Genomic DNA, 57671 nt, shown 5'->3' on the forward strand with positions numbered 1-57671 from the left:
AGCACATCCATTTAGTGAAATACTGCGCCTGCCTGAATGCGGTTTTACTAACCGACGGCGATAATAAAAAACAGGTTTGGCTGAATGAAACCCTGGGTCAGTTTAACAAACAGGCCGATAGAAACCAGGACGGATGGCGCCTAATCAATAAATACCATCATCAGACGGGCGGCTACACGTCGATGGTCGAAACAACTGATACTGTGCTGTTTGGCAGTGATTATTTGGGTGGAACAAATTTTATCGTCAGCACATCGGACGGCAATCAATTCAACAAATTGGTGTTGCCCGACCCGTACCGTCGCAGCCCCGTTATGAACATGGTCGCCCGGCAGTCGCCCTCTGGAAATGAGGTGTGGGCCGTTTCCTACAGTTGCCTTTCGGGAGATGCCAAAAGTTTACTGATGTGTACCAACGATTCCGGTAAATCCTGGGCGCGCGTCATCGAGTTCGACGGCACCCGGCAGGAGATTCGGTTAGCCAGTTCCCCGCATAGCCCATCAGGTACGCTTTATATGTCGATAACCGAGTTCGGCAGTCAACCGGGCAACCACCGCCACCGGGTATATGCGTTGGAAAGGGCTTTATCAGACGAACGTATCCCATAATAAATACCCGTTCAGGCTGATAATGATCCCGGCGACGGCCCATGCTAAGACCTTTACCCAGGCGGGGTTAACAAAGCGGCCCATCTTCAGTTTGTCGCTGGTGAACTGCACTAATGGCACAACGGCAAAACTGAGCTGGAGCGACAAAATAACCTGACTCAGCACGAGCAATTCGCTGGTGCCCTGCTCGCCGTAAAGAACAGCTACGATCAGGGCTGGAACTATGGCTACTAAGCGCGTAATGAGCCGACGGAGCCAGGGCTTAATCCGCAGATTCAGAAAGCCTTCCATCACAATCTGACCCGCCAGGGTGCCCGTCAGGGTGGAGTTCTGCCCCGACGCCAGCAAGGCCACTGCAAACAGAATACCCGCCAGCTTTACACCCAGAATGGGGTCGAGCAGGTGGTACGCGTCGCTGATGTCGGCTACGTGTTGATTGCCCGAAAAATGAAAGGCTGCTGCGGCTAAAATCAGGATGGCTGCGTTGATGAAAAAAGCCAGAAACAGCGATACTGTCGAGTCGATGGTGGCAAATTTAATGGCCGATTTTCGCCCGGCGTCGTCGCGTTTGAAATCGCGGGTCTGCACAATGCTGGAGTGCAGATACAGGTTATGCGGCATAACGGTGGCGCCCAGAATTCCGATGGCGATGTAGAGCATGCCGGGATTGGTGATGATGTCGGTATGCGGCACTAAGCCCGCTACAACACTGGCAATGTTGGGTTTAGATACGAGCAACTCGTAGCCGAAACAGCCCACAATCAGGAAAATGAGACTGGCCACCACGCGCTCAAGCAGTTGAAATCCCTTGTTTTGCAAGTATAAAAGCAGGAACACATCTAAGGCCGTAATCAGAACACCAACAGCAAGCGGCAGGCCGAACAGCAGGTTGAGGGCGATGGCCGAACCAATTACTTCGGCTAAGTCGCAGGCAACAATGGCAACTTCGGCCAGCAGCCACAGCACAAAGGCCGTTGGGCGGTTGAAGTGATCACGGCAGGCCTGGGCCAGATCCCGGCCTGTGGCAATACCCAGTTTGAGCGACAAATGCTGGAGCAGCATGGCGAACAGATTGGAAATCAGCACGACTGATAACAGCCGATAACCGTAGCGCGCTCCCCCCGCAATGTCGGTGGCCCAGTTGCCGGGGTCCATATAGCCAACGGCCACCATCAGGCCGGGGCCAGCATAAGCACGAAGCGTTTTGAAAAAGCCCGCCCCTGTTGGCACGTGTACTGAGCCATGACCATCGGTCAGCGAATTGGTTTCGTTTCGCTGCCGCCAGCCTTTCAGTTGAGTAGTTATGACTTCCATAAATATAAGTACGAAGTGTTAGCCAGTCGTTGAGGTGTTGAGTAAGCAAAGCTTAACGGCACAAATATAAGGATTGTTGAAATAAAAATTTAGACTAATCTAAATTTTTAGAAAGTTTAACATAAAAACTATCTTTGCAGGCAAACTGTTTCAGCTTATTTCGTCGTTCTGCCTATATCGCTATCCTTCATGCACTCCTTCACCGAAGAAAATTATCTGAAGACGATCTATTACTTAGCCAATCGGCAACAGGGAGAGGTCAGTACGAATGCACTGGCAGAAATGACGGCAACAAAGGCCGCTTCGGTGACTGACATGTTACGAAAACTGGCTGATAAACAGCTAATTCACTATAAAAAGTACCAGGGCGTTCGGCTTACCGACGAGGGCGAACGTCTGGCGTTGCAGGTTATCCGGCGGCATCGGCTCTGGGAAGTTTTTCTGGTTCAAAAACTGCACTTTGGCTGGGACGAGGTCCATCAGATTGCGGAAGAACTGGAACATATTCGGTCTGAAGAATTGGTTGCCCGATTAGATACGTATTTAGGGAACCCACAGTTTGACCCGCACGGCGATCCCATTCCAACCCCGGCGGGGGAGATGCCCGAAACCGGCTACCGAAAACTGGCTGACGCAACGATGGGCGAGCGGGTTTGCCTGATGGCTGTACTGGAACACTCAACCGAATTCCTGCAACACCTCGACCACTCGAATCTAACCCTCGGCAGCACAGTAACCCTCACCGAAACTAACGCCTTCGACAAGTCGGTGGTGGTGCAGGTGGAAACAGGCCGGACGGTGTTTGTCAGTTACGAAGTGGCCAGGAATTTATTAGTCAATAGCCAATAGTCGATGGTCGGTAGTGGTTGTTAATAAGGCGAATCACTACCGACTGTTGATTATCGACTGCTGATTATCGACTATCATTTATGAAACTATTAGACTGGTATATACTCAAACGCTTTCTGCAAACCTACATCTTCGTGGTGCTGGTGATTGTACTGGTGGTGGTGATGATCGACTACACCGAGAAGGTGGATAATTTCCACCGGAACAACGCGCCGGGCAACGAAATTTTCTGGAATTACTACCTCAATTTCATTCCTTACTGGGCCAATTACATCAGCCCGCTGATGGTGTTCATTGCCACTGTTTTTCTGACCTCGCGGCTGGCGGCCCGCACCGAAATCATTGCCATTCTCAGCAGTGGAGTCAGTTTTATCCGGCTGCTGTTCCCCTATGTGCTGGGCGCATCGGTGCTGGCGGTATTTACGTATTTTATGGTGAATTACCTGATTCCGAGCGCCAACAAAACCCGAATCGCATTCGAGATAAAGTACATCAACGATGCCTACACCTACTCGAAGCGAAACGACCACATCAAGATAGCACCGAACATTTATGCTTATTTGGAAAGCTATAATAACCAGAGCAATACGGGGTACAAATTCACCCTGGAGCGGGTAGAAGGGAATCAATTAAAGCAAAAGCTCTCCGCCGACCACATCGAGTGGGATACCAAAAAAAAGAAATGGGCGGTCTATGATTATAAAATCCGGGACATCAACGGCCTGCGCGAAACCCTGACTGCCGGTGCGCGCATCGACACCACGCTGAATATGAAACCCGATGATTTTAGTTCGGATTTCAACCTCTTCGAGACCCTTACCCGCCCCGAACTCAACCGCCAAATCGACAAGCTGACGAGTCGCGGAGCCGATGGGGTCGAAACGTATCTACTCGAAAAATACAGCCGCGATACCCGCCCCTTTGCCATCATAATTCTGACCGTCATCGGCGTTATCATGTCGGCCCGCAAGAGCCGCCGGGGCGTAGGCTGGCAGGTAGCTTTGGGTTTCCTGCTGGCATTCACCTACCTGCTGTTTTTCATGCTTGCCAAAGGCATCGCCGAATCGGGCAATCTCAATCCCATTGTGGCAGTCTGGCTGCCAAATGCTATTTTTGCGGCCATCGGCGTGCTGTTGTACAACACGATACCGAGGTAGTACTTATAAAATGAATACTGTAGAATGAATAATGCACAATGACCGTGCGACCCATTGTCCATTATTCATTCTACAGTATTCATTAACCTGCTTATGCCGCAGAAGCCGTCCCTCATCGACTATTTTCAACTTCATTTTATCGTTCTGATTTGGGGGTTTACGGCCATTCTGGGTAAACTGCTGGAACCCCTCGACGCATCGGCGGTGGTTTTGTTCCGCACGTTGCTGGCCGTTGCCGGCTTAGGTGTCGTGCTGCTGGGGCGTCGTCAATCACTTCATGTAGCCCCGGATGACCGCTGGCGGCTGCTGGCAACGGGCGGCCTGATTGGCCTGCACTGGGTCTTGTTTTTTCTGGCTGCCCGGCTGGCCAACGTATCGGTTTGTCTGGCCGGTATGGCAACCAGTTCACTCTGGGCAAGTTTTCTGGAGCCGCTGCTGCTGCGTCGGCGGGTGCGTATCGTCGAGGTCGTGCTGGGGGCCGTAGTGATGGCCGGTCTTTATTTAATCTTCCGGTTTGAGTTCGACAAAGTAGCGGGCTTGCTGGTGGCGGTCGGCTCGGCCCTGCTGTCGTCGCTGTTCACGATTATCAACAGCCGGTTTACCCACCGGTACGATGCCGTAGTCATCTCGTTTTATGAAATGGTTGGGGCCTTAGCTGGCGCCGTGGGCATCTGGTTTGTGGTTCGCATGGCCGACCCCATGACGGCTGATAGTCTTGTTCAGTATGTGCCCGAAACGGGGCTGCAATGGTTCTGGCTGCTGGTGCTGTCCTTGGTCTGCACGGTATATGCCTATTCGGTGGGGGTGAAGTTGCTGCGAAATTTTTCGCCTTATCTGGCCATATTAACCGTAAATTTGGAGCCGGTTTATGGAATCGTGCTGGCGGTATTGATTTTTGGTGCCACCGAACGAATGACACCCGGCTTTTATGCCGGCACATTGGTGATTCTGGCGGCAGTGCTGGCCTACCCATTTCTGAACAGAGGGCAACCCAAAACCACTACACCCACCGGGGGCGATTTAGAGATTGACTTAAATTAATGAATTGGTAGAAGGGTTCAGGTTTCAAGTTCCAGATTGGCCGACGCACCAGTAGCGGACCGCAACGGTGGGTCGGTATCAGCCGCCAATCTGAAACCTGGAACCTGAAACAAATGCCGTAATATTCCCGCATGAAACATCCGCTGATTGACCGGCTGGCGACCGTAATCGTTATTTTCCTGTTTCTACTGGCCTGCGTGCCCCTGCTGCTGCTGTCGTTTCACAATCATCCGTCGGCTGCCGACGATTATTGTTTTGCCGATACAGCCATGCGGTATGGCTTCTGGCAGGCCCAGAAATTTTACTATGACGGCTGGACGGGCCGTTATTTTTCCAATATGCTGGTGCATGGCAGTCCGCTAACGTGGGGCTGGTATGATGGCTACCGGTTTATTCCGGCGCTTATGGTTATAGCCTTAGTTGGCGCGTTGTATGCCTTAGTATGTGAATTGCTCCGGGGCGAATCGCTCAAAAATAGCCTCCTGGCAACAGGGTTGCTGTTTTTTCTGATTGTGCTGGCCCTGCAAAGTACAGTCGAAGCCTTTTTCTGGACAGCCGCCGTTGCTACCTACACCGTTCCGACCATCTTAACCATTTATCTGCTGGCTGTGCTGATTCGGTGGTATCGGTTGCCGAAGGGTTTGTTAAGGGGAATGACGGCCGTGTGGGCGGGTTTCTTAGTGTTTGCCAGCATTGGTTCCGGCGAAACAAACTTAGTGCTGCTCATCCTGTTGCTGTTGGCGATTGCAGGCTACCGGCTGGTGTTTCTGCGGCAGTTCGACCCGTTGCTGGCGTGGTTGCTGCTGGTAGCCGGTATATCGGCCTGGTTGCTGTTTCGGGCACCGGGCAATGCCATTCGTATGGGAAGTCAGCAGGCGCAGGCAGGCGAACTGGTTAAATCGATTGGGTTCTCCTTTGGCTGGCTGGCTCGCTCAGCGGGAATCTGGTTGCTGAAAACACCCCTTTTGCCGTTGTCGGTGTTGTTCATGCCCGTAGCCCGCCGGTTGGTCAGGCACGGTAGCCCTGTGCGCGAGTTATTTCTGATTCCGGTCGGTTTGTTAACCGTTGTGTATCTGGGTTTATTGGCCGCTACCATTTTCCCGTCCTATTATGGCCTGGGTATTCCGCCCTTTCCCCGGACCATGAATGTCCTCTTTGTTTTCTTTGCTATTGGCTGGTTTTATGTGCTGACGGTTTGGGTTGGCTGGTTGGACCGGCGCAAGCGAAGCCTGACGCTGGTGCAGCGGTGGCCCGCCCCCGTATGGCTGATAACGGGTATCTGGCTGAGCAGCAACATCGTTGTCAGTCAGTCGTTTCACCAGATGTACACCGACTGGCTCAGCGGTGGAGCGGCTACGTATGACCGCGAAATGACGGAGCGGCATACGCAACTGCTGACCGTTACCGATACCGTTCGGCTGCGTCCTATCAGCGTGTATCCGCCAAGTATCTTTGTCGAAGATATTAAGCCCAACCGTACCCACTGGTGGAACCGCTGCCAGTCGGGCTATTATGGGCATAAAGCCATTATTCTTGACTCAACCCTCGTTGCAACCGCCCCCCACTAACGGTCCGATGTCGTCTGTCTGCCTCATTATTCCGTGTTATAACGAAGCGACCCGGCTCCCGGCCGATGCGTTTATGACGTACATCCGTCAGACTCCGCATGTCCATTTCTGCTTCGTGGACGATGGCAGCACCGACCGCACCCAAACCGTGCTGGAAGCGATGCAGGCCCGGCAGCCCGACCGGGTGACTGCCCTGATTTTGCCCCAAAATCAGGGCAAAGCCGGGGCAGTGCGGGCCGGTATGCTGCACTGTGCTGGTAAGCCGTTTGAGTATCTGGGCTTTCTGGATGCTGATTTAGCCACACCCCTCAGCGCCATTGCCGACCTGACCAGCGTGCTGAACGAAAACACCGCCCTCGACCTGGTAATGGGGTCGCGGATTAAATACCTCGGTGTCGAAATCAGGCGCGATTCGTTTCGGCACTACGTCGGGCGGGTCATTGCTACCATCATCAGCAACATTCTAAAGCTGCCCGTTTACGACTCGCAATGTGGGGCTAAACTATTCCGGCGCGGCATCGTGCCTACGTTGTTTGAGGAGCCATTTATCAGCCCGTGGCTGTTCGACGTGGAGTTGCTGGCCCGGCTTATCCGGCAGCACGGCAGGCCGGGTGTTCTGGCGCACGTTGCCGAGTACCCCTTGCGGCAGTGGATTGAGCAAAGTGATTCGCGTATTAGTTCGGCCTATGTATTCAGAATGTGGTATGAACTCTACCGAATCCAACAAAAATATCGACATGTATGACCCGTTTTTATCGTTTGCTGGCGTTTCCTCCCCTGACGCTGGCCCTGTTACTGTTGCCTATCGCGGCTTTCTTTGTTTATTTTTTTACCCTGCGCTATAACATTCCGTGGTTCGATGAATTCGAGAATATTCCGTATTTTCTGGATCGGTTTCTGAGTGCTCAATCGGTTAGCGAGCGGGTAGCCGCGTTAGTGCGCCCGAATAATGAACACCGGGTTTTGTATGCCCGGCTGGTGGTACTTGGTCAGTATGCCCTGACCGGCGGGTTGAATTTTGCTAACCTGATGCTGTGGGGTAATCTGGCCTTAGTGCTGATTTTCTTTCTGCTTTATCGCGCCCTTCGCAGCCATGAAGGCCGCTCCGGCAAGATATGGATTGGATTGCTGCCGGTGCCCCTGCTGCTGTTTACGGCCCAGAATTACCTGCTCACCTTCACGGCTATTTACACGCTGCAATACTTAGCCATTATTGCCCTTGTGATGCTGACATTCTTTGTGCTGGCAACGGACCGTCCGCTCAATTTTGGGCTGGCGTTAGGGCTGGGGCTGCTCAGTACGTTCAGCATGGGCAATGGTCTGGTGCTTTGGCCTGCCGGGGCGGGCATGTTAATCCTCCAACGGCGGTGGCTGGCACTGGGCGTCTGGCTGGTTGTCGGATTCATTGGCGGCTATTTCTACTTTCGGGGCTACCCGGTGCAGCAGGGCAATGCCGACGGGTTTGCTTATGTTCTGGCACATCCGGGTCAGATTGTGGGCGGACTCCTGATTTTTGCGGGGAGTATATTCGACTTTTTTCCGACCCTGCCGGTCGATAATCGGATTCACCTGCCGTTTATTGGTGGGCTGGTTCTGGTATCGGGTCTCGGCTACTGGCTGCTAACGACGGCAATTCAAGTCAAAAAGAAACTGTCTTTTTTTGATGTGTTTATCGCCGGTGTCGTCTTGTTTCTGCTGGCCAACATCGGCCTGATTGCCTTTTTCAGGATTCGGTTTTATTTCGGCATGGTGCTGCACAGTACCTACCGAACCTACGCGATGGTTTTGTGGGCCGTCGCGTGTGTACTGCTCTACAGCCGCCTGTCCGAAAAAATCCGAATGCGGATATGGTCGCTGGTCTGGCTGCTTTTTCTGGTCGTTAATGTCGTTACCTACGTTACCTACCTGCCCGAAGCCATCGAACGCCGGAAGCATTTACAGGGAATGATTTTTAACCAGATTTACAGCGGTGTCGGGCTGGGCGGGGGGCGCAGCGTTGAACTGGCCCGCTACATCTCGAATCTGACGGTTCTGATGCACAAACGGGGCTGGTATACGCTGCCTAACCCCGCCATCACGCTCAATGAAAAAGATCTGTTGGGAGCCGTTCGATTACCATTGCTGACGAAGCCCATCCAGATGCGTACCCATCCAGATTACATTGTTGTGAACAGCGATGAGCCAGGCTATACGATGGGACTTAGCCGGGGTGCGTATCTGATTATGAAATCGACCCGGCATACCTACCTGATGTTTGCCACTAAAAATCGTCCGCAGGGCTATAATCCCTGGCAGGTTGCACCCGGCTTCTCGGCCGCCATGCCTAAAGGCATGATTCAGCCCGGTCGCTATCAGGTCGGTTTATTTCGCACGTATCCCGACCATAGCGACATTCAGTTTTCAAACCAGTTTGTTGAGGTCTTGTAATTGGTGACGCCAAAATCTTGCCCGGTTCTGGTTGACTTCGCAGAGAATCACTGGTCGATTGTTGGCATGAAACGCTTACTTTTGCAGGTTTGCTGCCGATTTAAACTGTATGAGCACTGCTTATCTGCGTAGGAATCAAGGATTGCTGTCAGGTCAATTGAGCGTGTTTACGTACATGCTGCTGGGTATGCCGTTCGTTTGCTTTAGCCTGTTGCTGTTTGCTTACGTCGTGAATGTGCCCTGGATGGATGACATTGATGCATTTCTGAGTTTCATTCTCGGCTATACCAATGCTCAAACCGTTGGCGACAAACTCCACTGGTTGCTTTGCCCCAACAATGAGCACCGTATTCTGACGGCCAAGCTAATCACCCTTGCGCTGTATAAACTAACCGGAACGGTGAATTTTCGCTGGCTGGCATTTGCGGCTTCTGCCTTTCTTATTGGCATTTTATACCTGTTCTACCGCGTTTTTCGCTCGATTAATCTGCCGGTCGTGGCGTTTATACCAGTACCCTTTCTGGTGCTGCAACCCCAGCACTACCTCACCAGCCTGTGGGCTATTACGGGCCTGCAGCATTTGGTGGCTATATTCCTGACCTTTGGGGCAATGTATGGGCTGGCAAGTGGCAGCCGAAACCGCTTTGCCGGCGCAATGGGCATACAAGTGCTGGCATCGCTGTCGATGAGCAATGGGTTGTTTGGGTGGGTGGCTGGAGCCGTTGTATTAGCCTTTCAGCGTCAATGGATTCGACTGGCTGGCTGGCTGGTGCTGGGGGTGGCAACCATTGTTTTTTATTTTCATGACTTCCCCAATGGGCAGGGCAATGAGAGCAGTGTCGATTTCTTTCTGCACTACCCGTATTTGGTGTTCTTTGGTTTTTTTACGTTTAGTGGCGGCTTGTTCGACGTTCTGCCGAGCGCGGCTATTCAGTGGCGCAGCCTGCCCCCAACCCTGGCCGGTGTAGTGCTTATTGCCACTATGCTCTGGTTAATATGGCGCATGAACAGGCCGCTCCTGCGCTGGAAATCAACCCTACCGTCCGTAAATCGGGTATCGACTGCGTTGCAGAAACGACGTTATTTCTTCACAGGCTGTTATGCCTTTCTGCTGGTTAACGCAATGGTGGTCGCGTTTCTGAGACCCCGTTTTGGGTATCATGTTATGCTGGTGAGTAATTACATGATCTATTCAGCCATAATTACCGCCCTCCTGTATATCAATTTATTAAGCGAATATGGCAATCGGTCGATGCCAACCCGTTACTTAGCGCTGGGGCTGCTTGTTAGTGTGAGTGTCTGGGGATTTTGGTACCTGGCGCGTTTGCCAAAGGTTGCCTTTCGGAAGGAAGTGCTGCTGACAAGTGCTTTCAACCAGCAACACAACGAAACTGGTTTAGGGGCGAGTTGGGGAACCACCTTCGCGAATGTATCCTGCCAAACGATGTATGAAGCCGTCAGGCGGGGTATCTATGTGTACCCTAAAACGTATATTACTTCATACGAGCAGGACTTGCTGACTGTTCGGCGGTTAGCCCCTGATTCGTCGCTGACCCTGCAGTTATTGCGGACAGATGACGTTTACACCACCGAAACGGAGTATAACGCCTTGCCAACTCCGGTTAGTCAGGCCGCTATCGTGGTGCAGTCCAACAAGAGTGTCTATTTGTTTACGTCCGAAGTGCCCTTTAGCCTGTCGGCTTTTTACCTGCATCGACCGGTCAGAACCCTGAAAGCGGAAGTTGTGGCGCCTATGCTTCCACCAGGGCAGTATCGGGTGGGGATTCTGGCGCCTTCGGGTCAGGGAAATGCGCTTCGGATTAGTCCCCAGACGTTGACCGTTCCTTAAGAAAAGGACGTGCCTGCGATAGCCACAACCTCAAAAAAGTTTAGTTTTGCTAATTCTGTTATCGACATCTCCCTATTATCTTGGTCAATCCTCAGATTTCTATTATAGCCCCGCTCTATAACGAAACCGAGTCGTTTCCGCGTCTGGTTACCCGGCTCAACGCCGTCATGGAGGCCTCTCCACTGGCCATTGAAGTTGTGCTGGTTGACGATGGCAGCCGGGATAACACGGCGGTGTTGATGCAACAGGTAGCCCTCACCGACAGCCGGTATCAGTGCGTGTTTCTATCGCGTAACTACGGACACCAGATTGCCCTCACCGCCGGTATTGCGTTGGCTGTTGGCAGCGAAGCGTTGTTTATCATCGACGGCGATTTGCAGGACCCGCCCGAGTTGCTTACCCAGTTTTACCAGAAATACCAGGAAGGCTACGATGTGGTGTATGCCGTGCGGAAGAAGCGGAAGGAAAATCTGTTTAAACGAATGGCTTATGCGTTATTCTACCGAATTATCCGCTCAATTTCCTACGTTGATATGCCGCTGGATAGTGGCGATTTCTCGCTTATCAGCCGCCGGGTAGCCGACATCCTGAAGCAGATGCCCGAAGAAAGCCGGTTTATCCGGGGCATGCGAAGCTGGATTGGCTTTCGTCAGGTTGGGGTCGAGTACGAACGTGACGCCCGCTTAGACGGAGAGTCAAAGTATTCATTCAGTATGCTCCAGCGATTAGCGTATAACGGCATTTTTAACTTCAGCGAATACCCCATCAAGGTGATCACCCGCATTGGTATGGTCACGTTGGGAGTGGCTGGCCTGTATTTGATTCAGACACTCATTAAAAAATTTGTGTATAACGATGTGCCCCAGGGCTTTACGGCCCTGCTGTTTGTCATTGTTTTATTTAGTGGCGTGCAACTGATTGCCCTGGGACTGATTGGCGAATACGTGCTGCGTATCTTTTTTCAGGCCAAAGGTCGCCCGCTTTATGTCGTTCGGGAGGTCATTCGGCAACAGGAACGGCAGCCCTTACCGGCCAGCAACCAGCCAGCACCCAGTTCGCACGCCATCATTCAACCAACCAATCCATAGTGTTACAAACCCCACTGGCATCAGAGAATCCGCTGGCGGTATATCCTGACCGAATCAATATTGTCATTCCATTATTCAACGACTGGGAAGCCCTTGGTTTATTGCTGGAACGCATCCGGGTTGTTAACGATCCGGCACTGACGAATCGGCTTGCTTTTCTGGTTGTAGACGACTGCTCGGTAACCAACTATGAAACCTTACCAACCGGCATCGGGCAGTCGCTGTCGGTGCTGCGCCTGTACCGCAATGTTGGCCACCAGAAAGCCATTGCCCTCGGCCTGGCCTATCTGGGCTCACTACCCGAACAGTATCCAACCATCGTGATGGACGCCGATGGCGAAGATCGGCCCGAAGATATTCGGCAACTGCTGCAAACGGGCGACGCCAATCCCGGCTGCATCGTGTTTGCTCATCGCGCTAAGCGGCAGGAAGGCCTGCTGTTCAGGCTGTTCTACGGCGTGTATAAATCCGTGTTTAAGTTGTTGACGGGTAAGGTAATTACCTTCGGTAATTTCAGCCTCGTTCCGGCTAAACAAGTGCGTAAACTGGCCCACGTGTCTGACATCTGGAATAACTATCCGGGTGGAGTAATCCGGTCGCGGCTGCCCTATACGGCCATACCCTTAGAGCGGGGCCGGCGCCTGGCGGGCGAATCCAAAATGAACTTTGTTTCGTTGGTGCTGCATGGCCTTAGTGCGGTATCGGTGCTGATGGATACGACCGCCGTGCGGCTAACGCTGTTTTGCGTCATGATGGTGGGCGCGTCGCTATTCGGCATTGGAATCGTGGTGATGGTGCGCCTGCTGACGGACACTGTTGTGCCCGGCTGGGCCAGTTATTTAGTGTTTTCGCTGCTTATCGTTATCCTGCAGGCATTTCTGATTTCGTTATTGCTGGTATTCATGGTGTTATCCTATCGAACGCAACATCAATTTATTCCGGCGCGGGAGTTTGAGGACTTTGTCGAGCAGGTTGAAGAGGTATATTAAAAATAGTGGATAGTCGTCAGTAACTGACGCATGCGTGTTGCGTTCGCACGGTCCGCCGTTGCGCCGGGTCGCCGGAGCGGTCCGCCACTAACGACTATTGACTGACGACTATCGACTAAAAATGCTATTCAATTCGCTTCAGTTTTTACTGTTTTTTGTTGTCATTACCCTCAGCTACTTCAGCCTGAAGTGGCAGGGGCGGTGGGTGCTGTTGCTGGTAGCCAGTTGCTACTTCTACATGGTTTTCCAGCCCACTTATATCCTGATCCTGTTCCTGACCATTGTCATCGACTACATCGCCGGGATCTGGATCGAGCGGTCGAAGGGGAAGGCCCGGCGGTGGCTGCTGATTCTGTCCCTGATTTCTAATCTGGGTATTCTGGCCTTTTTCAAATACCTCGGTTTCTTCACCGAAAACATCGCCGGGTTATTCGACTTCCTGCATATGCCGCACCTTGCCGATACCGTTACAGATCTGGTGAATCGGGTATTTGTGCGGGTGTTGCATGTATTTGGCGAAAGTGGGGTGTCGTCCTATAAAGACAACATGAGTATCCTGCCCATTGGCCTCTCATTCCATACGTTTCAGGCCATGAGTTACACCATCGAAGTGTATCGGGGTAATCATAAAGCCGAGAAACATTTCGGTATCTACGCGCTCTATGTCATGTTCTACCCGCAGTTGGTGGCCGGTCCTATTGAGCGGCCCCAAAATGTGCTCTGGCAATTTCACGCTTATTTCAGGTATGACCGGGAGAACGTCAAAGCCGGGCTGATGCAGATGGCCTTCGGGCTGTTCAAAAAACTCGTTATTGCCGACCGGCTGGCCATGCTCGTCGATCATGCCTACGGCAATCCTGATCAACACAATGGCCTGACATTGCTGGCAGCGACATTTTTCTATACGTTTCAGATTTACTGCGATTTTTCGGGCTATTCCGACGTGGCCATTGGGGCCGCGCGGGTTATGGGTTTCAACCTGATGGAAAATTTCCGAACGCCCTACATTGCCCAGTCCATCTCGGAATTCTGGCGACGCTGGCACATTTCGCTCTCAACCTGGTTCCGCGATTACCTCTACATTCCCCTCGGCGGCAACCGAAAGGGCGAGTTTCGGCAGTACCTGAACATGCTCATCGTGTTTTTGGCCAGCGGTCTCTGGCACGGCCCCAACTGGACGTATGTCATTTGGGGCGGACTGAACGGCGTCTATCAAATTCTGGCTGTTCTGCGGGACAAACTGGTGTCCAGAATGGGATTTTCGCCTACACTGGCCCCCCGGTCTGTGTCCTCACAGACCGCAACGGCTGACGCGAAAGTGGCTCATGAGGACACAAGCCACAGAAATGTTCGTGACACGGAAGCCCACAAATCGCCGGTTCGGGTGGTTATGAACACGTTCATTACGTTCGTGCTGATCATGCTGACATGGGTGTTCTTCCGCGCCCGCAGCCTCAGCGATGCGTTCCTGATTCTGAAACGAATTGCCACTTTCTCTTTCGCCGACAGGATCAGCAGCCCGATGAATTCAATAGAGATGGGATTCAGCATCTTCCTGATTGCCTTCCTGCTCCTGAAAGAACACTTCTTCCTGACCATCCCTACGCGCAGCACTGTTCGCTTTGCCGTGCTATTCGGGCTGATTACGTTTGTGACCTATCTGTTCGGCGTTTTCTCCTCCAACCAGTTTATCTATTTCCAGTTCTGATTGGGTATATTTGACTTAACCAACCCACTGAAGTCATGCAGACGCTGTCCGTTCCCGCTCCCGTCTTCTTAACCGACGAACCCGCGTTGCTTTCCTTTCGGGTGCAGCAAATCAGAACGCGGGATGATTTCTATACATTCTGCCAGGATAACCCTACCTACAAATTCGAGCGCGAACCCGACGGACGCATTATCGTTATGCCTAACACCGGAGGAAAAACCGGAATCCGAAATCTGAACTAAACGCTGATGTCATTATTAGGAATCGCCAAACAAAGTCAGGCGTAGTATTCGACTCATCAACCGCTTTTGATTTGCCCGATGGCGGCACTCGCTCACCGGATGTCGCCTGGGTTAGCCGCGAACGATGGGAATCCCTAAGTGAACAGGAGCAGGATAAGTTTCCACCCCTCTGCCCTGATTTTGTCATCGAACTGCTCCGGTCCGACGTTCGGTCTCCGAGTGATTCGCTGAACAGCATAAAAAAGAAAATGACGGACGTCTGGATCGCCAACGGCTGCCGTTTAGCCTGGCTGATTGACCCCAAAACCGAAACAACGCATATCTTCCGGGCCAATGGTGAAATTCAGATTGTCAATGGGTTTGACAAGCCGCTCTCAGGCGAAGAGGTGTTGGTTGGGTTTGCGTTGAAACTGTAATTTCTTTACAACGAAGTTAGTAAGGACTTCAGCCGCTTACCGAAGAGATGGCCATTTTGAAGCGATTTTTTGCCATTCCGACGAAGCCGGGTCTTCACCATAAAAAGAGCCTGTCAAACAGGCTCTTAAATACGCAAAAAGCCGGACTTAATCGTCCGGCTTTTTGCGTGTATGTATCTCCACTTAGGGCTTAATCAAAACCGTTTTACTAACCCGCTTAGCCCCACTTTTTAGATAAACGATGGCTGCCCCTGCATACCGATTTTGCAGGCTAATGGATTCCACCTGCGTCAGACCGCTTCCTACACCTTCCTGTTTCACCAGCACCCGGCCCAACAGGTCGGTTACGCCAACGACATAAGTCTGGTTGGCAGGCACCCGCACCTCTACATCAAATTGACCATTGTTGGGGTTGGGCCGCACCGATAGGGCCAACTCGTCAACCACATCTGAGAGTACACTACTTGCTTTCCGCCCACCCGAGGGTAGGTTACAGCCATTAGTGAAGTTGATGCCAATCTGATTGCCCGATTGCGACGCCGAACCCGTGACCGTGTACCCCTGCCGGGCATCGCCTGGAAACGTGTGGCTGACGATGGTGTTGGGGTTCATGTTGCCCCCAAAGATGCCCGGTAAGGTAACGCTGACCGGCGAACCATCGTTACTGCTGAACTTGTATTGCAACACACCCGAGTTGCAATTATAACTCACAATCTGGAACGCCAGGCTCCCAGTGCCATTCGGTGTGGTTGGATTCGTCGGCGTAGTCGGGTTTTGGGTGCCTCCCGTGCAGCCGCTCACCTGCTTGGGCGACCCAGCCATGTCATTACCCGCCCCGCAGATGCGGGCCGTGAGGGTGTGATTCTGTCCGTTTTTCCACGACGCATTAGCCGGGAACTGATAGGTGAAGCCGTGATACCGAGCCGCCGGATTGCCCCCAAAGGCACCCACTAAGTCCTGCCGGTCGCCGTTGGCAACGATACCCGTGTGGGTTTTGACCCCGTCCACATAAATATCGACGGTGACGGTCTGGTTCATGTTGTTCTGGTCCAGGGCCCAGCCGCTGACGCCGTTGCAGTCGGCCACATCCAGGGCTGCGTTGGGACTGCCGACTGAACAGTTGCCCGTTGGCGGGTTAGTGGGGGTCGTTGGCGTGGTGGGGATGGTGGCCCCATCGGGATAGAGCCGTGACTGCGGAATAATCTGACTGCCCTGCCCCGGATACTCCCAGTGCAACTGCGCCTGAGCGCCACCACCGCCCTGATTGAACTCCAGCGAGATGGTGTACTTCTGACCGGCGGTTAAATTGATACTGCCCTCAAACCAGGTGGGGCCATGCCCGCCCGGCCAGTCGTTAATGAGCTGTTGCCCGTTGACGCTCAGCCGGGTGGCATCGTCGTTGAGGGTTTTGAATTTATAGGTGCCTGAGACGGGAGCCTCCACCTGCCCCGACCAGCGGACCGACATATTGGTGGGGTTGGCCCCCGCTGCCGGAGAAGGCCCCTGTTCGTTCCAGGCGAAGTTGACCGTCGCGTCGACCTGTTGTTTGACGGGACTGCCCGACAGGTTGGTATTGTTGTAATAACTGCCTAACAGCCCGCTGCCGTTGTTGCTGCCCGAAGGCGTCGTAGTTGGGTTGGTGGTTGTGGTCGTGCGGGGGTCGGTGGCGGCAAAGCAAGGTACTTTGCTGGGGTCGAATCCGGCCGCCTGCATCCAGTGCTGGGGCTTGAAGCCCTGCGACGCATTCTGGTAAGCGGCAAACAGAATGCCATTGTAGTAGTGAGCGTAAATCAGTTCGCCATTGAAGTTGAGCAGAAACTGCCCTTCTGAGTACCCACAATTGCCGCTGGGCGTAGTGGGTGTGGTGGGAGTTTGGGTGCCGCCCGTGCAACCGCTGACCTGCTTGGGCGAGCCGGCCATGTCATTGGCTGCTCCGCAGATGCGGGCTGTCAGGGTGTGATTCTGGCCGTTTTTCCACGAGGCATTGGCCGGAAACTGATAGGTGAAGCCATGATAGCGAGCCGCCTGATTGCCCCCAAAGGCACCGACTAAATCCTGCCGGTCGCCGTTAGCACTGACCGAGTAAGTCTTGGCTCCATCCACATAAATATCGACTGTGACGGTCTGATTCATGTTGGTCTGGTCTAAGGCCCAGCCGCTGACCCCATTGCAATCGGCCACATCGAAGGCTGCATTGGGGCTGCCTACCGAGCAGTTGCCCGTTGGCGTGGGAGTTGAATTAGTCATATCAGGCAACACCAGACCACCTAACGCACAGTTACCATCGCTGTAGTCCACAAAAACCACCGGATCTGCTATGCCATCAGGCATGGTGTAGCCAAAACCAGCGGGCGTATTTAAATCGATGCGCCCGCCATTACCGGCGTACCACACGTATTGTGCCCCAGCCGGTAATGGCGTCGTAATGTTCCCATTGGCATCAAGCTGAAGGTCCTGGGGTTCGGTGCCCAACCTCGCTGGCCTGATTGGGTCTGGATTAAAAAAAGATGGCGTATGGACCGAAAAATACCAGGCCTCGGCTGCTTTCACTAAACCCTGTTGCCCAGCTAAGTGAGTTGGTTCGCCACCTCCGACAGCCCTTTCTTCGATTGCATCAATGTCAGGGCCTCGATAAACCTGTTTCAATCCAGCCGTAATCACCTGCTCCTGACCAGCCCGAACAGTTTGGGCTGACTGCGTCTCGGCCTGCGTCTGACCTTGCTTTGGATAGTAAACCGACACACCTTCAAATGTAGACGTCTTGCCCACCACCCAGGCCAGGGCATCATCACCCGCCCTGGGTTGTAAATCCTGGCGGGATTTATTTATAACTTGGGTAAGTTTATCGGCATAGTCCTGTTTCTGGGCAGTGGGATTGCTACCACTCACCCGTTGAGCTGCCCAGGCAGCGTCCCGCAGGGCTTTAGCATCGGTTTCACCCTGTAGCCACAATACACTCCTGATGCCATAGGTAGACCCATAGAACTTGAGCGCGTTTTTGAAAATTCCATACGGAGCACCAACTCCGTATCTACCATCGCCAGGAGCACCTGGTGCTCCTAAAGGTTTACCGTCTGAAGCAGTCGACTCCTGCCATTGCCTGATAGTCGTACCGTTCCAAGCAGCGTTGAAAACAGCTACAGGCACCTGATACTGCCGAGCAATTTTTTCACCGAAAGCAACCCAATACCAAAGCGAATTGCCTAATGGAGAAATACCTGAATTTGGGTCATTATAAGCCTCCCGGCCCGATATTAAAGGCGAGAATGACGGTTTTTTTGCCCCTAATGTCGTCGTTATGAGTTGAGAGAAAGGATCGGCAGCACCTAAAAACTCCGCTTCTAAAAATCGGTCTGGCTGCACCCTGACCGCATCAAGCAAGGGTAGATTGACTGTATTGTTCTTAAAGGGGTCGTTCTTAATTCCCTGCGCGTTCGACTGTCCGGCGATGATAAATACTTCTCCGACGCCCTCTTTGGTTGTGCGGGTAGAGGTAGTGCCGTTAGAGTCGGTCGCTTTTAGGGTGAGTTGATACCACCCAGCCGATACGGATAATTGCCCTGAGAAACTTTTACTGTTCAGAACTGTAAGCGGTATTGGTATGGCTGGCATACCGGCATCATTGCCCTCCATAGTTAACTGCTTTAGCTGGGCAGAAATCGTAGTTGTCGTAGCGATGAAAAATAGCCCGGAAAATGATCCTTTTACTTTAATAGTGGCTCGATTATCTGGCCCTCGCTGATAAACAGCCCCTTCGATGGGTGCCGTTACATTCCAGGAAGTAGACCTGACAAAAAAGTTTCGAAAACTTGGTAAAAACTGACCATAGGTAGATGTATTCATTAAAAAGCACAAAAGCAATACCAGTAGACGGTTTGTCTGCATGATTATCGGGGGTTTACGTGAACGGTTGGGGAAAACTAAAGTAGAGTCCTGTGACTAAGAACTTAGGGGCAGGTGTAGGTGAAATCGATGATGCTGGCGGAGTCGTTCCCATATATCCAGCCTATTTCACCTTGCTTATCCCGAGTAAACTGACGTTTTACACGACCATTTTTATCAAATGTGTAGGTATAGGTACTAGTGTGTACATTAGGAAAAAGAACATGACCTGTATTCTCGTCTACAACACTTCGAGTTAGTAGATTACGAGAGAGCTTGCCATAAAAAGCCCGGACAGATGGCATTCCTGGTTTATTCAAATCATATTCGTTTTTAGTAATATAGATTGATCCATAGCTAATATTCCCAAAAGTTGACTCCACCACATTCCCATTGTCAATGTTTGCAGTTGACTGTCCATATTCGTCTCTCAGCGTGGTTAAATAGCCTTCCTTGTCATACGTAGCGAGGTAAGTGGTCGGCTGCTTCTCAGCAAACCCCTGGCTATCCAATGACACTATATTTATGTGCTCTGTTTTGCCATTATCGTCAAAAATAACGGTACGGATGTTGACAGCCGTGGGACTATACTGATAATAAACCGAGTCGGCTCTACCAGTAGCAGGGCGAACTTGACCACCCGCATATTGGTTATACGCGGTCAGAATGCGGCCTTGTGCGTCGTAGGTGTACGCGCTTTTCTTTGTCGTTGTGACGTTGAAGGATTCCCCACTTATCGTCACCGTTTCGGGGTCAAGTTTGGATTGCTGGCTGGGACTGACCAACTCCTTCGTGGTTTGGGTGGCAATCAAACAGGAGTTTGGCTGAACGGGGATGGCCGGGTCGTCCTGCTTTTTGCAGCCACCACAGGAGAGCAGCAGCGTGAAGAACAACAGGCTATAGGTTGATGGATGAGTCATAGTCTCAGTACGTTTTAAAGTCAAGTTAGTCAATGGGTTGGTTTACCTTATGCCTTCGTAAATGTCTATAGCAATATAACCCTATTGGAAGCGATTGGTTGAGCGTTACCGGATTGAAGAGGTAGCGGTAAGCGAACAGGTCCGGCCAGTTTTGTGAGCAAGGGTTCCACAGGCAGCAGGTCGTTAGTCGCTATGATTGAGAGGAAGGATTGGGACAGGTTGTCGTCTAATCCGGTACAAATGTATAAAAGTGATTCGCTACTATGCAACTATATTCATGAAAATATGTTTAGTGCTACGTATTAAGTCGCGGTTGAGATTGGGTAATAGTTAGGATTAAACGTATTGTTTAAAACAGCCAGCACCTGGAGAATTCCGGTGTGAGAATGCCCACCAGTGCCATTGCTGTGGCGGATAAATTGAAAATAGACTTGAACGACAGGCTATATACGCACACTGTCTTGCTAAAAACACCATAGGAATACCAGTAGACGATTTGTCTTCATGTTAAATTGTGTTTACGTGAATGGTTGGGAAAAATTAAAATGAATCTCGTGAACAGGCTATCACGGACAGGTATAAGTGAAATCGTTTATCTGTACTTTGTCACCCCCATAGATGTACCCTACTATCTCCCCATCTTTGCCTCGGAAAATCTGACGCTTCACACGACTCTTTTCGTCGAAGGTGTATGCATAAGTACCTGTGTATACGCTAGGATAAATACCTTTATAACGGCTATTTTCGACCGCATATTTAATTAGCAGATTGCGGGATTCTTTTCCATAAAAGGCTTGGACAGGGGGCAAACCGGGTTTGTTTAAGTCGTACTCATATTTATAAGTGTGACTTGGTCCAGCATCATGATCTATAAGCAAAGATTCTATTATGTTTCCGTTGTTAATAATGTTGGTTAGGTATTCTCCCTTCAGTGTTACTAAATATCCATCTTTATCATACGTTGCCTGGATCGAACCTTGTTTTTCCGCTAAGCCTTGGTTATTTAAAGTTACCTCTGATGTTTTTGATAGTTTAGGCGTAGTAATAAGGTCAACCGTGCGTATGCTCACCGCCATGGGGCTATATTGATAATAGATCGAATCAGCTTTGTTACCCGCATATTGGTTATACTCAGTCAGGATGCGGCCCTTTGCGTCGTAGGTGTACACGCTTTTCTTCGTCGTACTGACCTGAAAAGACTCCCCATCAATCATTACTGTCTCGGGGTCAAGTTTGGATTGCTGGCTGGGACTGACCAACTCCTTCGTGGTTTGGGTGGCAATCAAACAGGAGTTAGCCTGAACGGAGATTCCTGGGTCGTCCTGCTTTTTGCAGCCACCACAGGAGAGCAGCAGCGTGAAGAACAACAGGCTATAGGTTGATGGATGAGTCATAGTCTCAGTACGTTTTAAAGTCAAGTTAGTCAATGGGTTGGTTTACCCTATGCCTTCGTAAATGGCTATAGCACTATAACCCTGTTTGAAGGAATTTGGTAAGCGTTACCGAATTGAAGAGGTAGCGGTAAGCGAACAGGTCCGGCCAGTTTTGTGAACAGAGGTTCCACAGGCAGCAGGTCGTTAGTCGCTATGATTGAGAGGAAGGATTGGGACAGGTTGTCGTCTAATCCGTTGCAAATGTATAAATGTGATTCGCTACTATGCAACTATATTCATGAAAATATATTTATCGTCATTGGTGCCTAAACTAAGAAGCTGTTTTAACTTACGAACAATAGTTTCCTGGCGCCGTCATGCCGAAACAAGTTCGGCATGACGGCCCTCCGCCTGAAACCACGCTCAGATAGTATGTTTAAACAGCTTCTTAGTTTAGGAAGCACAAATTCTAATTAGGATTAGCTTCACTTTCCCCTACAAACCCTAATGCCCCGCCATTCATGCAGTAGCGCAGGCCGGTAGGAGCCGGGCCATCGGTGAAGACGTGTCCCAAATGGGCGTCGCAAACCGAACAGCGGACTTCCGTTCGGTTACCATCACGTTCGGTATACAGGGCATTTGGAACAACGGGGGCATAGAAGCTGGGCCACCCCGTCCGCGAATCAAACTTGGTAGCCCATGAAAAAAGCGGATTGTGGCAGGCAACGCAGGCATAGGTGCCCTGCCGGTGTTCGTGCGTGAGGTCGCTGCTGTTGGGCCACTCGGTGCCGCTTTCCCGGGTGATGTGGTATTGCGACCGCGTCAGAATTTCCTTCCATTCCGCATCGGTTTTCTCAACCCGCCAGCCACCCGGCGAGGTTGCTCCGGCGGGTCGGTGATGGGGTGGTTTGGGCGTGGCTACGTAAGAGCCGTAGAACCACAAACCACCAATGAGCAGGATGGCTATCAGGAGAAAAAGCGTGTTTTGCTGCATCTGGGGAAATCCGTTGAGGACTTTTCTATGAAACAAAAAAAAGCCTGTCAGCCGTTCATAAACCTACCGGCCAATGGCTACTTTTCGCAGAATGGAGTCAATTACCTGCAAGGTCGTGACGCCATCGGCTTCGGCTTCGTAGTTGAGCATGATGCGGTGGTTGAACACGTCCGGGGCTACTTCTTTAATGTCTTCGGGCAACACGTAGTCGCGCCGGTCGAAGTAGGCCAGGGCTTTGGCCGCCAGATTCAGGTGAATGCTGGCACGGGGCGACACCCCGAACTGGATATAGCGGGCTTCGTCGCGGAGGTTGTACTCCATTGGTCGGCGGGTGGCAAACACCAGTTCGATAATGTACCGTTCGAGGGTTTCCGAAATGGAAATGCCGTTAATTTCGTTGCGGATGGCCACCAGTTCTTCTTTGCCCAGAACGGGCTGCACTTCGTAGTCGAAATTCATGTTCGACATCCGGCGCATAACGGCCAGTTCATCGTCTTTATTGAGGTAGTCGACAAAGACCTTCATCATAAACCGGTCCACCTGGGCTTCGGGGAGCGGGTACGTACCTTCTTGTTCCACAGGGTTTTGCGTAGCCAGAACCAAAAAGGGCCGGTCAAGGATAAACGTTTCTTCGCCAATGGTCACCTGTTTTTCCTGCATGGCTTCCAGCAGAGCGGCCTGCACTTTTGCTGGTGAGCGGTTCACTTCATCGGCCAGAATCAGATTGGCAAAAATTGGTCCCTGCTTCACCTCAAACTCGGCAGTCTTCTGGTTGAAAATCATCGTCCCGATCAGGTCGGCAGGCAACAAATCGGGCGTAAACTGAATCCGCTGGAAATCGAGTTCCAGTACCTTCGCCAGCGTGTTGATGGTCAGGGTTTTGGCCAGACCCGGAACGCCTTCGAGCAGGATATGGCCACCCGTGAACAGCCCAATAAGCAGCCGGTTGAGCAGCCGTTCCTGCCCCACAACGACCTGGCTCATCTCGGCGAACACGTCCCGGATTTTCGTATGGTAGGTAAACGAAGTCGTTGATTGCATTTGTTAAAGTTTTCAGTTTTCAGTCGGCTGGCGCAGGAATGGTTTTCGCGTCAGTAAACGGTAAACTCGTAAGCTAAAAAGTTGCCCGAATGCTTCGGTCCTTGCCGTGAATATCCTTGTAGACCTGAATCTTTGAGAAACCCCGCTCGGCGAATACCTGCCGGGTGGCCTCGCCAAAGCGTTCGTTAATTTCAACGTAACAGGCTCCATCTTTGGTCAGGTGTCGAACGCAGAAATCGGCAACGGCTTTGTAGAAAACCAGCGGGTCATTATCTTCTACGAATAGAGCCAGACCAGGTTCGTAATCCAGCACATTGCGGTTCATATCGGCGGCTTCTGAGCGCGTTACGTAGGGCGGATTGCTCACCACACAGTCGAACCGGTGGCTGAAATCGGGCGGTACGTTCAGAATATCCTGAATGGAAAAGGTCACGTCGGCTTTGAGGTTTTGCGCGTTGTGGCGGGCCAGCGTGAGCGCTTCGTCGGAAACATCCCATCCCGTCACCACCGACTGCGGCAGAAAGCGTGCCAGCGTAGTGGCAATACAGCCGCTACCCGTGCCAATGTCTACAATGGGCACGTTGTCGGTCCGGTCGGCGAAGTCGTGCATAATAAGCCGGACCAAATCTTCAGTTTCGGGACGGGGAATCAGCACAGCGGGCGACACCTCGAACTCTAAGCCGCAAAAAATCGTCGTGCCAATAACGTGCTGAATCGGTTCCTGCCGGTTTAGCCGTTCCAGAATTCGGAACCAGTCGGGTTCGGTGCGGTTGGGTGGCAGGGGTTTATCGGTCAGCACGTCGGTCTTCCGCAGGCCGAAATAATGGTCTAAGAGCATAAACGCCATTTCCCGTGCTTCGTCGGGCGCGTAGGCCGTAATGTTCTTACTGAGTCGTTCGTATAGTGGTTTGGCAGTAGCCATTTGGTTCGGGTCGAGTATTTTTGCGTAAAACTAAAGAAGTTTCAGGTTTCACGTTCAACGTTCCAAGCGAGCCTCCGGGTCGATTCCAGGCTCAGGAGTCAGTCTGGAACATAAAACCTGAAACCTGAAACCTGAAATATGCAACAATTTATGCGTCGTGCCCTCGAATTAGCCACGCTTGGCCGGGGGCACGTAAGCCCCAACCCAATGGTCGGTTGTGTGCTTGTTCACGGGGTAAATGGTCAGGAGCGAATCATTGGCGAGGGCTGGCACCAACGTTATGGCGAAGCTCATGCCGAGCGCAACGCGATTTTGTCCGTCCGGCCCGAAGATACGCATCTATTGCCCGAAAGCACGGCCTACGTCACCCTCGAACCGTGTTCCCATTTGGGCAAGCAGCCGCCCTGTGCCAATCTACTCGTTGAAACGGGAATCAAACGCGTGGTTTGCTGCAACGATGACCCGTTTCCATTAGTTGCGGGTAAGGGATTTGCCCGGCTTCGCGAAGCCGGAATTTCGGTTGAGGTGGGGTTGCTGGCCGAACAGGGGCGGGCACTGAACCGGCGATTTTTTACATCTGTTGACCAGCAGCGGCCGTATATCATCCTGAAATGGGCTGAGACCTCCGATGGTTTTATGAGCGGTGCCGGTGGGCAGCCCATCAAAATCAGTGGCGATTTGGCGCACCGGCTGGTGCATCGGTGGCGGAGCGAAGAAGACGCCATTATGGTCGGGACCAATACCGCCCGCATCGACAACCCCCGCCTGAACACCCGTTTGTGGCCCGGCAAAAACCCGGTTCGCATTGTTTATGACAGAAACTTATCGTTGCCAAAAAACCTGCATTTGTTTGATGGTACTCAAAAAACGATTGTGTTTCACCAAATTAACGAGCGAACGAGTGAACCGGAACGCCGGACCGGAGCGAACGAGCGAACTCGAATCGCTGAGCAGAGCGAACAAGCGAACAATGGATGCGTCAGCTACTTGTTCGCTCCGGTCCAGCGTTCCGGTTCGCTCGTTCACTCGTTGCAAACCCTTCACGAACATAAACTTCAATCGGTCCTGGTTGAGGGGGGCGCCAGGCTGTTGCAATCGTTTATTGATACCGGACTCTGGGATGAAATGCGCGTGTTCCGAAGCCCAATGATGCTGGGTGCGGGTGCACAGTCCGGCGGGTCGGTGAGAGCTCCGTCGGTTCAGGGCAAATTAAGCAGCCGGGAAATGGTCGGTGATGATGAACTAACAATTTACATGAACTCATGAAGGTGAAAAACGACCTGCTGCATCCTTTGATTTTGGTTGGTTTTCTCATGCTCCTGACAGATGCACCCGTGGTTGCACAGGCGTCGTGGGCTAAACTGATGCCCGGCGTGGGAACGTTCTCTTCACCCCGCGTAACCGACCTCAATCGGGACGGCGTAGGTGACATTGTTGTCGGGCTTGGCCGCCAGGAATTTCAGGCCTGCGACTCCGCCATTGTAGCGCTGGACGGGAAGACCGGCGAACTGCTCTGGAAGAAACCCGCAGCCGACCAGATATTTGGTTCGGCCATTCTGACCGACCTGAATGCCGATGGCGTGCAGGACATAATCATTGGCGGTCGCCGGGGTGAACTGCAGGCGATTAATGGCGTCACGGGCCAGATAATCTGGCGTTTCGACCAGAAAACGAAGCCGAAAAAAGTTGACAAATGGTATAACTTTTACAATCCGCAGCTCATTCCGGATCAGAATGGCGATGGCCTGGAGGATTTATTAGTTTCCAGCGGGGGCGACGTAACCGTGGAACCTTATAATCCGAAGCGGCCGCCGGGTATGCTGGTTGTGTTGAGCGCCAAAGATGGGCATGTGCTGGCTGAAGCCTTAGTGCCCGATGGGAAAGAAACCTACATGTCGGTTTCTGTTTTGAAAGACCCCACGAATAACAGTTGTCAACTCATTTTCGGAACGGGCGGAGAAACGCTGGGCGGAAACCTGTATGTTGGCTCGTTGGCAAGCGTCATGGCGGGCGACTTGTCGTCGGCCCGCAAACTCGCCACGAGTCCCGACAAAGGCTTCATTGCGCCCGCCGTTTGGGTCGATATTACGGGCGATGGCACTCGGGACATTGTGGCCAATGCGGTTGATGGCCGGATGCTGGCCTTCGATGGAAAAACGCTTGCCCCGCTCTGGAGTATGAAAACAACCAATACGGAAGCCTACAGTTCGATGGCGGTGGGCTATTTCAATCGCGACTCTATCCCCGATTTTTTCGTATCGTTTGCCAGAGGAAAATGGCCTAAGCTTGAATGGACCGATCAGTTTATGGTCAACGGAAAAAATGGAACGGTAGAGTTTCGGGATTCGCTGGGCTTTTATCAGACCAGTTCGCCCGTTGTAGTCGATTTCGACGAAGACGGTCAGGATGAAGTTATCCTGAGTGTGAACTACCAGGCCGAAGATTCGTTAGGCATCAAAACGTACTACAATACCCTGTCGGTCATTGGCTTCGGTACGAATGAAGTCGTTAATTTATTTGCGGGGCTGCCGGGTCATAATATCGCGTCGACACCCTGGATTGGTGACCTCGACAAAGACAATAAATTAGATATTGTTTTGTGCAGCAGTTCCAATAAGTACAAAACCTACTCGTTCGACGGGGTACGCATTAGTTGCTTCAAAACGGCTCTTTCAATCACGAAACCGATCCGATGGGGCGCTTATATGGGAAGCCACTATGACGGTGTGTTTCGGTAGTGGTTGTCGGGCAACCATACTTCTCTTGTTGTCAATGACTTGTCTAATCGAACCATATTGGCCACATAACCTGGCTGAATCCGGCCTAACTGATCGCCAAAGCCAATAATCTGGGCCGGAATCGTTGACGCCATCCGCAGCGCATTCGTCAGCGGAATGTTGGCCTGCTCCACCGCAATTCGGACGCAGTCAACCAGCGTAATGGCCGACCCGGCCAGATTTCCTTCGTTGTTTACGTAGCGTCCGGGGCCGTTTGTGTCGGGCTCATACTGCACAACAAACTGCCCCAGCTCAAACGTGGGACGGGGTCCACCCAGACCGGGCGAATTGGCAAACAACGCATCTGAAATCAAAAATAACCGTTCCCCAAGCAGCCGATACGCAATGCGGATAGTCGCCGGATTGCAGTGGTAGCTGTCGGCAATGATGCTGGCCCGAACGTCTGGGTGGTCAAACACAGCGCCAACCACGCCCGGTTCGCGGCTCTCGAAGCCCCGCATGGCGTTGTAGAGGTGCGTTGCCAGCGGGATGCCGCCGTTGAAGGCGGCCATTGCCTGCTGGTAGGTGGCATTGCTATGACCAAGCGAAAGAAGCGTATTGGCGTGTTTCAGCTTGTTGATTGTGTCGAGTTGTTCGGTTGTCAGTATCTCCGGGGCCAGGGTCAGAATGCGAATAACGTCGGCATTGGTACTGAACAGCGTTTCCAACTCACCATCCGCGGGCGTTCTGACATACGCCATGCTGTGTGCCCCGCGCTTAATGGGGTTGAAATACGGCCCTTCGATGTGGATACCCGGCACGCCAAACGGGTTTTCGGCACGCACCGTAGCCACAGCCGCCATCGACTGCTGCATCACTTCCAGCGACGTTGAATGAATAGTTGGCAGGAGGGTGGTCGTGCCGTTGCGGGCGTGGGTGTCGTAAATATGCCGGACGGTTTCGGGCGTGGGCTTGTCGTTCAGGAATAACGATGAGCCGCCGTAGAGTTGCAAATCCACTAAACCCGGAATCAGATAATCGCCGTTGAGGTCGATGGCGGTTTCGCCGGAAACCATCAATTGGCCGGTCGAAATGTCCTGAATTCGACCATTGTCGACGCGCACGGATGCGCCTGTGAGCCACTCGTCGCCGGTAAAAACGGTGGCGTTGATAAACTGATTCATAAGCTAAACGCAGATGTACTGCCGCCTGACAATAAAATAATGGATGATAAATTTTTGACAGGAATACAGGATTAACAGGATTTTAGTTGACCGAAAATCCTGTTAATCCTGTATTCCTGTCAAAAAAAGCCAAACTTGTCTTATAGCCAATACGTGAAAATTGGCCGGAATGTACCCGATTTTTCGTTTTTTTGCGAACTATTTCCCGTTAGTACCAATCTATTTATCGCTTGAACGCTGTTCGTTTACTTCCTAATGTCGGTCCAGTCGGGGACCATCCCGTCCAGGCCACCATTCCGCTGGCTTCGTCGAAAAGCGAAAGCAATCGCGCCCTGATCATCGACGCCCTGACCAGTTTTCGCTGCGACCTGCAAAACCTCTCGACCGCCCGCGATACGCAGACGATGATTCGGCTGCTGAAATCAAACGACGGAATTGCCGATGTACTGGATGCTGGCACCACCATGCGTTTCCTGACGGCTTACTTTAGTGTAACGGGCCAGCAAAAGACCATGACCGGCACCCCGCGCATGTGCGAGCGGCCCATTGGTATTCTGGTCGATGCACTCCGAACGCTTGGCGCCGGCATTACGTATTTGAAAAACGATGGGTATCCACCCCTGCAACTCAATGGGTTTGCCCCGTCTGAAAACAAGCAAGCCCATCCAGGCCGGATCAGTATTCGGGGTGATGTGAGCAGCCAGTACATTTCGGCCCTGCTGATGATTGCGCCGACGCTGCCCAACGGCCTGACGCTTCACCTGACCGGGGCCGTTGGTTCACGGCCTTACATTGAGATGACGCTCGAACAAATGAGCTATTTCGGAGCCGATGTGCAGGCCGATTGGGGAACCAAAACAATTGCCGTTTCTCCCAAGCCCTATACGCCAAAGCCCTACGCGATTGAATCCGACTGGTCGGGGGCGAGTTACTGGTATAGCGTGGCAGCTTTGGCCGGACCGCCCGAAACGGAAATCGAACTGCTGGGCCTGAAAGCCAAATCGTTGCAGGGCGATAGTGCCATTGTCGACATCATGCGGCCCCTGGGCGTTGAGAGCACCTTTACCGACACGGGCGTTCGACTGACCAAATGCCCGGCGGCTGCGTCGCTGACGTGGGACTTTACCCACTGCCCCGATCTGGCCCAGACCGTCGCCGTTTGTGCGGCCATGAACGGCGTAATGCTGACGTTGACGGGTATCGAAAGCCTGAAGATTAAGGAGACCGACCGGGTAGCCGCCTTGCAGGCCGAACTTCAGAAGATCGGTGCCGAATTGCTTGAAGTAGAATCAAATCATCGCTACGAAGTTCGGCAAGTGAGCAGTCGGCCACAGTCGCCCCCAATCATCAAAACCTACGATGACCACCGGATGGCCATGGCCTTCGCCCCGGTTGCGATGCGGCAGGAAATCATCATTGAGGAGCCGGACGTGGTGGCTAAATCGTATCCAAGTTTCTGGGACGACATGGCACGGGTGGCAGCGGTTGAGTTTATATTTTCGTAATCGGTCACCATCTTTTCATGTTTCGTCAGCGACCGCCCGGCCACTTCGCCTGACCTTTGTTGTGTACTATTTGACTTACGAATGTCATGAACACGACAACCACTCCTACTATTCTCGTTCTGGGTGCAACCGGCAGCATCGGGTATGCCGTTACCGCCAACCTGCTCGCCCGCCGATTGCCCATTACGATTCTTGTTCGCAATCGGGCCAAAGCCGAAGCCCTGTTCCCGAATGAGCCAACGCTCACCATTGTTGAGGGCGATGTGCAGGATGCGGTTTTGCTCAACCGCGTCGCTGCTGATAAGGCGTTTATTTTTCATGGCATCAATTATCCTTACGACAAGTGGTTTGGTAACATGGATACGGCTACGCAAAAAGTTATCGACGCAGCCACACCAGGAAATTCGACTATCGTTTTTCCCGGTAACGTGTACAATTTTGGCCATACAAATCAGCCAATTCGGGAAGACAGCCGCCCCAATCCGTGCACCCGCAAAGGGCAGTTGCGCGTTGAGCTTGAAGCCCTGCTGGAACAGGCCGCCACTGCCGGGAAATGCCGCGTATTAAACGTTCGTCTACCCGATTTCTGGGGACCAAACGTATTGAACGAGGGCATAAAACCGATTTTTGAAAACGCCCTGAATGGCAAAGCGCTCCCGTGGCTTTTGAACGCCGATGTGCCGCATCAGTCGGTTTATACCAAAGATGCCGCCGACATTATCGTTCGACTGCTGTTGCGGGACTGGACTGAGTCCGCACAGCCCGCAGCCCGAAAAGATAAACGGGGAGAAGAAGCTTATCAGGTCTGGAATTATGGCGGAGAAACGCGGCCGTCGACACGAACCTGGTTTGGGCAGATTAGCGCTCTGACGGGCAAGCCCTTGAAAATACAGGTGCATAGCCGCTTTGCAGTCCGTGTGTTAGCTCTGTTTGTTCCCGTGATTCGTGAAGTGAAAGAGATGCTTTATCTCTACAAAAACACAATCCTGCTCGATGATGCAAAGGTACTCGCTCTCTTCCCTGATTTCCACCCAACACCCATGACTGAGGCCTTGACCGAAACGCTCACCTGGTTTTCAGAAAACCTGCTCAAGCAGCCGTTTACGCCTGTAACTAAAGGCTTCCCGCAGAGTAAAAAGTAGGTGCCAGCAGCATTACCTCCCCGTTGCTGTGTCCTCACAGCAACCTATCCGGTAGGTAAAGCAGGCTGACGCAAAGGTTGCTGTGAGGACACAGCAACGGAGAGGTACCTTCAGTGCATCAAAAACATATAACAACCTGAAAATCACATGAAAACGCTTTTAAAATCCGAAGAACTAATTCAGTTTCTGGGTGCTATTTACCTGTTCTCCCGCCTGAATTTCGCCTGGTGGTGGTTTCCGGCTCTGCTTTTGCTGCCCGACATCAGCATGATTGGCTACCTCATCAACCCGGCTATTGGAGCGGTGTTGTATAATCTCGTTCACCACAAAGGGCTGGGCATCGTTCTTGGCCTGTTGGGGTTGATGACCGGCAATCAGAATCTGATGCTGGCGGGTGTTATCCTGTTTGCTCACGCCAGCATGGACCGCGTGGCAGGATATGGCCTGAAGTATTTCGATAGCTTTAAGCACACGAGTCTGGGGAATTTGTAGCCCGGCTACGTTATACCCGTTACTACGCAGCCAACGCCAATCGAAACGCGCCGGGTGTCTGGCCGGTCCATTTCTTGAACGACCGGAAAAAGACGCTCGGTTCGGCGAAGCCCAGCAGATAGGCGATGTCGGTCGTGCTCAGATTTGGCTCGCGCAGATGGCTCACGGCCAACTCTTTGCGGGTTTCGTCGAGCAGTTGCTGGTAGGATGTGCCCGCGTCTTTCAGGTGAAGCTGAAGCGTTCGGATACCCATTGCCAGCCGGTCGGCAACGAGGGTCAGCGTGGGTTCTTCGCCTTTCATAATCAGGACAATCTCCGACTTTACCCGTGCGGTCAGGGTCGGAGTTTTGAGCCGGTTGAGCATGTCGGCTGCGTGTTTTTCAAATAGCAACGACAAACCCGGACTGGCGTTGATAACCGGCAAATCGAGCAAGGCTATATCCAGCACCATTGCGGTTTGGGGAGCATCGAACGTCAGGCGGGCAGGGCCAAATACGCGTTCGTGCTCCCGTGTATCGACCGGGCGCGGGTAGGCAAACCGAATTTCATCGGCAATGATGGGATAGCCCGTCAGTGTGCGGATGGCGGCTAAATAAATCGACAATTCGGAGTTAAGCGCGTATTCCGGGTAAATAACCTCGGCGCTTAACACCTGGAGCGACAAGACAAACTGGCCCCCCGCTGGCGACCGGTGCCCGGTTGTACGGATGGCATCGCAAACAATGGCCTGATACTGACAGAGTTTATCGAATGACCGGCCCAGCGTGGGGCTATGCATCATGACGTAAGCCAGTACGCCCACGGCCACCGGATTCACCATCTCACCGAGTTTCAGGGCAATATCCGGGTCGCCGGTTGCCACAACGACTTCGCGCCATAGGTCCTGCACCTGCCGGATTCGCACGCGCCCGTCGGGGTTGCGGAGTTGCTCAGGGTTGATGCCTACGGCCAGGGCCAGCGCGTTGGTATCGGCCCCGCACTGGCGGGCAGCAAACAAAATCAGGTTGACCGAGGCAACGGAAAGCGTATGGTTATTGGTTTGCATTTAGTTAAAGATACGGTCGTGGGAAACAAGCAGGTCAGGAAACACACGGCTGGGAATTTCACCCGATTCATACACATCGACTAAGGCATACTGGCCGTTTTCCAGAACGTAAACGTTCACCGCCTTCTCTTTGGGTTGAACAATCCAATATTCACGCACCCCGGACTCTTCGTACAGGTTGAATTTTTCGCTGAAGTCCTTCTTTGCCGTTCGGGGCGACGTAATCTCGATAACCCAGTCGGGAGCGCCCAGACAGCCGGCGTCGTCCAATTTAGTAGCGTCGCATATGATGCAAATATCGGGCTGAACAACAGTGTGCAACTGGTCGGGCTTGCGCTCGTTGCGGACGGGTAAACGAACATCGAACGGGGCGGTATAAATTTCGCACCGTTTATCACTAAAATGCAGGCTGATATCGACAAGTAAATGACTAACAGCCAGTTGATGCGCCCGTCTCGGCGCGGGCGACATCCGGTATAATTTCCCTTTTATCAGTTCAACGCTTTCGTCAAACTGCCATTTCAGGTAGTCGGCATAGGTGTAGGTGCCATTAGGGTCGAGTTGTGCGATGTCGGTAATCATAAGTTCTGTCGGGCAATTTCGGTATGCAAGTTCCTGAAATAATCCGATGCCCGCAATAAACGGCTGCCATACCACGAAAACAACTCGCCATCGACTAACAGCACGCGTGCTGCCGGGCAAATTTCCCGAAACTCAGCTATGTGTTTCCCCATAAACGGATATGGCTCCGATGACAGAAAAATCAGGTCGGGCCGAGCGATCTGCAGGTCATCGGATGTGATTTCGGGGTAGCGCGTTCGGTCAGTGAAGGCGTTCTGGAAACCGGCAATGTCGAGCATGGCGTGGATAAACGTATCGTTAGCCGCTATCATGTAGGGCTTTCGCCAGATGAAATAAGCAACGGAGGGGTAAGGGGCCTGGAGCGGGGGGCAGGGGGCGGGGGGCTGGAGAGTCCGCTCGATTTGCTGCGCTATCGCTTCTGCCTGCGGGCTTTTGCCAACCAGCTTTCCAACTTCCCGAATCATCGTTAATGCGTCGGGGAAGGTGGTTATGTCCGTGACATGAACGGTATACTGACGCTGAAGTTCTTCGATTTGTTGGCGCGTATTTTCTTCTTTGTTGGCCAGGATGAGGTCGGGTTGCAACGCATGTATTTTACTGAGTTGCAGCGTTTTCGTGCCGCCCACAACCACCTTCTGCGTAACTTTATGGGTGGGGTGAATGCAGAATTTTGTTAGACCCACAACTTCATCATCCAGCCCGAAGTCGAAGAGCAGTTCGGTCTGCGATGGAACCACAGAAACAATACGTTGCGGAGTCATGTAGTAGATATTCAGCGATTAGAATTCGTCATTCAGTATTCATTTAACAGCGTTTAACAAGATTTTGGCCCTGAGCTGAAAATTTTGTGCAACGTTTACCATCGTAAGCCCTCATTCGTCCATGAAACAAGCCATTTTCGCCGTTCTTGCCGCTGGATTATGCGCCACGACGCTCTACGGCCAAGCACCCGCTTCGGGCAAAATTACCTACGAAGGGATGCGCCAGATTGACCGGTCGCAGATGCGGATGGTCATTAATGGGCAGGAAGTTCGGCCCCGCGTGGATTCGCCCGGCAGTCCCGGTGCGCCCGACGCCCCCGAAGGCATGCCGGAGGTGATGTCGTTTACGCAGAAGCTCGTTTTTGCCGGAACGATGGCCAAAGAAGAGCGCGACCGCCCACAAAACATGATGATGCGCCGGACGGTAGGTGGACCGGATGGGGGTGGCTCCGGTGGCGATGGTCGCCCACGCACAACCCGGATGACACCGCCCTTTGACCAGCAAACCTATCTGGACTTAGCCAACCGCCAGCGCATCGACGTGCTGACGGTGAAAAAAGATTCCGTAACAAGCCAGACCTATCGCTCCGAAAAACCCATGCCAACGGCGGCTGACTGGCAAACGAGCGACAAGACAAAGAAAATAGCGGGCTATAGCTGCCATAAAGCCACCGCCACGCGCCGGAAGGAAACCTACACCATCTGGTACACCACCGACCTGCCCTTTACCTACTCGCCCGTTGCCGACCTGACGCCCCCAACCGGCGTGGTGCTGCAAATCGAATCGGATAGCGAGTCGTTCAAAGCGACCGGCGTGTCGATGGAAGCCATTGCCGAAAATACGGTGCAGCCGCCCAAAGATGCGAAAGTCATTCCAGCGGAGGAAATGGAGCAGCTACGCCGGAAAAGCATGGCCGATTTCCGGCAAAAGATGATGCAGAACGGCGGATTTCCGGGCCGGAATTAATTTGCTGACTGACGCTTTTTTGTGGAGACGTTTGTCTGTGTAGCTGCATCCTCGGTCTGTGTCCTCACAGACCGCTCTTAATCAAACCTTTGCCAGCGGTCTGTGAGGACACAGACCGAGGATGCCCTGGCACAATCATAAAAATTGTCAGACAACCAACTTACATTAATGAAAAATGAAAAATCTGCTGACAATGAAGCGATTACTATGCCTTTCGGTGTGCATTGTTCATTGTATATTATTCATTAACGTCAGTAGTTTCGCCCAGTCGCCTGGCACGATTCAAGGAACAGTGGTGGATTCGCTGACGCGCAAGCCCTTGCTCGAAGCGTCGGTGTCGCTGTTGTCGTCGCGTGATTCGTCGCTCGTCACGTTCGGCATTACCGATGGCGAAGGGCGGTTCACATTCCCGAAAGTAGCCGAAGGAAACTATCGTGTGCTGGTCACGTATGTGGGCTATCGGAGCCGCGCCCGGCGGGTCTCGGTAACCAAAGACGACCCGACGGCCAATGCCGGAACGCTCGAATTGGTGGCCGAATCGCAAACGCTGAACGAAGTAGCCGTGCAGGGCGAACGGGCGCCCATTGCCGTAAAAGGCGATACGCTGGAGTTCAACGCCGGGTCGTTCAAAACCCGCCCCAACGCGCAGGTTGAGGACCTGCTCAAGAAGTTGCCGGGCGTGGAAGTCGACCGCGACGGTACGGTGAAAGCCCAGGGTCAGGAAGTCAGGAAAGTGCTGGTCGATGGCAAACCGTTCTTCGGCAACGACCCCAAAATGGCCACCCGCAATCTCCCCGCCGACATCATCGACAAAGTACAACTCTACGACCAGGCATCCGAACAGTCCGCTTTTTCGGGCGTTGACGACGGCGACCGCGAGAAAACCATCAACATCACCACCAAAAAAGATAAACGAAAAGGCTCGTTTGGGCAGCAGTCCATCAGCGTAGGTCCGAAGCCGGGTGACGATGCCCGGTATTCGGGGCGTGTCAGTTTGAATCGCTTCAACAATGGTCGTCAGATTTCGGTTCTGGGCATGGCCAACAACATTAACCAGCAAGGCTTTACATCGCAGGATTTGGGCCTCGGTAGTAATTTCGGCGGAGCCGGACAGGGCCAGGGTGGCGCACGAGGGGGGGGCGGCAATGTGTTTCGTGGCGGACAGGGCGGGGGTAATTTCGGCAATCAGGGGCAGGTGGGTAGCAACGCTATTACGCAATCGTGGGCGGCAGGTATCAACTACCGCGATGGCTGGGGAAAGAAAATTGACGTGACTAGCAGCTATAACGCCAGCAATACGAACACCCTCACCGACCAAAGCAGTCGCCGGGAAAACGTGTTGCCGGGCGGGAGCACATCGGGAACAACCACCAGCCGAAGCGACTCATCGTTTGTTAGAAATCAGACGAACGGCTCCAACAACACCAACACCAACCACCGGGCTAATCTCCGGCTCGACTATCGGCTCGACACCCTCACGACGATTCGGCTGATTCCGAGTTTGTCGTGGCTAAGTTCCAATTACAACAACCAAAGCGAGTCGCAAACGCTGAACGCACAGGGTGTGCTGGCGAATTCAAGCAAAACAAACTATACCTCAACGGGCAGTGGGTTTACGGGAAATAACTCGCTGCTACTGTTTCGCAAGTTTCAGAAGCGCGGACGGACCTTCTCGCTGAACTGGAACGTGGCCGTGAACGATAATGACAACGAAGGGTTCAACCGGTCGGAGAATCAGTTTACCCGTTCCAACGCGCCTGTTTCGGCAACAGCCGGTTCGGGAACGCTTACGCCAGGAACTTCCACAACGGGGATGCAGGCCGACACGACCGGACTGTTTACGCAGCGAATCAACCAGCGCAACGACCAGCAAACGCGGTCGCTGACCAACAGCATCAACGTTAGTTATACCGAGCCGCTTTCGCTTCGGCAAACGCTTGAGTTTCATTATACCCTGTCGAACAACCACAACACCTCGAATCGGGCCGTGAATGATTTCAATGAGACAACCAATCAATATGACCGGCCCAATACGTTGTTGAGCAATCGCTTCGTGAACGATTACATGACCAACCGGGCGGGCCTGACCTGGCAAACTAAGCGATTAAAATACACCTATGCGGTTGGTCTCGATGGTCAGCAGGCCAGTTTGCGCTCCAACAACCTCGGCAGCGTCGGCGGAGTGCAGGAAACCAATCTGAGCCGGACGTTTACGAATCTACTGCCGAATGCGTTGTTTACGTATAATTTCGCGAAAAACCGGAGCCTGCGAATCAACTACCGCACCCGCATCAACGCGCCCTCGGTGAACCAGTTGCAGCCCGTTCGGAACAATACCAATCCGCTGAACATTCAGCTTGGTAACGCCGACCTGCAACCCGAATTCAGCCATAACGTATCGCTGAATTTCAACCGCTTCGAGCCGTCAACGTTCCGCAACCTGTTTGCCTCGCTGAACATGAGCCGGACAGACAATAAGATTGTCAATTCAACGACGTTCACGCAGGCGGGGGCGCAAACCACCCGACCCGTCAATACCGATGGATATTATACAGTGAACGGCTCTCTGGTGCTGGGGCAGCCCGTTAAAATTGGCGAACAGAAGACCAACCTGAATCTGACCACCAACCTGACCTATAACCAGGGTTTAAGCTATGTGAATGAGCAGCCCAACCAGTCAAAAAACTGGCTGATTGGTCAGGGTGTGGGCATTAGCTCGAATTTCACGGAGAAGTTAGACCTGAATCTGTCGGGGAATATCAACCTGCAATCGGCGAAATACTCGTTGCAGCCCCAACAGAATACTACCTTTCTAAATCAGACCGTTACGCTGGATGTGTTTTACCAGTTGCCCCTTCGGTTCACCTTCTCGACCAACGTGTATTATAACCATTACGGCGGCAGTTCGGCCAGTTATAATCAGTCGTTTACGCTTTGGAACGCCACACTGGCCAAGCAGTTGTTCAAACAAAACCAGGGTGAATTGCGGTTTCAGGTCTTCGATTTGCTGAACCAGAACCAGAGCATCACCCGCAACGTGACCGATACGTACACCGAGGAAGTTCGGAGCCGGGTGCTGAACCGCTATTTCATGGTGAGTTTTGTGTATAACCTGCGTCGGTTTGGCGCGGGAATCACGCCCCCCCGCGACCCCTTCGAGCAACGAGGTCCCGGTAATCGCGGGGGACGTGGGCAGGGGGGCGGTTTTCGGCGGAACTAAAAACCTAAAAGGTCCCGGAAATAGCTTCAGCAATCTGAAGCTATTTCCGGGACCTTTTAGGTTTGGGTATATGTGAGTAGTCGCGCCACGAATTTGACTTCTGATGAAAACGCACATTCATCATGAAAACGGTTACCCTTTCCATTTCGCTATCTTTGGTTACGCTGGGTCTGTTTGCCCAAACGCCCGTTGTTCCGTCGCCCGATATCCAACTAAAAACGGCGGTTATGGCCGCGCCAGGCGATAAAGGCGCTGGCGCAATGGTCTACGGCTATTCGCCTAAAAATGAATTTGTTGTGTTGCGAAAAGGAACCAACGAACTCGTTTGCTTAACCGACGACCCGGCCCTGAAAGGACTAAGCGTGTCCTGTTATCACCGCGACCTGGAACCCTTCATGAAACGGGGCCGCGAGTTGAAACAGCAGGGAAAAACGCCGAAGGAAATTCTGGAGACCCGTGAGCAGGAGGTAAAGGCCAAAAAGCTGATGATGCCCACCAATCCGGCATCGTTGTACGTGTATTCGGCCAAAGATGAAAACTACGACCGGGCCACCGGCGAGGTGAAAGATGGTTACCTGCGCTACGTGGTCTACATTCCCTATGCTACGGCAGAGAGTACTGGCCTACCCCTTAAACCCGACGCGCCCGGTATGCCCTGGATTATGGACCCCGGCACCCACCGCGCCCACATCATGATTAACCCGCCCCAATCGACAACGGCGGCTAAACAATAAATTCTGCTCCGTTCGTAAAATTGAAAAAGGTGTCCAGTTCATGAACTGGACACCTTTTTCAATTTCTTCTACTCACTCAAGTAAGCGAAAAAAACTTTGACAAAGCTGATGCTATAATTCATTGACTATCAGAATTATCAGCTTTGTCAAAGTTTTTTGCTCCCCTATTTAATATACCGGAAATCTTCCCCGCCTTTTAACGTCAGCAATGAATCGGTTGATGTTGTTGAACATAGTTGGTTCTGAAAATCACCCAAATAAGTGTTTAGCTAATTCTTCTTTTGTTAAGTCGAAATGCTCGGCGATGTTTTTCAGAATATTATTCAACGTGCCTATTTTAATTGGGTCGTGACGAGGGATGGTTTCGTAATGCTGGCCACGTTGCAACGTCTGAATTCGGATGTGGCTGCCCGTTTGACGGACTACTTCGTAGCCGAATGGTTTTAATAGTTTTATCAACTCTATACCCGTCAAATCGCGTGGTATCTTCACAACGCGAACACCTCGTCTTTTACAAAGTGCAGCCGTACTAATTGCGGCCACTGCGATGGATTATCATAGTGGCAATCAACCGCATCCCGAATCATCATTTTCAACTCAGCCATCGTTCCGCCCTGCGTGAATATGTTCTCACCAACGGCTTGTGCTGTATAACCACCTTCGGGGTCTTCTTCGACTAAAAAGATTAGCTCTTTCATGCGCGTGGGCCAATAAATACAATACAAGATAAACAAAAGCAGCCGGAAATCCATCCGGCTACATACATCCTTTCTTTTCCTCACTTGATATACCGAAAATCTTCCCCGCCTTTTAACGACAGCAATGTTTCGTACATGAGCCGGATAACATTCTGCACGTCCTCCATGTGGACGGTCTCGACGGTGGTGTGCATGTATTTCAACGGGAGCGAAATCAGGGCCGAGGCAATGCCTTCGGTAGCATAGGCGAACGCATCAGTGTCGGTACCGGTGGAACGGCTCACCGCCTGCCGCTGAAAGGCAATCTCGTGCTGTTCAGCCACGCCAATCATGAAATCGAGGACGTTGTTCTGCACGGCGGGGCCGTAGCACAACACCGGACCGTCGCCACATTTGAGGTCGCCCTGCTCTTTTTTGTCGTACTTCGGCGATTGTGTGTCGTGCGTTACATCGGTGCAGATGGCGAGGTCGGGCCGGAGCCGACGGGCAATCATTTCGGCCCCGCGCAAACCAATTTCTTCCTGCACAGCATTGACAACGTAGAGCGTAAACGGCAGCGTCACGTTGTTTTCTTTCAGGAGCCGGGCCACTTCGGCAATCATAAAGCCACCCATACGGTTGTCTAATGCCCGCCCAACAAAATACCGGCCATTCAACTCCATCAGCCCATCCGAAAAGGTACAGACCGTGCCGACGTGAACGCCCATGTCCAGCACTTCCTGCTTGGTAGCCGCCCCCACGTCGATAAACAAATCGGTGACTTTGGGGGCCGTGTCTTTAGCTAAGTCCCGAACGTGAATGGCAGGCCAGCCGAATACGCCTTCGACAACGCCCTTTTTCGTGTGCAGGTTAACCCGCATCGACGGGGCAATCAGCGCGTCGGAGCCACCATTTCGCCGGACGAACAGATAGCCGTCATCGGAAATAAAATTGACGAACCACGAAATTTCGTCGGAGTGGGCTTCAATGACGACTTTGTAATCTTTGCCCGGCCCGATAACCCCAACGGCGGTGCCGTAGGTGTCGACAATGTATTCGTCGGTGTAGGGTTTGAGGTAATCCAGCCAAATCTGCTGCCCCGACGACTCGAAGCCGGTGGGCGAGGCATTGTTGAGGTACTGATACAGGAAATTTTTACTGTGTTCGTTCATGTATGTTTAAGACATTAGATAGTCAAATATAGTCTAAGAAGTTTTTCAAAATACCCCCAACCCCTCTGAAGGGGGCTTTGTTCAACCTCGAACAAAGCCCCCTTCAGGGGGTTGGGGGTATTTTATTCCAAATACTGGCTAATTTTTAGGCAATTATACTATCTAAAATCAGTCGCAATTTTTCACTCAAAACGCCACGCGGTAACTCAGTACCGGCAGCAGGCCCGTCTGGTAGCTCGTTCGGACGGTACCGGTCTGGGCGTCGAAATAGCGGCCAAAGATGTTTTGGCGGTTGGTTACGTTCTGAATGTCGAGCGAGAGGGTGCGGGTGGAATGGGGACGATTGCGTTTATAGCTGAGCCGAATATCGGTGCGGAAATACGCCGGAAGGGTGAGCGTGTAGGCCAGATTGTCGTAGCGAACCGTTTCGCCCTGATGCTGCGATGCGGCCAGATTGATGGGTGTGTCGCGGTAGCCGCCGTAGTGGGTTAGCTTCACGTTCAGGCCAATAACACCGTTGCGAAACCAGCCCCGGTCGCCCGTACCGAATTCTTTCCCGGCCAGAAAACTCGTCGCAAACCGCCCATCGAAGCGGCTGTTTCGCCAGATTTGATCCGACCCCTGATACTCGGACCTGTAGAGCGACGACGAAAGCAGAAAATAGAACGGGGCCGTCCCACGGTTGGTGTGCAGAAACTGCTCCAGCGTCAGTTCAAGCCCATAATTGCGGCCAACGCCGGTATTGGTTAAGGGTTTGTTTGTCAGACTGTAGGGCTGATTGATGAGTGCAAACGAATCGGTTGTGTCGGCACTGACTGGTATGTTGAAAAGCCGCTGGTAATACGTCTCGACCTTCAGCCGTAGATAATCGGTCAGCTTCCGGTCGTAGGCCAGCACGACATGATGCGACCGGGTGAATCCCAGATTCCGGTTCGACAAGCGGGTAGCATCGCCCAGGGGTTGATTCGCCAGCAGGATGGCCGGATTCTGCGTTTGGCTGTGCAGCCCATATCCCAGGCTCAGCGATTGCCCTGACCGGAACGCCCAGCGTACCGACCCGCGCGGCTCCAGGGCGTCGGTGCCGTTCAGGAATAAACGAAGGTAATGCAGGCCGATATTAACTGTCAGCGGCTCCGACAGCCGGTAATTCAACTGGCCAAACGCCTGAAGGGTCTGAGCATTCCGGGCAGACTCATTCGGGCCGGGAACCTGGACGGTAGTTAACAGTTGCTGCCGTTTATTATCCCATTCGACTCGGCTCAGGTTATAGCTGGTTTGAGTACCAATCAGCCCCGCCCGAAGGGTGTGCCTTGCGTTGAATTTATACGTCAGTGTGCTGGAAATGATGTTTTTCAGTATGGTGTATTGTTCCCGGTCACGCGGCTGAAGGGCGTAGCTGTCGTCTACATAATTGCCCTGGAATTTGTTTTGATAGCCCGACGCCGACGCAACTGTTTTCAGAAAAGCGTGGCGGCCCATGTTGATGGAATGGGTTACGCCAACGGCTCCTGTATTGGCCGAAAAACGCTCGTTGTAGCGGTCGCCTTCACTCGTCCAGGTCGTCGAATCGCGCTGAGCTTCAATGTTCTGGCTGCTCAAGCCGCCAAAGCCAAAGAGCGTGAAGGCGCCCGCCCGATTCGTGGGCAGATATATGTTGAACGATAAATCCTGAAACGTTGTCACGCCGGAGCCAATGTTAATGCCCAGTTTACTCAACAAACCCAGCGTCGAGTAGCGATAATTAAACAGGTACGAACCTTTGTATTTCTTAGAAAACGGTCCTTCACTCGACACATCAACGCCCAGAACGCCGACCTGAATGGTGCTCTCACGTTTAGCATTATTCCCCCGGCGAAGTTTCAAGTCAAACACGCCCGACAGCGCATTGCCGTACTCGGCCGGAAACGCGCCCGTCATGAAATCGGAGTTGGCGAGCAGTTGCGCGCTCAGGATCGAAATGCCACCCGACGCCGTGCCAATGTTGGCAAAGTGGTTGGGGTTCGGAATCTCGACCCCTTCCATGCGCCACAGCAGTCCGTTGGGGGTGTTGCCGCGTATCACAAGCGTGTTGTTACCGTCGTCGGCGCCCACAACGCCCGCATAGGCCGTTGCCATCCGGGCCGGGTCGTTCACGGCTGCTGCGAACCGCTGCGTCTCCTCGACGGAGAACGTCCGGGCCGAGACAGCCGCCATTTCGTTTAGCGGCTTGTCTTTCTCAACCGTCGGTTTCACAGTTACTTCCGACAGTTGCGCTATTGATTCTTCTAAGGCAACGGTGAGCACCAGTTCCTTTCCCGCATCAACAACGAGATTGGACAGGAGCAGGTCTTTGTAGCCGACAAACGAGATTTTAAGCGTTTGCCGACCAACCGGCACGCCTGTCAGCCGAAACGAACCATCGGCATCAGTATTGGCCCCTTTTGTGGGTTGGCTGTTTGGCAGCGACGGGTTCAGCAATGCAACAGTTGCACCGGGGATGGGCGTTTGCAGACTCTGGTCCACCACGGTTCCCCGGATGGTTTGCGTAATGGGTTGAGCAACTAACGTGGTCGGGAGGAGGAGGCCAATGAATAAGGCCGAAAGCGAACGAATGAGCATAGTGTTTTTAAGTGGTTACAGCTATGACCGTTGCCCGCGCCTGAACCCCTATCTGCTGCTTGACTTTTTCACAATTTATACTGCAAACCAACCTGCCAGCCGAGCCAGGTCGATAACGCGTCCGGGCTTGTGCCGATTAGCTCATCACGGGAGAGAACTAAGGCCGGTAGTGATAAATTGACCAATGGATCGCGAGACTGGTCACCGGCATAATACGCATTGATAGATGGGCCGAGGGAAGCCGAGAAATGTGAGCCGAAACGCTTGTTCACGATGGGCGAGAGCCGCAGCAGCAGATTCTGGTCCTGAATGCCTTCGCCAGTGCGGTTCAGTTGGTGGGCAGTTCCTTCCAGCCCAAACGACCAGCCCCGCCGTTCAGCCGTGACGGTGCCCAGTCCATAACCGAAACTCCAGATGCGACTGGCTGGATTCACGCCCGCCGTGACGATGTTGTAGAACGAACGGACACCCGTGCGAAAGGTCGCGTTGAACGTGTTGACCTCGTTAGTCGAAATTTCAATGTTTCGGTAACCGTTTTTCCGAACAAAACTAAACAGGCCAAAGGGCGTTCGGTCGGTTGAATCTGTCCAGTTTATGATACTGATTTGATGCCCTCCGGTAACGGTGCGGGCATAGTTCAGGAATCCGCTGATTTGCCAGCCGGTCAGCTTCCCGCGAACGCCATTCATAAACCCCGCTGCCTGAACCCCGCGCATATCTCCGCCGACAATGTTGGTAAAACCGGCGGCCTGGAATCCCTCAACAGTGCCCCCGACGGTATTGGCGAAACCGGCCGCCTGAAAACCCCGCACGTCTTTTCGGTCAGCATTCAGGAATCCGGCCGCCTGAAATCCAGCTACATTGCCTCCAACTACGTTTACGAAACCTGCGGCCTGCACCGGCCCAACATCGCCCCGGTTCGTATTGATAAATCCGGCCAGTTGAATGCCTTTTGTTTGTTCGCCAACCAGGTTGCCAAAGCCCGCCAGTTGAATTCCCTGCACGTTGCCCCGGACAATATTGAGCAAGCCGCCCGCTTCAAATTTTCGCACCCCCAGCGAGTAACCGACCAGTGCGTTGATGGAATAGTCATTGATAATTCGACCGCTTAGGGCGTGATTGGTGCCAACGTAGGGAACGAATGAAACCTGCCAGGTCCGGTAGAGGGTGTCGCGGTCGAGGTTGATGCTGTGAATGAGCTGTTTAGCCGACAGCGACCACCGGGCCAGTGTATTCCGGCTCCGTTCGGCCAGCGTTAAGGGCAATCGACGTTCGGTTGAATCGACATTCGCCCAGGCCAGCAGCGCGACCGGCTCCGGCAATGACGGTATGGGGCGTGTGGTGGTATCGGTGGGCGTAGCGCGAGGAGTTAACGGGTTAAGGGGCGTTTGCAACGGCATCGGGGTCAGGTACACGTTGACCGGCTGCGATTGCCGAGCCTGAACCGTGAGCGACTGGCTGAAAAATAACCGTCGCCGAACTTCCAGACGAACGGCTGATACATCAGTGGGCAGTTTGAGTCGGTAGTAGCCGTATTGACTCGACACCGCCGAGCGCAGCGACCGTTGCTCAAACACGCTCACGTCGGCAACGCGTTCGCCGGTTTGCCCGTTGATGATGTAGCCATCCAGCAGGAACGAGCGGGCCGGTTCGGTGGGCTTTTCGCCCCGCAGCAGGATAACGTGATTGCCCCGCATTTTGAGCCGGATGCTGCTCCCGAATAATTGCCCCAGCACATCCCGAACGGGTCGGTTTGTGGCCCGAAGCGTAACCGACTGGGCTTGGTTAAGCAGCGCCGGATTATACGAAAAACTAAAGTTGCCATCCCGGCTGATGCGGCTGAGAACGGTCTGTAGTCGTTCGTTGCGAAAGTCAACCGAAATCAGTCGTTCGAGCGGGGGCGTGGGTTGCGCGTTGGCCAGGATTGGAAAGAAGACAAGGAAAAAATACTGCCGAAATGCGGTCATACGAGAAGCGATTTTTTGACCCTATGACAACCAGTCGAGCCGTTACCCCTATGTTCCGGGAGCGGGTTTACTGACAACCGGCGCCATCCAGCGTAATGTGTCCTTCGTCACGCCTGATAGCCAGCGTCAGCGATTCGGCAATGACAGTCAGCACCTCATCCAGCGATTCGTTGGTAAAACTGGCTGTCAGTCGGCAGTTGCGTATGGATGGAGTTAGCTGAATAGTAGTTCCATATAGTTCGTGCAGCGTCCGGGCAACGTCTACTAATGACTCGTTCGTGAAGGTTAGTTTTCCGGTTTGGAACGCCAGCGCGTTGGCCATTGGGCGTAAGGCCCGGCGAATTGTATCAGCAGGAGCGAGGTAGGTTGCCTGTTGGTTAGGCGTCAGCACGATTGCCTGACGCCGGGCCGCCAGTTGCACCCGCCCCGTTCGGACCGCTACCCGGACGCTGTCGCCAACGGCCCGCACGCTGAACGACGTACCCAGCACGCGCACTGTCGCCCCACCCGCCCGTATGTAAAACGGTTGCAGCGGGTTGGGGGTTACGTCAAAAAATGCTTCGCCCACGAGCGATACCACCCGACCGCTATCAGCAAACGTAGCCGGGTAGGTCAGTCGGCTGTTGCGATTGAGCAACACCACCGAACCATCGGGCAGGGTCAGGCTGCGCTTTGCGATTGTTGTAGCAACAGCTACGGGCGCGGCTGCTTCAGAATTGGCCGGGCGCTGGAGTTGCCAGATCGCCAGGCCGCTAAACACGGTCACGATAGCAATCGCAGCCACCCGGCCATAGATTTGCCACCCGGACCGGGCCGGCAGCGGGCGGGTAGGCTCAACCGGCAACGGCTTGACAACTGTCGCAACAGCTTCGTTATGGTGGTGCAGTTGCGCCCGGACTTTTTGCCAGGCTGCATCGGTTTTGGCAGAAGCCGACGGGCTGAGTTGTCCCGCTAAATTCCAGACCTGCTCGGTTTGGGCAAAGTCGTTTCGGTTGGACTGGTCGGCATTGGCCAGCCACCGACGAACCCGTTCCGCTTCGGCGGGGGTGGCCTCGCCCGACAAATAGTTGCCGATCAGCGCGTCGTCAATGGGTTGTTGCTCCTCTGCCATCACAAAATGCCCTCCCAGAGCCAGATTAATAAAAGTGGTAGATAATCGCTCAATTCGGTTCGTAAAATGCGTAGGGCTTTACCAATCTGATTTTCAACAGTCTTGATCGACAGCCCCAACTGGTCGGCAATCTCCTGATACCGCAATTCATCGAATCGGCTCATCTCAAAAATACGCCGGCACTGCTCCGGCAATCGGGCAATGGTCGTGTGGAGTCGTTCGGCGAGTTCGTCGGTCAGCACGGCCTGCGCTGAACTGGTGTCGCTGGCATACATTTCCAGCGCGGCCTGCTCGCGGTGATCAGCCTGTATGGCTACCTGCTTCAGCCGGTTGAGGCAGCGGTTATGCACCGACCGATACAGATACGCCTTCAGCGAGGTCGTGATCAGAAGCGAGTCGCGCCGTTCCCATAGGGTCAGAAACACCGCCTGCACCGCTTCCTCGGCTTCATCCTCATCCTTCACAATCGAGCGGCCATACTGACACAGGGGTGCATAAAACTGCCGAAACACAGTTTCAAACACCGCTTCGTTGCCAATGCGGATTGCGCCGATAAGGTCCTCGTCGGGAGTCAGTTGCACGGAGTAGCCGAGTAAAATCAGTGGGCTGCGTCGTTAGGGTTGGTTGTTCTGTTTCGCTTAAGACAACTGAACAAGCGCCTACCCCTACGCCAATGTAAATTAAAATCCAATCCGTTCCCGTTTTGGTTCAACGCTCATCGTCCTTGCGATTTCCATTGCAATCCGGTCGTTGTATTTGCGCTTCCAGTAGTCGGTTTCCAACCGTAGTTTGTCTAATTCGACCTGTTGCTTTTCGACCGTCAGGCGAAGGGTTTCGAGTTCATGGCTAACGATTTCGTCGGATTTCGGCTCGATAACCTGCGCCGGGATCGCTTCGTCGGAGAGCAGCACTAAAGGCGATACGCTCAGAACCTGGGCAATCTGGGTCAGCCGCGACAGCGTCAAATCGGTTTTGCCGCGCTCGATGTCGCCGTAGGCCGTTGTCGATAAATTCAGCAGGTCGGCCATGTTTTCCTGCGATAGACCCCGCTGGAGCCGTTCCAGACGTATTTTTTCGGCCGGACCTCGGTTGGCGAAGGAAGCGTTCATGTCAGTAACAACGATAAATTATTAATTAAAACCGACAGGGTTTTTCGGAAGGATAACACAATTTTGTAGCGAAACAATTCTCGAACTTACACCAATCCTAATTGGTTTTCAAACCAGGAATAGAAACCCCATTATGAATTACGAAAAAGAATTCCGCAAATTTGCCGTGCATCATATGGGCCTCAATGGCCTGACCGTCGACGGTTACGTAAACCACACCATCACCAACCACCATCAGGTTGAGAATATGACCCGCTCGGTCATTGAAGAGCGCCCGATGAACTTCCGCGAAGTGGATGTGTTCTCGCGGCTCATGGCCGACCGCATCATCTTTATGGGCCTGCCCGTGGATGACAACATTGCCAACATCATTGTGGCCCAGTTGCTCTTTCTGGAATCGGCTGATCCCAAAAAAGACATTCTGATGTACCTGAACAGTCCCGGCGGTTCGGTTTATGCCGGTCTGGGCATCTACGACACCATGCAATATGTACGGCCCGACGTGGCAACAGTTTGCACCAGCCTGGCCGCGTCGATGGGTGCTGTACTGCTGGCGGGTGGCGCTGCCGGAAAGCGCTCGGCCCTGCCCCACGCCCGAATCATGATTCACCAGCCGTCGGGTGGCGCACAGGGACAGTCGGTCGATATTGAAATTACGGCCCGCGAAATTGTCAAACTCCGCGAAGAGCTGTACGCAATTCTGGCCCTTCATTCTGGAAAAGACATTAAGGAAATCGAAAAAGATTCGGACCGCGACAAATGGATGCGCGCCGAAGAAGCCAAAGAATACGGCCTGATTGATGATGTTTTGCGCCGGGAGAAAGCGTAAAACAGGCGGGTCTGATTTTTGTGAAACACGCGGGAATTGCATTCAGTAATTCCCGCGTGTTTTATTTATTGTGGCTCTATATACTTGGCCTTGTGCCCACCGATTGATAACTTTGCTAATTGCCAACGACTCAGGTGATCCTGAGTCGTTTTTTTTCTCGAAATTGCTTTCCCTAAACCTTGTAACAGATAATTTCATCAAAGCCGGGCGATGCGTATCCCAATAGGCATCACCCGATAAACAACCAGCCTAAGACTCTGCAACCGTTCATGCCACAAATCAGTTGCTCGTTCTGTGGACGACGCAAAAACGAAGTGATGCTGCTCCTGTCGGGCATCGACGCGCACATCTGCAATTACTGCATTGAGCAGGGGCACCAGGTGGTGCTCGAGGAAATGCGCCCCAAACACAGCGAACCCACCGAGGTGAAAATTAATCTTATCAAGCCCGTTGACATGAAACGGCACCTCGACCAGTATGTTGTGGGGCAGGATGACGCCAAAAAATCAATTACTGTTGCCGTTTATAACCACTACAAACGGCTGATGCAGCCCAACACCAACGATGACGTTACGATTGAAAAATCAAATATCATTATGGTTGGTGAAACAGGTACCGGCAAAACGTATCTGGCCCGCTCCATCGCTAAAATTCTTGAAGTTCCCTTTTGTATTGCCGATGCCACGGTCATTACCGAAGCGGGGTATGTGGGCGAAGATGTTGAGACCATTCTGACGCGGTTGTTGCAGGCCGCTGATTACAATGTCGAAGCAGCCGAACGCGGTATCGTGTACATCGACGAGATTGATAAAATTGCCCGCAAGTCCGACAATCCGAGCATCACGCGCGATGTCAGTGGCGAGGGTGTTCAGCAGGCACTGCTTAAACTGCTCGAAGGGTCGGTGGTGAACGTGCCGCCCCAGGGTGGGCGCAAGCACCCCGACCAGCGGCTGATTGCGCTCAACACCGAAAATATTCTGTTTATCTGCGGAGGAGCCTTCGATGGTATAGATCGCCACATTGCCAAGCGGGTCAACACCCGGCCCATCGGGTTTTCGGGCGACCGGCGGCTGAACGATACCTTAGAGAAAGGCCACCTGATGCGCTACATTTCGGCGCTCGATTTGAAATCGTTTGGGTTGATTCCCGAACTTATTGGCCGTTTGCCCGTGCTGACCCACCTCGAGCCCCTCGACCGGGCGGCCCTGATGCAGATTCTGACCGAGCCGAAAAACGCCATCACCAAGCAATATGACAAACTCTTCCGCATGGAAGGCATCACCCTCCACTGGGACCCCAGTGCGCTGAATTACATTGTCGATCAGGCGCTGCAATACGGACTTGGCGCCCGAGGGCTGCGCTCCATTTGTGAGTCGATTATTACCGATGCCATGTTCGAAATGCCTTCGCAAACGGGAATCAGTGAACTGACCGTTAGCCTGGAATATGCCCGTGAAAAATTTGGCAAAACAAGTACCTATCAACTTCGTTCTGTAGCCTGAACCCTAAAGACCTAAAGGTTTTAGAAACCGTTCAGGTCTGAACTTCGCCTGAGATTTAACCGCTTAACCCCGCCCGACTCATCATTTAGTTGGGCGGGGTTTTGTGTGGAAGTGTGATTTTTTTAGTTGGAATCCAACAAACTAAGGAAGTTATGGTTGTTGAGGATGGTAACTTAATGGTTCACTTTTTCTCTCTCGCTATGAATACACTTTCCAAATGCCTTTGCGCCCTGCTTATTGGCACGGCCTTTATGTTGTCATGCAGCCGTCCTGTGGCGTATTTTCAACCCAGTGCGCGGGAGCATTTTGCCGCATCCACAGCGACAACCGCTCCTGCACCCGTTGCGGAAATTTCGGCCCTGGTGGCTGAAACCCCCGCACCAGCCAGTGTAAATTCATCTGTAGGCCAACTACCTGAAGCGACGGTCGCCCTGAATCAATTGGACGCTCTGGTGCATAGCGATAGTAAAGTAGTCGCCCACAAAACAGTTCAGAAGCGCCTGAATCGGGTTCGGAATCTGCTCACGGCTGCATCGGCCAAAACCGAACGCTCGCCCACAGAAATCAGCACGCCCAAAAAAATGAACCTGCTGGAGCGGCTGATGGTCAAAAAGATGAATAAACAAATCAATCGGCAACTCGCACCGGCTAATCCTGAGAAGACAATGATTAGTACGGGCACACTGGCTACGGGCGCGGTATTGGTGATTCTCGGCTTATTGCTCTTGTTGCTGACAACGGGTACGGGTGCCACGGTTGGCCTGATTGCCTTGCTGGCCGGTGCTGTAGTGCTGCTGGTTGGCCTGCTCTAAACAGTTCAGGTTTATTAACTGAGCAAAAGGGATGTAAACGTTCTCGTCTGGTTAATAAATTGAGTGATTGACGGGGACTTTACATGATTTTCAGATTCGTTTACTCGAATTTCAACTATTTTTTAGTTTTTATCCCAACAAACCAATAAAGTTGTAGTTGTTGAGGATGGTTCTCAATCGTTCACTCTAAACTTAATACCATGCACACGTTATCCAAACACCTTTTCACAGTTCTATTCGGCACCGCCCTTATTTCGTCCTGCAGCCGGCCGGTAGCGTATTTCCAGCCAACTGCCCGTGAACAGTTCACATCAGTAAAACCGGCAGCGGAAGCCTCTACTCTTTCTGTTGAAACTACACAACCCGTTGTGGCCCAAACGCCGACTGCCGACGTAGCGCCTGTTTCGAGTCCAGGTATAACGCCAGCACCGGCTGAGCAACTTGCCCAGACCAAACAAGCCATCAGCCAGGTGGAAGCCTACGTACGCAACGATAGTAAACTGGCGTCGAACAAAAAGCTCACCAACCGCATGGCGAAGTTGAGCGGGTTACTGACAACGGCCACTGACAAAGCCGCTATAGCAACCAATGCCGCGTCAGCTAAAAAAATGACGTTTATGGAGCGGACGATGCTCAAAAAAATGGATAAGAAGATCAGGAATCACGTTGCCCCCGAAAAAACCAACGCCATGAACAGCAATGTTCGGCTTGGGTTGATTATTGGCCTTATTGGTCTGTTACTCTGGTTGCTGGGTGGTGGCAGTATCCTGGGTCTTATTGGTCTTATTGGCTTCGTGGTGGGCTTAGTGCTGATTTTGCTGGGTGTTATTAACACATAGTCAATAACCAATACCTAATCTGGTATGAGTCAATTACCCGTTATTTGTCTCATCCATGGCCACGGCGTAGATGCTTCCATTTGGGATAGCGTCTACGCCGATTTGGTTTTGGATTGGCCCGGGCTGGACGGCCCTGTTCTGAAGCCTGATTTTTCACGGCTGACGAATTTTACCACTATCGACGCCTATGCCGATGAGTTATATGTCCGCTTAGAGGCCGAAAATGCCAGAAACGTTGTGCTGGTGGGCCACTCAATGGGCGGCTACATGGCGCTGGCTTTCGCCGAAAAATACCCCGAACGGGTACGGGCATTGGTGCTGTATCATTCGACGGCCACTGCCGATGATGAAAACCGACGGGAAGCGCGTCGGCAGGCTATAAATGGCTTAGAAACCGACGGGTCGGCTCCGTTTATTGAAAAGACAATTCCCAAAATGGTTTCGCCCGCCTACCCACCCGAACAAACGCAGGCATTGGTAGAGCGTTTCCATAATTTACCGGCCAACGCCCTCATTGCAGGTATGAAAGCCATTGCGGCCCGCCCCGACCGAACGGCAATTCTGGGCCATGCTCAATTCCCGGTTCTGCTGGTGCTGGGCCGCGACGATCAACTGATTCCCTACGAAAAAACGGCACAATTAGCCGACCTGTCGGACCAGATTAGTCTTGCCACGATTGAAAAAGCGGGTCATCTGAGTATGGTTGAACAACCCCATAAAGCCATTCAGACGATTCGAACCTTCGTTGAACAATTGTGATGTAAAGGAATTTCTAACCCACAAAAAGGAAGCCCACCCGGCTTCCTTTTTGTGGGTTAGCCCTTTTTAACCTGATATTCCGTAAACTTGCACCTTGTTTTACAATACGATACGGCTGGTCTGAAATTAGCCGTATCGGTTTAGGTTTTAAACCAATGGCTGAGCTTTTTAACGTTTATCCGCTATACGACATTGAGCCGGTCCGGGCGCAGGGTAGTTACCTCTGGGATGCTCACGGCACCCGTTATCTCGATTTGTACGGCGGTCATGCTGTCATTTCAGTTGGGCATACGCACCCGCGCTACGTGCAGGCCCTGACCGACCAATTGAAGCGAATTTCATTTTACTCCAATTCAGTCAAAATTCCGCTGCAACAGGAATTGGCCGATAAGTTGGGCGCCCTGTCCGGCCATTCAGATTACGCCCTGTTTTTGTGCAACTCCGGGGCCGAAGCCAATGAAAATGCGCTGAAACTGGCCTCCTTTCACAATGGCCGGACGAACGTTGTCGCTTTCACCAAATCCTTTCACGGGCGTACTGCCGGGGCCGTTGCCGCGACCGATAATCCGGCCATTGTGGCACCGATCAACTACAACCAGCACGTTACATTTCTGCCCTACAATGATGCCGATGCCACCCGAACGGGAATTACCACCGAGACCTGCGCCGTCATTATTGAAGGCATTCAGGGCGTGGGCGGCATTCAGGTGGCGACTAATGAATTTCTCCAAACGCTCCGCCAACGCTGCAACGAAACCGGCGCGGTCCTGATTCTGGATGGTGTTCAGTGCGGCTATGGGCGGTCGGGTCAGTTTTTCTCGCATCAACTCAGTGGTATCGACGCCGACATCATCTCGATGGCGAAGGGCATGGGCAACGGGTTTCCCATTGGTGGTATTCTAATCTCTCCCAAATTTAAGGCCAGCTACGGGCTGCTCGGTACAACGTTTGGGGGCAATCACTTAGCCTGCACAGCCGCCATTGCGGTGTTAGACATCATGAAGGATGAGGAGTTGATGGAAAATGCCACTCGCATGGGCAATTACCTCATGGACGGTATCCGGCAGATTGGCGGCTACAAAGACCTGCGCGGCCGGGGGCTGATGATTGGCATCGAGTATGACTTTCCGGTCGATTCGCTCCGTAAAACGCTGCTGTTTGAGCATAAGCAGTTTACGGGCGTAGCTGGCAAGAACATCATCCGGCTGTTGCCGTCGCTGGCGATTGGGGTCGATGAAGCAGATATGTTTCTGGATGCGTTGCGGCTGTGTTTAAAGGCAGAGGCTGTTTAGATAAGATTTAAACGCAAAGGGCGCAAAGGTAATCGCAAAGAACGCAATGACAGAAAATGAAGTATCGCGGGTTGTGTTCGACTGTGCGCTGAAAGTTCATAGAACACTTGGCCCCGGATTACTTGAATCAGCTTATGAAGAATGCTTGTTATACGAACTGCTAAACGCTGACCTTTTCGTTGAAAGACAGAAAACGCTCCCTATTGTTTACGAGTCCATAAAATTAGATGCGGGCTACCGGGTAGATCTTATAATTGAGCGAAAACTCATAATAGAACTAAAAGCAGTTGAAGTACTGACTGATGTTCATCTGGCACAGGTAATGACCTACCTGCGATTGTCTGGATGCCGATTAGGATTGCTGGTGAATTTCAATGTGACCCTGCTCAAGAACGGTATGCGTCGTGTAGTTAACAATCTGTAAAAAATCTCTGCGTTCTTTGCGATTACCTTTGCGCCCTTTGCGTTTAAAAAATAATGACTAATTTCCTTTCCCTTGCCGACGTTACTGACCTCGACGCGCTCATCCAGTCTGGCCTTAGCGCCAAAGCCAACCCCTTTGCCGACCAGCACCTCGGCAAAAACAAAACCATTGGGCTGATTTTCTTTAATTCCAGCCTGCGGACCCGTCTGAGTACCCAGAAAGCTGCTCAAAATCTCGGTATGAACGTTATGACCATGAACGTTGGGCAGGATAGCTGGGGACTGGAAATGGAAGAAGGTGTGCTGATGAACGGCGACAAAGCCGAACACGTTCGCGAAGCAGCCGCCGTGATGGGCCGCTATTGTACCATCATCGGCATTCGGGCGTTTGCCGAACTACAGGACCGCAACAAAGACTACCGGGAGCAGGTCATGCACCAGTTTGCCACCTACGCCCGTGTCCCCATCATTAACCTCGAATCAGCGACGCGCCACCCGCTCCAGTCGCTGGCCGACTGCATCACGATTGAAGAAGCCAGGACTGTTAGCCGCCCCAAAGTGGTGCTGACCTGGCTGCCCCATTTTAAACCCCTGCCCCAGGCCGTTGCCAACTCGTTTAGTGAGTGGATGAATGCCCGCTTCAGGTCGGGCGATGTTGAGTTTGTTATTACCCACCCGGAAGGCTACGAACTTGCCCCCGAATTTGTTGGCAACGCCCGCGTGATTCACAAGCAGAATGAGGCCTTTGCGGGTGCTGATTTCATTTACGGCAAAAACTGGTCGTCCTACACCTACTATGGGCAGGTACTCACCCAGGACCCGTCGTGGGCGGTTACGATGGACGATATGCGCCTGACCAATAGCGGTAAATTTATGCACTGCCTGCCCGTTCGGCGTAACCTGAAGGTGGCCGATGCGGTGTTGGATAGCCCCCAATCGCTTGTGATTGAGCAGGCCGCTAACCGCGAATGGTCGGCACAGGCGGTACTGAAAGAAATTTTATTGACTTTATAAGGCTAACACAGAGAAACGGAGATTTTCACGGAGTACACAAAAGTTAAGGTTCTTTTTCCTTTGTGTGCTCCGTGAAAATCTCCATTTCTCTGTGTTTAATTTGTTTAAAATGAACTCACTCATTGTAATCAAGATTGGCGGGAACGTCATCGACGACCCGGCTGCCCTGCAACGTTTTCTAAGGGCTTTTGCCTCAATTCCCGGTTCGAAACTGCTCGTTCACGGCGGTGGTAAAATAGCGACGCAGGTGGCCGAAAAGTTAGGTATTGAAACCAAAATGGTCGAAGGTCGGCGCATTACGGACCAACCCATGCTCGACGTGGTAACGATGGTGTATGGCGGCTTAGTGAACAAGCAGATTGTGGCGAAGCTTCAGGCATTGGACGTTAACGCCATTGGACTGACGGGTGCCGATGGCAGCACGGTTCTGGCCAAAAAACGTCCGGTTAAAGACATCGATTATGGAATGGTAGGCGACATCGAGGAAGTTGATTCGGGCCAGATTCAGTTTTTTCTGCGGCAGGACCTGACCCCCGTCTTTGCCCCAATAACCTACAACGCATCTGGTGAGTTGCTCAACACCAACGCCGATACGATGGCTTCGGCCATTGCGGTAGATATGGGTAAGCACAACGAGGTGAGTCTGATTTACTGTTTCGAGAAGAAAGGCGTATTACGCGACCCGGCCAGCGAAAACAGTGTAATTCGTGAACTCACGCCTGATCTGTACGCTGACTATAAAGCAGCGGGAATCATTAGCAAAGGCATGATTCCGAAACTGGATAATGCCTTTAAGGCGTTGGAAAATGGCGTCTCGAAGGTCATCATCTGCCATGCCGACGAGGTAGCTGAAGCTGTGGGGCAGGGTGCGGGAACGATGTTGAAAAAGTAACGCCGACCGGCCGCGTTACTTCTCGGCCAGCAGATGCGCTACCCGACGCACACCCATAAACCGGCGTTGGTAATAACTCGCGTGCAGGTAATCGTAGCGAACGCCCCCGTTCCAGGCGGAATGAATGAATTTGACGCGGTCGCCAATGACCTCCGTTATCAGGCCAACGTGCCCAATTCGCTGGCCGCCCGCACTATGTCCTTTGAACAAAATTAAGTCGCCGGGTTGGGCGGCTTCTTTCTCAATGGCTTCGCCCACACTGCCCTGGGCCGCACTTGAATGGGGGAGCGAAATGCCAAACTTATTGAAGCAGAAGCGGGTAAAGCCGGAGCAGTCGAAGCCCCGTTTTGTGGTGCCGCCAGAGCGGTAGCGAATGGAAAGATGCTCTTTGGCAAAGCTGATGACCTCTTTCACGAGCGGAATCTGCTCGTAGAAACTTGATTTAGGTGTTACGGTGGGTGATTCAGCTACGGCGGAAATATCAGTCGTTACGGTGGGTACGGTTTGAGCCTGAACGATGCCAAACGAGACAGTACAAACGACTGCCAGGAGCATTTTTCTCGTCATAGAATTGAGGTCAAAGTCAAGTTACACCACTAAAAGTACTGAATGGCTGGCGTTCTACCTACCCGTTGAGGAATATTTTCTACACCTCGCCCACAATTTTTCGTGCCAGATTTTATAAGTTACTGACCGTAAACAAATTAATAAGATGAATTTTCATGCAGATTTTTTAAGAAGCCAGATACGTATGGGCTTGCTGGGTCTTCTCTGAATAAAAAGCGGCTCTGGCAACAACATTATAAAGAATGTTATTGCCAGAGCCGACAAGGGGTGATTCATGCCAACCGGTTTAAAACCAGCCTGCGCCAACAATACGAAATGGCCAGGGAATGGAGACTACGATCAGCAACAGACCCAGCCCGTAGAAAATGCTGACGAAGCGATGTTTGGTTGTTGAATCAGCGGCACGTTTGGCTCGCGAGTAGCCAATAGTGATGAGGATAATGGCAATCAGCATACCTGCCGTATGCTCCACACTATAAAAACGGTACAGTTTTTCGCTCAGCATGCTGAAATTAACTTTCGGGCTGATGAACAGCAGAAGCAAGCCGATCACGAGCTGCGTGTGTACAGAAATGAGCGTAAACAAGTACAATTTGCGGTTGCCATCGGTAAAGCTGTTTCGGCCCTGCCACCGGCCAATGGCCACAATTACCGCAGCAACCAACAGAATAAGGGCTATCCAGCGAAGGCCGGAGTGGGCGTGTACTAATCCAGGATACATAACTTGGTCAGATTAATGAACGAACTGGTTTTTGAAAACAAAGAAACAACCAAACCGCCAACTTACACTGACAATTGCTTGTTTGACCTCTATGATTCTTTACAATACGACCTATAGCGTGGCTGAAGAAGTTGCTGAAGACTGGCTTCGATGGATGAAGCGGTTCTATCTGCCAGCCGCTATGGCGACCGAACTGCCCGTAAGTCACCGGGTCTTGCGCCTGCTCACCGAACTCGACAATGGAGGCATTACCTTTTCCATTCAGCTTGACTTCAGCACGATGGAAGCGTACACGACCTTTCAGGAAATCCATGCCGATGCGTTACGTCACCGTATTCAGCACCGCTTCAGTAATCAGTTTATTTCGTTCGACACGTTGCTGGAGGAAGCTTGAAGGAATGAATAATGGATAATGAATAATGAATAATGAACGCTGGCCATTATTCATTATTCATTCTTTTCCTTCGTTTATCCACTGTCAGCAAAAATGCCGGGAGCAGAATCAGGTTGGAGGCCATGCCCATGAGCAGGGTGATGGACACCAGAATGCCCAGCGCCACCGTGCCCTGAAACGTGGACGCGGCAAAAATGGCGAAGCCTGCAAACAGAATCAGAGCCGTGTAGAACATACTGATGCCCGTATAGCGGAT

At 52.5% G+C, this 57671-nt stretch carries 53 protein-coding genes (2 of these 53 running past the window's edge); 31 read left to right on the top strand and 22 right to left on the bottom strand.

The genetic code is table 11. From position 1 onward, the window contains the following. On the top strand, positions 1 to 608 hold the end of the coding sequence (locus ACYVI1_RS17350; protein ID WP_460911994.1) for a WD40/YVTN/BNR-like repeat-containing protein. The gene continues 724 nt to the left of window position 1, outside the view; only the last 608 of its 1332 coding nucleotides appear in the window; its start codon lies beyond the left edge, outside the window; the stop codon is at positions 606 to 608. Here the strand turns inward: ACYVI1_RS17350 and ACYVI1_RS17355 are convergent. Continuing rightward, positions 588 to 1922 carry an Nramp family divalent metal transporter gene (locus tag ACYVI1_RS17355; protein ID WP_460911995.1) on the bottom strand — a complete coding sequence of 445 codons (1335 nt, stop codon included), beginning with the start codon at positions 1920 to 1922 and terminating at the stop codon, positions 588 to 590. The two genes, ACYVI1_RS17350 and ACYVI1_RS17355, sit on opposite strands and share 21 nt — an antisense overlap. A 189-nt stretch (positions 1923 to 2111) precedes the next feature. On the opposite strand from ACYVI1_RS17355, the gene ACYVI1_RS17360 reads away from it, so the two are divergent. From ACYVI1_RS17360 to ACYVI1_RS17415, 12 genes are all read left to right on the top strand, one after another. Beyond that, the gene (locus ACYVI1_RS17360) at positions 2112 to 2771 is read left to right on the top strand and encodes a metal-dependent transcriptional regulator (RefSeq protein WP_460911996.1); all 660 of its coding nucleotides are present in this window, start codon (positions 2112 to 2114) and stop codon (positions 2769 to 2771) included. An 80-nt stretch (positions 2772 to 2851) separates the two neighbouring features. Continuing rightward, positions 2852 to 3928, top strand: a complete 1077-nt coding sequence (locus ACYVI1_RS17365) for an LptF/LptG family permease (protein ID WP_460911997.1) — start codon at positions 2852 to 2854, stop codon at positions 3926 to 3928. A 93-nt stretch (positions 3929 to 4021) separates the two neighbouring features. After that, the gene (locus ACYVI1_RS17370; RefSeq protein WP_460911998.1) at positions 4022 to 4969 is read left to right on the top strand and encodes a DMT family transporter; all 948 of its coding nucleotides are present in this window, start codon (positions 4022 to 4024) and stop codon (positions 4967 to 4969) included. A gap of 131 nt (positions 4970 to 5100) precedes the next feature. Continuing rightward, the gene (locus ACYVI1_RS17375; protein WP_460911999.1) at positions 5101 to 6537 is read left to right on the top strand and encodes a DUF6056 family protein; all 1437 of its coding nucleotides are present in this window, start codon (positions 5101 to 5103) and stop codon (positions 6535 to 6537) included. Between the two features lie 7 nt (positions 6538 to 6544). Then, the gene (locus ACYVI1_RS17380) at positions 6545 to 7282 is read left to right on the top strand and encodes a dolichyl-phosphate beta-glucosyltransferase (RefSeq protein WP_460912000.1); all 738 of its coding nucleotides are present in this window, start codon (positions 6545 to 6547) and stop codon (positions 7280 to 7282) included. Continuing rightward, entirely contained in the window at positions 7279 to 8964 is a 1686-nt protein-coding gene (locus tag ACYVI1_RS17385; RefSeq protein ID WP_460912001.1) for a hypothetical protein, read from the top strand. Before ACYVI1_RS17380 ends, ACYVI1_RS17385 begins: the two co-directional genes overlap by 4 nt. Positions 8965 to 9073: 109 nt before the next feature. Continuing rightward, a complete protein-coding gene (locus ACYVI1_RS17390; RefSeq protein WP_460912002.1) occupies positions 9074 to 10813 on the top strand; it encodes a hypothetical protein in 1740 nt (579 codons plus the stop codon). An 80-nt stretch (positions 10814 to 10893) separates the two neighbouring features. Beyond that, complete coding sequence (locus ACYVI1_RS17395; RefSeq protein ID WP_460912003.1) at positions 10894 to 11901, top strand: glycosyltransferase family 2 protein; 1008 nt, start codon at positions 10894 to 10896, stop codon at positions 11899 to 11901. Continuing rightward, a complete protein-coding gene (locus ACYVI1_RS17400; RefSeq protein ID WP_460912004.1) occupies positions 11901 to 12890 on the top strand; it encodes a glycosyltransferase in 990 nt (329 codons plus the stop codon). The genes ACYVI1_RS17395 and ACYVI1_RS17400 overlap by 1 nt, the downstream gene beginning before the upstream one ends. A 121-nt stretch (positions 12891 to 13011) precedes the next feature. Further along, entirely contained in the window at positions 13012 to 14598 is a 1587-nt protein-coding gene (locus tag ACYVI1_RS17405; protein WP_460912005.1) for an MBOAT family O-acyltransferase, read from the top strand. A 35-nt stretch (positions 14599 to 14633) separates the two neighbouring features. Further along, positions 14634 to 14840 (top strand): hypothetical protein, encoded by a 207-nt coding sequence (locus tag ACYVI1_RS17410; protein ID WP_460912006.1) that lies wholly within the window; start codon positions 14634 to 14636, stop codon positions 14838 to 14840. Between the two features lie 14 nt (positions 14841 to 14854). Continuing rightward, positions 14855 to 15256 carry a Uma2 family endonuclease gene (locus tag ACYVI1_RS17415; RefSeq protein ID WP_460912056.1) on the top strand — a complete coding sequence of 134 codons (402 nt, stop codon included), beginning with the start codon at positions 14855 to 14857 and terminating at the stop codon, positions 15254 to 15256. 183 nt (positions 15257 to 15439) lie between these two features. Here the strand turns inward: ACYVI1_RS17415 and ACYVI1_RS17420 are convergent, their stop codons facing one another. From ACYVI1_RS17420 to prmC, 6 genes are all read right to left on the bottom strand, one after another. Beyond that, a complete protein-coding gene (locus ACYVI1_RS17420) occupies positions 15440 to 19141 on the bottom strand; it encodes a PA14 domain-containing protein (RefSeq protein WP_460912007.1) in 3702 nt (1233 codons plus the stop codon). A 62-nt stretch (positions 19142 to 19203) separates the two neighbouring features. Continuing rightward, positions 19204 to 20058 (bottom strand): hypothetical protein, encoded by an 855-nt coding sequence (locus ACYVI1_RS17425; RefSeq protein ID WP_460912008.1) that lies wholly within the window; start codon positions 20056 to 20058, stop codon positions 19204 to 19206. Between the two features lie 566 nt (positions 20059 to 20624). Next, positions 20625 to 21452 (bottom strand): hypothetical protein, encoded by an 828-nt coding sequence (locus ACYVI1_RS17430; RefSeq protein WP_460912009.1) that lies wholly within the window; start codon positions 21450 to 21452, stop codon positions 20625 to 20627. 448 nt (positions 21453 to 21900) lie between these two features. Continuing rightward, positions 21901 to 22425 (bottom strand): peptide-methionine (R)-S-oxide reductase MsrB, encoded by a 525-nt coding sequence (gene msrB / locus ACYVI1_RS17435; RefSeq protein ID WP_460912010.1) that lies wholly within the window; start codon positions 22423 to 22425, stop codon positions 21901 to 21903. A gap of 63 nt (positions 22426 to 22488) precedes the next feature. Further along, positions 22489 to 23466, bottom strand: coding sequence for an AAA family ATPase (locus ACYVI1_RS17440; RefSeq protein ID WP_460912011.1), 978 nt, complete (start codon positions 23464 to 23466; stop codon positions 22489 to 22491). 73 nt (positions 23467 to 23539) lie between these two features. Beyond that, on the bottom strand, positions 23540 to 24388 hold the full coding sequence (gene prmC / locus ACYVI1_RS17445; protein ID WP_460912012.1) for a peptide chain release factor N(5)-glutamine methyltransferase: 849 nt from the start codon (positions 24386 to 24388) through the stop codon (positions 23540 to 23542). A 138-nt stretch (positions 24389 to 24526) separates the two neighbouring features. Between prmC and ribD the strand changes: the two genes are divergently transcribed. Together ribD and ACYVI1_RS17455 are read left to right on the top strand one after the other, a co-directional pair. After that, a complete protein-coding gene (gene ribD / locus ACYVI1_RS17450; RefSeq protein WP_460912013.1) occupies positions 24527 to 25654 on the top strand; it encodes a bifunctional diaminohydroxyphosphoribosylaminopyrimidine deaminase/5-amino-6-(5-phosphoribosylamino)uracil reductase RibD in 1128 nt (375 codons plus the stop codon). Next, positions 25651 to 27126 (top strand): outer membrane protein assembly factor BamB family protein, encoded by a 1476-nt coding sequence (locus ACYVI1_RS17455; RefSeq protein ID WP_460912014.1) that lies wholly within the window; start codon positions 25651 to 25653, stop codon positions 27124 to 27126. The genes ribD and ACYVI1_RS17455 overlap by 4 nt, the downstream gene beginning before the upstream one ends. Here ACYVI1_RS17455 and nagA read toward each other — a convergent pair. After that, positions 27105 to 28289 carry an N-acetylglucosamine-6-phosphate deacetylase gene (nagA, locus tag ACYVI1_RS17460; protein WP_460912015.1) on the bottom strand — a complete coding sequence of 395 codons (1185 nt, stop codon included), beginning with the start codon at positions 28287 to 28289 and terminating at the stop codon, positions 27105 to 27107. The genes ACYVI1_RS17455 and nagA overlap by 22 nt on opposite strands. Positions 28290 to 28519: 230 nt before the next feature. On the opposite strand from nagA, the gene ACYVI1_RS17465 reads away from it, so the two are divergent. The 3 genes from ACYVI1_RS17465 (at position 28520) to ACYVI1_RS17475 (ending at position 31428) form a co-directional block, all read left to right on the top strand. After that, positions 28520 to 29794, top strand: a complete 1275-nt coding sequence (locus ACYVI1_RS17465) for a 3-phosphoshikimate 1-carboxyvinyltransferase (protein WP_460912016.1) — start codon at positions 28520 to 28522, stop codon at positions 29792 to 29794. 86 nt (positions 29795 to 29880) lie between these two features. Continuing rightward, the gene (locus ACYVI1_RS17470; protein WP_460912017.1) at positions 29881 to 30936 is read left to right on the top strand and encodes an NAD-dependent epimerase/dehydratase family protein; all 1056 of its coding nucleotides are present in this window, start codon (positions 29881 to 29883) and stop codon (positions 30934 to 30936) included. Positions 30937 to 31083: 147 nt separating this feature from the next. Beyond that, on the top strand, positions 31084 to 31428 hold the full coding sequence (locus ACYVI1_RS17475; protein WP_460912018.1) for a DUF4260 domain-containing protein: 345 nt from the start codon (positions 31084 to 31086) through the stop codon (positions 31426 to 31428). A gap of 22 nt (positions 31429 to 31450) precedes the next feature. On the opposite strand, the gene ACYVI1_RS17480 is transcribed toward ACYVI1_RS17475, so the two are convergent. The 3 genes from ACYVI1_RS17480 to ACYVI1_RS17490 are packed head-to-tail and all read right to left on the bottom strand — an operon-like array spanning position 31451 to position 33816. Continuing rightward, a complete protein-coding gene (locus ACYVI1_RS17480) occupies positions 31451 to 32473 on the bottom strand; it encodes an AraC family transcriptional regulator (RefSeq protein WP_460912019.1) in 1023 nt (340 codons plus the stop codon). Further along, positions 32474 to 33055: a Uma2 family endonuclease gene (locus ACYVI1_RS17485; RefSeq protein WP_460912020.1), complete on the bottom strand. Its 582-nt coding sequence runs from the start codon at positions 33053 to 33055 to the stop codon at positions 32474 to 32476. It abuts the gene before it with no gap. Continuing rightward, positions 33052 to 33816 carry an ABC transporter substrate-binding protein gene (locus ACYVI1_RS17490; protein ID WP_460912021.1) on the bottom strand — a complete coding sequence of 255 codons (765 nt, stop codon included), beginning with the start codon at positions 33814 to 33816 and terminating at the stop codon, positions 33052 to 33054. The genes ACYVI1_RS17485 and ACYVI1_RS17490 overlap by 4 nt, the downstream gene beginning before the upstream one ends. 121 nt (positions 33817 to 33937) lie before the next feature. Between ACYVI1_RS17490 and ACYVI1_RS17495 the strand changes: the two genes are divergently transcribed. From ACYVI1_RS17495 to ACYVI1_RS17505, 3 genes are all read left to right on the top strand, one after another. Then, complete coding sequence (locus ACYVI1_RS17495; protein WP_460912022.1) at positions 33938 to 34783, top strand: GLPGLI family protein; 846 nt, start codon at positions 33938 to 33940, stop codon at positions 34781 to 34783. Positions 34784 to 34958: 175 nt separating this feature from the next. Beyond that, complete coding sequence (locus tag ACYVI1_RS17500) at positions 34959 to 38003, top strand: TonB-dependent receptor domain-containing protein (RefSeq protein WP_460912023.1); 3045 nt, start codon at positions 34959 to 34961, stop codon at positions 38001 to 38003. Positions 38004 to 38125: 122 nt separating this feature from the next. Next, positions 38126 to 38737 carry a hypothetical protein gene (locus ACYVI1_RS17505; protein WP_460912024.1) on the top strand — a complete coding sequence of 204 codons (612 nt, stop codon included), beginning with the start codon at positions 38126 to 38128 and terminating at the stop codon, positions 38735 to 38737. 249 nt (positions 38738 to 38986) lie between these two features. Here the strand turns inward: ACYVI1_RS17505 and ACYVI1_RS17510 are convergent, their stop codons facing one another. The 8 genes from ACYVI1_RS17510 to ACYVI1_RS17545 form a co-directional block, all read right to left on the bottom strand. Further along, the gene (locus ACYVI1_RS17510) at positions 38987 to 39229 is read right to left on the bottom strand and encodes a type II toxin-antitoxin system HicA family toxin (RefSeq protein WP_460912025.1); all 243 of its coding nucleotides are present in this window, start codon (positions 39227 to 39229) and stop codon (positions 38987 to 38989) included. After that, positions 39226 to 39435 carry a 2-oxoisovalerate dehydrogenase gene (locus tag ACYVI1_RS17515; RefSeq protein ID WP_460912026.1) on the bottom strand — a complete coding sequence of 70 codons (210 nt, stop codon included), beginning with the start codon at positions 39433 to 39435 and terminating at the stop codon, positions 39226 to 39228. Before ACYVI1_RS17515 ends, ACYVI1_RS17510 begins: the two co-directional genes overlap by 4 nt. 80 nt (positions 39436 to 39515) lie before the next feature. Then, entirely contained in the window at positions 39516 to 40586 is a 1071-nt protein-coding gene (locus ACYVI1_RS17520) for a M42 family metallopeptidase (protein ID WP_460912027.1), read from the bottom strand. A gap of 186 nt (positions 40587 to 40772) precedes the next feature. Further along, on the bottom strand, positions 40773 to 43184 hold the full coding sequence (locus ACYVI1_RS17525; protein ID WP_460912028.1) for a carboxypeptidase regulatory-like domain-containing protein: 2412 nt from the start codon (positions 43182 to 43184) through the stop codon (positions 40773 to 40775). 68 nt (positions 43185 to 43252) lie between these two features. Beyond that, the gene (locus ACYVI1_RS17530; RefSeq protein WP_460912029.1) at positions 43253 to 45151 is read right to left on the bottom strand and encodes an STN domain-containing protein; all 1899 of its coding nucleotides are present in this window, start codon (positions 45149 to 45151) and stop codon (positions 43253 to 43255) included. Positions 45152 to 45218: 67 nt separating this feature from the next. Beyond that, a complete protein-coding gene (locus tag ACYVI1_RS17535; RefSeq protein ID WP_460912030.1) occupies positions 45219 to 46262 on the bottom strand; it encodes a FecR family protein in 1044 nt (347 codons plus the stop codon). After that, a complete protein-coding gene (locus ACYVI1_RS17540; RefSeq protein ID WP_460912031.1) occupies positions 46262 to 46843 on the bottom strand; it encodes an RNA polymerase sigma-70 factor in 582 nt (193 codons plus the stop codon). The genes ACYVI1_RS17535 and ACYVI1_RS17540 overlap by 1 nt, the downstream gene beginning before the upstream one ends. A 99-nt stretch (positions 46844 to 46942) precedes the next feature. Then, on the bottom strand, positions 46943 to 47371 hold the full coding sequence (locus ACYVI1_RS17545; RefSeq protein WP_460912032.1) for a helix-turn-helix domain-containing protein: 429 nt from the start codon (positions 47369 to 47371) through the stop codon (positions 46943 to 46945). A gap of 133 nt (positions 47372 to 47504) precedes the next feature. On the opposite strand from ACYVI1_RS17545, the gene ACYVI1_RS17550 reads away from it, so the two are divergent. The 9 genes from ACYVI1_RS17550 (at position 47505) to argB (ending at position 55733) form a co-directional block, all read left to right on the top strand. Next, positions 47505 to 48200, top strand: coding sequence for a ClpP family protease (locus ACYVI1_RS17550; RefSeq protein ID WP_460912033.1), 696 nt, complete (start codon positions 47505 to 47507; stop codon positions 48198 to 48200). 269 nt (positions 48201 to 48469) lie between these two features. Then, positions 48470 to 49702, top strand: a complete 1233-nt coding sequence (clpX, locus tag ACYVI1_RS17555; protein ID WP_460912034.1) for an ATP-dependent Clp protease ATP-binding subunit ClpX — start codon at positions 48470 to 48472, stop codon at positions 49700 to 49702. Between the two features lie 200 nt (positions 49703 to 49902). Next, positions 49903 to 50514 (top strand): hypothetical protein, encoded by a 612-nt coding sequence (locus ACYVI1_RS17560; RefSeq protein ID WP_460912035.1) that lies wholly within the window; start codon positions 49903 to 49905, stop codon positions 50512 to 50514. A gap of 200 nt (positions 50515 to 50714) precedes the next feature. Next, complete coding sequence (locus ACYVI1_RS17565) at positions 50715 to 51353, top strand: hypothetical protein (RefSeq protein WP_460912036.1); 639 nt, start codon at positions 50715 to 50717, stop codon at positions 51351 to 51353. 24 nt (positions 51354 to 51377) lie between these two features. Then, positions 51378 to 52112 carry an alpha/beta fold hydrolase gene (locus tag ACYVI1_RS17570; RefSeq protein ID WP_460912037.1) on the top strand — a complete coding sequence of 245 codons (735 nt, stop codon included), beginning with the start codon at positions 51378 to 51380 and terminating at the stop codon, positions 52110 to 52112. Between the two features lie 155 nt (positions 52113 to 52267). After that, positions 52268 to 53404 carry an aspartate aminotransferase family protein gene (locus tag ACYVI1_RS17575; protein ID WP_460912038.1) on the top strand — a complete coding sequence of 379 codons (1137 nt, stop codon included), beginning with the start codon at positions 52268 to 52270 and terminating at the stop codon, positions 53402 to 53404. A 46-nt stretch (positions 53405 to 53450) separates the two neighbouring features. After that, positions 53451 to 53828, top strand: a complete 378-nt coding sequence (locus tag ACYVI1_RS17580; RefSeq protein WP_460912039.1) for a GxxExxY protein — start codon at positions 53451 to 53453, stop codon at positions 53826 to 53828. A 53-nt stretch (positions 53829 to 53881) separates the two neighbouring features. Then, positions 53882 to 54841, top strand: a complete 960-nt coding sequence (locus tag ACYVI1_RS17585) for an N-acetylornithine carbamoyltransferase (RefSeq protein WP_460912040.1) — start codon at positions 53882 to 53884, stop codon at positions 54839 to 54841. 109 nt (positions 54842 to 54950) lie between these two features. Beyond that, entirely contained in the window at positions 54951 to 55733 is a 783-nt protein-coding gene (gene argB / locus ACYVI1_RS17590) for an acetylglutamate kinase (protein ID WP_460912041.1), read from the top strand. A 15-nt stretch (positions 55734 to 55748) separates the two neighbouring features. Here argB and ACYVI1_RS17595 read toward each other — a convergent pair whose 3' ends face one another. Together ACYVI1_RS17595 and ACYVI1_RS17600 are read right to left on the bottom strand one after the other, a co-directional pair. Then, on the bottom strand, positions 55749 to 56300 hold the full coding sequence (locus ACYVI1_RS17595; RefSeq protein WP_460912042.1) for a C40 family peptidase: 552 nt from the start codon (positions 56298 to 56300) through the stop codon (positions 55749 to 55751). Between the two features lie 286 nt (positions 56301 to 56586). Beyond that, entirely contained in the window at positions 56587 to 57021 is a 435-nt protein-coding gene (locus ACYVI1_RS17600) for a cytochrome B (protein ID WP_460912043.1), read from the bottom strand. A gap of 91 nt (positions 57022 to 57112) precedes the next feature. On the opposite strand from ACYVI1_RS17600, the gene ACYVI1_RS17605 reads away from it, so the two are divergent. Next, positions 57113 to 57415 carry a DUF4286 family protein gene (locus ACYVI1_RS17605; protein WP_460912044.1) on the top strand — a complete coding sequence of 101 codons (303 nt, stop codon included), beginning with the start codon at positions 57113 to 57115 and terminating at the stop codon, positions 57413 to 57415. 46 nt (positions 57416 to 57461) lie between these two features. Here ACYVI1_RS17605 and ACYVI1_RS17610 read toward each other — a convergent pair whose 3' ends face one another. Then, positions 57462 to 57671, bottom strand: the end of a protein-coding gene (locus ACYVI1_RS17610) for an efflux RND transporter permease subunit (RefSeq protein ID WP_460912045.1). The gene runs 2181 nt beyond the window's last position; only the last 210 of its 2391 coding nucleotides appear in the window; its start codon lies beyond the right edge, outside the window; it ends in the stop codon at positions 57462 to 57464.

It is taken from the genome of Spirosoma areae (assembly GCF_054781775.1).

Bases quoted from the DNA above. Each gene is read 5' to 3' on its own strand.
- ACYVI1_RS17545 (WP_460912032.1), bottom strand. From the start codon at position 47,371: ATGAACGCTTCCTTCGCCAACCGAGGTCCGGCCGAAAAAATACGTCTG.
- ACYVI1_RS17370 (WP_460911998.1), top strand. From the start codon at position 4,022: ATGCCGCAGAAGCCGTCCCTCATCGACTATTTTCAACTTCATTTTATC.
- ACYVI1_RS17595 (WP_460912042.1), bottom strand. From the start codon at position 56,300: ATGACGAGAAAAATGCTCCTGGCAGTCGTTTGTACTGTCTCGTTTGGC.
- ACYVI1_RS17475 (WP_460912018.1), top strand. From the start codon at position 31,084: ATGAAAACGCTTTTAAAATCCGAAGAACTAATTCAGTTTCTGGGTGCT.
- ACYVI1_RS17470 (WP_460912017.1), top strand. From the start codon at position 29,881: ATGAACACGACAACCACTCCTACTATTCTCGTTCTGGGTGCAACCGGC.
- ACYVI1_RS17490 (WP_460912021.1), bottom strand. From the start codon at position 33,816: ATGACTCCGCAACGTATTGTTTCTGTGGTTCCATCGCAGACCGAACTG.
- ACYVI1_RS17580 (WP_460912039.1), top strand. From the start codon at position 53,451: ATGACAGAAAATGAAGTATCGCGGGTTGTGTTCGACTGTGCGCTGAAA.
- ACYVI1_RS17375 (WP_460911999.1), top strand. From the start codon at position 5,101: ATGAAACATCCGCTGATTGACCGGCTGGCGACCGTAATCGTTATTTTC.
- ACYVI1_RS17380 (WP_460912000.1), top strand. From the start codon at position 6,545: ATGTCGTCTGTCTGCCTCATTATTCCGTGTTATAACGAAGCGACCCGG.
- ACYVI1_RS17365 (WP_460911997.1), top strand. From the start codon at position 2,852: ATGAAACTATTAGACTGGTATATACTCAAACGCTTTCTGCAAACCTAC.
- ACYVI1_RS17505 (WP_460912024.1), top strand. From the start codon at position 38,126: ATGAAAACGGTTACCCTTTCCATTTCGCTATCTTTGGTTACGCTGGGT.
- ACYVI1_RS17585 (WP_460912040.1), top strand. From the start codon at position 53,882: ATGACTAATTTCCTTTCCCTTGCCGACGTTACTGACCTCGACGCGCTC.
- ACYVI1_RS17565 (WP_460912036.1), top strand. From the start codon at position 50,715: ATGCACACGTTATCCAAACACCTTTTCACAGTTCTATTCGGCACCGCC.
- ACYVI1_RS17525 (WP_460912028.1), bottom strand. From the start codon at position 43,184: ATGCTCATTCGTTCGCTTTCGGCCTTATTCATTGGCCTCCTCCTCCCG.
- ACYVI1_RS17410 (WP_460912006.1), top strand. From the start codon at position 14,634: ATGCAGACGCTGTCCGTTCCCGCTCCCGTCTTCTTAACCGACGAACCC.
- ACYVI1_RS17535 (WP_460912030.1), bottom strand. From the start codon at position 46,262: ATGGCAGAGGAGCAACAACCCATTGACGACGCGCTGATCGGCAACTAT.
- ACYVI1_RS17355 (WP_460911995.1), bottom strand. From the start codon at position 1,922: ATGGAAGTCATAACTACTCAACTGAAAGGCTGGCGGCAGCGAAACGAA.
- ACYVI1_RS17605 (WP_460912044.1), top strand. From the start codon at position 57,113: ATGATTCTTTACAATACGACCTATAGCGTGGCTGAAGAAGTTGCTGAA.
- ACYVI1_RS17530 (WP_460912029.1), bottom strand. From the start codon at position 45,151: ATGACCGCATTTCGGCAGTATTTTTTCCTTGTCTTCTTTCCAATCCTG.
- ACYVI1_RS17570 (WP_460912037.1), top strand. From the start codon at position 51,378: ATGAGTCAATTACCCGTTATTTGTCTCATCCATGGCCACGGCGTAGAT.
- ACYVI1_RS17495 (WP_460912022.1), top strand. From the start codon at position 33,938: ATGAAACAAGCCATTTTCGCCGTTCTTGCCGCTGGATTATGCGCCACG.
- ACYVI1_RS17485 (WP_460912020.1), bottom strand. From the start codon at position 33,055: ATGATTACCGACATCGCACAACTCGACCCTAATGGCACCTACACCTAT.
- ACYVI1_RS17405 (WP_460912005.1), top strand. From the start codon at position 13,012: ATGCTATTCAATTCGCTTCAGTTTTTACTGTTTTTTGTTGTCATTACC.
- ACYVI1_RS17430 (WP_460912009.1), bottom strand. From the start codon at position 21,452: ATGACTCATCCATCAACCTATAGCCTGTTGTTCTTCACGCTGCTGCTC.
- argB (WP_460912041.1), top strand. From the start codon at position 54,951: ATGAACTCACTCATTGTAATCAAGATTGGCGGGAACGTCATCGACGAC.
- ACYVI1_RS17560 (WP_460912035.1), top strand. From the start codon at position 49,903: ATGAATACACTTTCCAAATGCCTTTGCGCCCTGCTTATTGGCACGGCC.
- clpX (WP_460912034.1), top strand. From the start codon at position 48,470: ATGCCACAAATCAGTTGCTCGTTCTGTGGACGACGCAAAAACGAAGTG.
- ACYVI1_RS17360 (WP_460911996.1), top strand. From the start codon at position 2,112: ATGCACTCCTTCACCGAAGAAAATTATCTGAAGACGATCTATTACTTA.
- prmC (WP_460912012.1), bottom strand. From the start codon at position 24,388: ATGGCTACTGCCAAACCACTATACGAACGACTCAGTAAGAACATTACG.
- ACYVI1_RS17440 (WP_460912011.1), bottom strand. From the start codon at position 23,466: ATGCAATCAACGACTTCGTTTACCTACCATACGAAAATCCGGGACGTG.
- ACYVI1_RS17425 (WP_460912008.1), bottom strand. From the start codon at position 20,058: ATGACTCATCCATCAACCTATAGCCTGTTGTTCTTCACGCTGCTGCTC.
- ACYVI1_RS17455 (WP_460912014.1), top strand. From the start codon at position 25,651: ATGAAGGTGAAAAACGACCTGCTGCATCCTTTGATTTTGGTTGGTTTT.
- ACYVI1_RS17520 (WP_460912027.1), bottom strand. From the start codon at position 40,586: ATGAACGAACACAGTAAAAATTTCCTGTATCAGTACCTCAACAATGCC.
- ACYVI1_RS17600 (WP_460912043.1), bottom strand. From the start codon at position 57,021: ATGTATCCTGGATTAGTACACGCCCACTCCGGCCTTCGCTGGATAGCC.
- ribD (WP_460912013.1), top strand. From the start codon at position 24,527: ATGCAACAATTTATGCGTCGTGCCCTCGAATTAGCCACGCTTGGCCGG.
- ACYVI1_RS17550 (WP_460912033.1), top strand. From the start codon at position 47,505: ATGAATTACGAAAAAGAATTCCGCAAATTTGCCGTGCATCATATGGGC.
- ACYVI1_RS17575 (WP_460912038.1), top strand. From the start codon at position 52,268: ATGGCTGAGCTTTTTAACGTTTATCCGCTATACGACATTGAGCCGGTC.
- ACYVI1_RS17500 (WP_460912023.1), top strand. From the start codon at position 34,959: ATGAAAAATCTGCTGACAATGAAGCGATTACTATGCCTTTCGGTGTGC.
- ACYVI1_RS17480 (WP_460912019.1), bottom strand. From the start codon at position 32,473: ATGCAAACCAATAACCATACGCTTTCCGTTGCCTCGGTCAACCTGATT.
- msrB (WP_460912010.1), bottom strand. From the start codon at position 22,425: ATGCAGCAAAACACGCTTTTTCTCCTGATAGCCATCCTGCTCATTGGT.
- ACYVI1_RS17420 (WP_460912007.1), bottom strand. From the start codon at position 19,141: ATGCAGACAAACCGTCTACTGGTATTGCTTTTGTGCTTTTTAATGAAT.
- ACYVI1_RS17390 (WP_460912002.1), top strand. From the start codon at position 9,074: ATGAGCACTGCTTATCTGCGTAGGAATCAAGGATTGCTGTCAGGTCAA.
- ACYVI1_RS17515 (WP_460912026.1), bottom strand. From the start codon at position 39,435: ATGAAAGAGCTAATCTTTTTAGTCGAAGAAGACCCCGAAGGTGGTTAT.
- ACYVI1_RS17385 (WP_460912001.1), top strand. From the start codon at position 7,279: ATGACCCGTTTTTATCGTTTGCTGGCGTTTCCTCCCCTGACGCTGGCC.
- nagA (WP_460912015.1), bottom strand. From the start codon at position 28,289: ATGAATCAGTTTATCAACGCCACCGTTTTTACCGGCGACGAGTGGCTC.